Source organism: Bradyrhizobium sp. (assembly GCF_049519115.1).
GTDB lineage: Bacteria > Pseudomonadota > Alphaproteobacteria > Rhizobiales > Xanthobacteraceae > Bradyrhizobium.
Genome location: NZ_JBEKRB010000010.1, coordinates 1 through 57,671 on the forward strand (window position 1 = coordinate 1; position 57,671 = coordinate 57,671).

Below are 57,671 nucleotides of genomic sequence, written 5' to 3' on the forward strand. Positions count from 1 at the left end.
ACCGACAAAGGTGAATCCTTTGTCGAACAAAAATTCGTCACCCCGTTGCTCGAATGCCTCGGCTACGAGACGCACAAGGATTATGAGGTCATTCGCCACGGCGACGATGGCTCCACGTTCAAGCTCAGACAACGTCGAGGATCGTAGCAGGAGAGGAAATAGACGGCAGTTCAAGCACGTTTAGGGCGCTCGCCGATGTTCGCCGCAGGGGCACACTAGAGGGTTACTGTTGTTTCCACGTTCATTGGACTGGCTCAGCACCAGTTTGTTGAACGGAATGTCACGAGACTGGCTGAGCGTGATCTTCTGAACAGATTTCGACATCAAACTTTCTCCGCGACGGGCGATCCAGAGCCTCTCTCTGGACCTCTTGACCCGTCACGAAGCCGAGCGCCGCCCTCTTCCTCTGGAGGGCGACGCCGGGAACACGAAGGCTGGAGTCTGGGCGGAAACCCCGCACCTCGGCGAGCGGGTTCATCCGGTGGTGGCCTCGGCGGCGCGCGAACTGCTGAACAAAAGCGAGAACGAGCGTTCGGGCGTGCTGTCGACCACAATGAGTTTTCTGGGGCTCTACCGAGACCCCGTGGTTGCCAAGGTGACGGGACGGAGCGACTGGCGCATTCGTGATCTGGTCGATGGCGCTCAACCAATATCCCTGTATCTGGTAGTACCACCCTCCGACATCGCTCGCACCAAGCCATTGATGCGCCTCGTGCTCAATCAGATTGGACGTCGACTGACCGAGAGCCTGGATACCGATCGGCGCCGGCAAAAACTACTGCTGATGCTCGATGAGTTCGCGGCGCTCGGGCGCCTAGACTTCTTCGAGAGCCAGCTTGCATTTATGGCGGGCTACGGCATTCGCAGCTTCCTAATCACACAAAGCCTGAATCAGCTCGAACGCGCCTATGGGGCAAATCACGCCATCCTCGACAATTGTCATACTCACCTATTATGAGAAGCGATCTTTCTTCGGGCTTTGGCCCTTTTTGCTGGCAGTCCGCCAAACAGACCTTCCCTTTGCTGATGTCTATTTTGCCGGTCAGCACGATTCCGCATCTCCTTTCTTTTTCTACGCCAGAGCATGGTCGAGCGTTCTGCTCTGTTGAAGCCAAGCTCGGCCTGTCCTTTCTGTAACTTCCATCAGATTGGGGCACCTCATCAATTGTATCGCGAAGCGGCGGTCTCAATCGTGGGGCATTGGGGGACATCAGAGACATGCAACAGCTCGCCGAACTGGATGCGCAAATCGATCGCGTTGACGTTCGACCGTCGCGCAACCGCAAAGCCGCTGCGCGTCGCAAAGTGACGGTTCGTCTGAGTGAAGGCGTCTGCGGTCGGCTTTTCGAGCCCTTCTACACGACCAAGACCAGCGGAATTGGGATGGGGCTTGCGATTTGCCAGACCATCATCAACGGTCATGGGGGCCGGTTGTGGATGTGTGCCAACGAGCCTCGGGGAGCCGTATTTCAGTTCATCCTGCCCGCGGCCCAGAAGGACCCTTGAGTTGTCTTCAAATCGACGTGCCGGGCTGCAAAGCCGAACGCAGGCATCGTTCGAGATCGTCGTCGTCTAATGGCTTGCTGAGGTAGCAAACGACTCCGTCCTTTAGGGCCTGATCCCTGACGACTTCATCGGGATATGCAGTCACAAGGATCGTCGGAATCGCGTGCCCTGTATCGACCAAATGCCTATGCAGCTCGACTCCGGTCATTCCGGGCATCTGAACGTCGGCTACCAGGCAGACGGTTTCAGGCAAGAGACGCGATGCCAGGAAATCGGTTGCTGACGGAAACGCTTCGACAGTGTAGCCAAACGATACCACGAGCGTTCGCAGTGATTCCCGAAAGGGCTCATTATCGTCGACGATGGATACAAGGGTAAGGGGCAACATTGGCTTCCGTGCAGCCTCTTCGCTCAACCATACCGGCGGCAGCGCGATATCTCACGCTGCATGCAAGTTGTAATGTCAGTGTATCCCCCCAGCAAATGCAATATCGGCGCCCCTAAGCGATGGCTTAGGCCTTTTGGCTATTCTTAAGGAACAGATGCTGTTCAATTCGACGAATTGTGCGTAGTATAAGAGCCATAGCGGGAAGATGGTCCTTGGGATGCCGGGGATGGGTGACGCAAATCCCAGTGTCTTGGTGATCGACGACGATCCCGACTTTCGGGACTCGGTTGCGCGTCTCTTGCGGACGGTTCGCCTGGAGACCCGGCAATTTTCGTGCGTCTCCGATTTTCTCAAGTCTGATCCGCCGGGGGGCCCCACTTGCCTGGTGCTTGATGTGAGAATGCCGGGCCGAAGCGGCCTTGAGCTTCAGCGCGACCTTGCTGCTATGGACAGGCAAGTGCCGATCATCTTCATTACGGCGCATGCCGATGTGCCGATGACCGTGCAAGCAATGAAGGGCGGTGCGATCGAGTTCCTCACAAAGCCTTTCCGTGATCAGGATCTTCTTGAAGCTATCGAGGCCGGCCTCGTACGTGACCGTGCCCGACAGGAGTGTGAACGGGCATTAGCTATGCTCAGGGAGCGTTTCGACTCGCTCAGCTCCCGCGAGCGTGAGATCATGCTCCATGTCGTGGCGGGTCGCCTCAATAAACAGATCGCCAACGATATCGGCATCACTGCGTCCACGGTGAAGGTGCATCGCACCCACGTGATGCGGAAGATGAAGGCCCGTTCGCTTCCCGAGCTCAGCCGGATGGCGGACACCCTCAACGTGAGACCACAGTAGCCCGCAGAACTCCTAAGTCGGCCTAAGGCTAGAGCCTCAAGCGTTTTCGTGCGAAGGCAGTGTCCTTGCGAGCAAATTGCCATTTGCCGCATCAGCTGCGAGGCTGATCGTCGTGCATTGCGTGCGCATCTGGCCAACGGATGCAGAAGCACGAGTTTAGAAATCTCACGCCCGGGTCGTTCCTAAGCGATAGCTTAGCACGGGCAACCACAAGCGAACCTCACACTACCACCGGGCAATCGACGGCGGCGTGCCAAACCGTCAAAATGCGTCTTACCGGATTTGTAGGGGAATTGCCGTCCTCCACGCACGCGAGGATAAAATGCACGCATCAGAATCGATCGCACCTTCCGAACGCTTGACACAATATCGTCGTCTCGAGCCGAGACTTTAAATGACAGCGTCAGAATCCTCCTTCGAGCGCACGTTTGCCTGAGCGATCGTCCTGGTCTTGTACACATGTCATCGAATTTGGACCTTCAACGTGGCGCCTTCCTTCGGTGGCCGGTTTGAGAGGCGCGTATCAGATGATCCGACCTAGACAGGTGCGCCAGTCATTCAAGGTGAGAGACAAAAGGACAAGATTTGCGACCCGTTGGAGGGATAGGTTTGCAGGTGAACCGACCAATATCGCGCGGCTGCGCATGTCCGTCGTCCCGGTCGTTGGACAAGCGAGATAGGTGCCAGGTGCCAAATGCCTTCTAATCTTTCCCTCATGCGTCCGGAAGACTGCGCGCTTGTGCTGGTCGATCTTCAGGCCGGACTTGCATTCGGGGTCGGATCCGAAGACCGGCAGGTCCTTCTGAACAATGCCGTCGCATTGGCTCGAACGGCTCGGGTATTCGGGCTTTCCGTCGTCGCATCGACCTCGGCAAGCAAGGTCTACAGCGGTCCGATGATGCCGGCAGTTCAGGCCGCCGTTCCTGACGTGGCTCCGATCGAAAGACGCAGCATGAATGTCTGGGAGGACGATCACGTACGTGCCGCGATCGAGGCCATGGGGCGGAAAAGACTTTTGATCTCCGGCCTTGTGACGGAAGCCTGCGTTACCTTCGGTGCTCTTTCAGCAATGGCGAGTGGTTTCGAGGTTCTTGTGGTCGCCGATGCGTGCGGCGGTGTCACGCCTACCAGCCACGACCTGGCGCTGCGCCGCATGGAGGCGGGCGGTGCGACAATGACAAGCTGGATCCAGGTGCTGCTCGAGTTCCAGCGCGACTGGACCAGGAAGGAAACCTACACCAGCGCCAGGGCCATCGTTGAATCGAATGGCGGCGGCTACGGCATCGGCCTCGCATATTCAAGAGACATGATTCACCCGGCCTGACGATCGTGGTTAACGGCCGCACAGCCTAGACGAAAGCGAAGCGAACTACCCAACCAACGGAGACCGAAGCAATGTCCAAGCTCGAAATGCTCACACCGCAAAACAGCGCCATTGCCCTCATCGATTATCAGCCCGCGATGTATCAAGGCGTGCAGTCGCACGACCGTCTCGTCGTCTTCAACAACATCCAGATTCTCGCCAAGGCGGCAAAACTATTCAAGATCCCGACGGTGCTGACCACGGTGGCCAAGGATTCCTTTTCGGGCCCCTTTATGCCGGAGGTGACTTCGCTGTTTCCCAAGTACGACGTCATCGACCGTACCTCGATGAATTCCTGGCTCGACGCTGGTTTCCGCAAGGCAGTTGCCGCGACTGGGCGCAAGAAATTCGTCATTGCGGGATTATGGACCGAGGCCTGCGTGATGTTCCCCACCCTCGACATGCTGAAAGAGGGCTTCGAAATCTACATCCCCGCTGACGCCTGCGGCGACCTGTCGATGGAAGCCCACAACCGATCTATGGACCGCGCGGTCCAGGCAGGCGCGGTTCCCATCACCTCGGCCCAATATGTCTTCGAGCTGCAGCAGGACTGGGCGCGCTCGGAAACGTACGAAGGCGTCATGGACATCCTGCGGGCCCATTCGCCCTACGGCATCCAGATCCGCTTCTCGAAATGGGCGCTGGGCGAACATGCCTCAGAAGGCGGAGCCAGGGCGGCGGAATAGCACTCGTTACCTTCCCAAACGAGAGATCAACGATGAAAATCTATCTGTTATCGGCCGGCGCCGGAATTCTGGTTGGGATCATCTACAGCGTACTGAATATCCGCTCGCCGGCGCCACCGCTGGTCGCGCTTGTTGGCTTGCTCGGCATCCTAATCGGCGAGCAGATTATCCCGGTGGGCAAGCAGCTCATGGCAGGCAGCGGCATCGCCGCTGCATGGCGGCAGGCACAGTGTGCACCGCATATTTTTGGCCTGCTTCCAGGTCGGCAGGCGGAGGCGGACACCGCCGAGATGATGGTTACCGCAGAGGAGAAGCGTTCATGAGTACGCCCGATCTAATCCTTCACCACGGACTTTTCACGACGCTCGACCGCAGCAATCCGACGGCCAGCGCGGTCGCAATCAAGGACGGCGTGTTCACGGCCGTCGGTTCCGACCAAGACGTGACGAAGCTAGCCGGCCCCTTGACCAAGGTAATCAATCTCAAAGGCAGGCGTGTGCTTCCAGGACTAATCGACAATCATCTTCACATCATCCGGGGTGGCCTCAACTTCAATATGGAACTGCGTTGGGACGGCGTATGGTCCCTCAGCGACGCCATGAGCATGCTGAAGCGCCAGGTCGCGATCACGCCTCCGCCGCAATGGGTGCGGGTGGTCGGCGGCTTCACCGAACAGCAGTTTGCCGAAAAGCGGCTGCCGACGATCGACGAGTTAAACGCCGCCGCTCCGGACACGCCGGTTTTCCTGCTGCATCTCTACGACCGCGCTTTGCTGAACGGCGCGGCGCTGCGCGCGGTCGGCTACACGAAGGACACGCCCGAGCCGCCGGGTGGGGAAATCACGCGCGACGCCAACGGGAATCCGACCGGGCTGCTGCTGGCCAAACCGAATGCCAACATCCTCTACGCGACGCTGGCCAAGGGGCCGAAGCTGCCTTTCGACTATCAGGTCAATTCGACCCGGCACTTCATGCGAGAACTGAACCGGCTCGGCGTCACCGGTGCGATCGACGCCGGCGGCGGGTTTCAGAACTATCCGGATGATTACGCGGTCATCCAGAAGCTTAGCGACGAGGGACAGCTCACGATCCGGCTCGCCTATAACCTCTTTACCCAGAAGCCGAAGGGCGAGACGGACGACTTCCTGAACTGGACCAAGACCTCGAAATACAAGCAGGGCACCGACTACTTCCGCCACAACGGCGCCGGCGAGATGCTGGTGTTCTCAGCGGCCGATTTCGAGGATTTCCGGGTGCCGCGCCCCGACATGCCCCATGAGATGGAAGGCGAACTCGAAGGGGTCGTCCGGATCTTGGTCCAGAACAAGTGGCCGTGGCGGCTGCACGCGACCTATGACGAAACCATCTCGCGCTCACTCGACGTCTTCGAAAAAGTCAACCAGGATATGCCGCTCGAAGGGCTGCACTGGTTCTTCGATCACGCTGAAACCATCTCCGACCAATCGATCGACCGCATCGCAGCGCTTGGCGGCGGCATCGCCGTGCAGCACCGCATGGCCTATCAGGGTGAATATTTCGTCGAGCGCTACGGCTTCGGCGCGGCCGAGGCGACACCGCCGGTTGCGAAGATGCTGGCGAAGGGCGTCAAGATATCCGCCGGAACCGACGCCACGCGCGTTGCCTCCTATAATCCGTGGGTGTCGCTCGCCTGGCTCATCACCGGCAGAACCGTCGGCGGGATGCAGCTTTACCCGCAGCGCAATTGCCTCGATCGTGAAACGGCGCTGCGCATGTGGACCGAGAACGTAACGTGGTTCTCGAACGAGGAAGGCAAGAAAGGCCGGATCCAGGCCGGCCAGTTGGCGGACCTGATTGTTCCTGACCGGGATTTCTTCTCCTGCGCCGAGAATGAGATTGCCGACACGACGTCGCTTCTTACGGTCGTCGGAGGCAAGATCGTTTACGGCGTTGGCGATTTTGCCCGCTTCGACGAAAATGTTGTGCCTCCTGCGATGCCCGACTGGTCGCCAGTGCGCACTTTCGGCGGGTATGGTGCTTGGAGAGAGCCGGCGCGCCAACCTGCTCTGGCCCAAAGAATTGCAGTGAGTTGCGGCTGCGCTAATCAGTGCAACGTTCATGGTCACAATCATGCCACGGCGTGGTCGAGCAAGCTGCCGATCGCGGATCTGAAGAGCTTCTGGGGCGCGCTCGGTTGCGCGTGCTGGGCGGTGTGATCATGACTGAGCGACGAATGAACGAGGGACAGACCCCAGCCTTGCATTCCATCGGAGCGGTTATCGCAACTTTGTTCGGCGTCGCGTCCTTCTTCGCCATTATCGGTGTATTCGGTCTTTCGACTTCGATCGCGACCCTGGTGTTGTTCGTCGCGCTGGCGGTATTCATCTTCCGGCTTCCCCAGGATCAGGGGACGCGGCCATGAATCTTGATCCAGCCGTCCTTGCCCGTATCCAGTTCGGCTTCACAGTCAGCTTTCACATCATCTTTCCCACGATCTCTATCGGGCTCGCGATGTTCCTTGCGATCACCGAGGGCTTGTGGCTGAAGACCAAGGACGCGCTTTACCTCCAGATCTATCGTTTCTGGCTCGGCATCTTTGCCATGGCCTTCGGCGTCGGTGTCGTCACCGGAATAGTGTTGTCGTTCGAGTTCGGTCTTGCCTTCGCGAGGTTTGGTCAGATGGCCGGACCGGCGATCGGCCCGATGATTGCTCTCGAAGTTCTGACCTCGTTCTTTCTGGAGGCAGGCTTTCTTGGGATCATGCTGTTTGGCTTGCATCGGGTCGGGCCAAGGCTGCACTTCCTCGCCACTTGCATGGTTGCACTTGGAACCTTGCTGTCGGCATCCTGGATTCTCTCCGCAAACAGCTGGATGCAAACGCCCGACGGTATCGCCGTCGTAGATGGGCATGTCGTGGTGACCGATTGGCTGAAGGTGATCGTCAACCCGTCCTGGCTCTATCGCCTGCCACACATGCTGACCGCAGCCTATATCACCGGCTCCTTTCTCGTTGCGGGCGTGGGCGCCTGGTACCTTTTGCGCGGGGAGCACGTTGCGTTCGGACGCCGGACCGTGTCGATGGGCACGGCTTTCGCAACCATTCTGATCGCAACCCAGGTCTTTCTCGGCGACATCCTGTACGGGAAAATGGTGCAGCTCCAGCCGGCCAAGATGCAGGCGGCCGAAGGATTCTGGGACGAGCAGTCGGAATCGCCGGCGCCGTACTACTGGATCATCGTCCCGGACCAGGAACATCAACGCAACCGCTTCGCGCTCGGCATGCCGGTTCTCGGCAGCATCTGGCTGACCCACAGCCTTGATGGTCGCGTCGAGGGACTGAAGAACACACCGATCGATCGTCAGCCGCAGATGGGATGGGTGTTCTACGGTTTTCGGGTGATGTACGGTATCGCGATCATCATGTTCGGCGTCGCCGTTGCTTCGTTGTGGCTGCGCTGGCGGGGAGGTCTATTCACATCGCGTTGGTTCCTGCGTGCTCTGGTGGTGATGACTCCATCCGGCGTCCTGGCAACGCTTGGCGGCTGGTATCTCGCTGAGACCGGCCGTCAGCCGTGGGTGATCTATGGAATACTTCGGACCATCGACGCCGTCTCACCGGTGCCGGCCAACGCGTTGCTGTCGAGCCTAATTGCCTTCGTTTGTATCTACGGATTGTTTGGAACCTCATTTGTTCTGTTTGCCTTCCGCATGATCCGGCGGGGCCCGCAGGACGCGCCGGCGCAAGCCGAAGCCTCGGGCTCCCTGAAGCAGGCTCTCAAGGCCGGCGTGATGAATGTTCCGGTTGGCAGCACCCCGGTCCCAGCGGAGTAATGACCATGGATTTGCCGCTGCTCTCCGCCCTATTCGCCGCCTTCGCGCTATCACTTTATGTCGTGCTGGACGGATTCGACCTTGGTGTCGGCGCCTTGCTGCTCGTGCAATCCGACGAGAAGTTGCGCGACCGGATGGTCGACTCCATCACGCCGACCTGGGACGGTAACGAAACCTGGCTAATCATGGCCGGGGTGGCGCTGCTCGCGGCTTTCCCGATTGCCTATGGCATTTTGTTGCCCGCCTTCTACCTGCCGCTGATCGCGATGTTGCTGGCGCTTGGCTTGCGTGGCGTCTCTTTCGAATTCCGCTATCAGGCCGAGAGCGGTCGCCGTGCTTGGGACGTCGCATTCGGCTTCGGCTCCATCATCGCGGCGCTGATGCAAGGCTTCATCGTTGGCGGCCTCGTCCAGGGCGTCGCAGTCGATGGCGAGCGTTTCAGCGGCAGAGTCCTCGATGTCTTTCAACCGTTTTCCCTTCTCGTCGCGGTATCGGTATTGGCGGGATACATGGTGCTTGGGGGAGGGTGGCTGCATTTGAAGGCGACCCGAAACTTGCAGGGCTTCGCAGACCGCTGCCTGCGGCGGACGACACCCGTCTTCGTCGCCTTGGCGGTCGCGACCTGCGCCGCTGCTTCATACGTCCAGCCCGGCGTCTCGGACGCATGGACATCCCATCCGGTGGTGCTCGGACTCATCTGTCTGCTGTTTCTTTCCACCGCAGTTGCGCTTTTGCAGGCGATCGGTGGACCTTCGGCACTTCGACCGTTTCTTCTCGGGCTCGTCCTGTTTGCTCTTGGAGTTGCGGGCCTCGGCGTCACGATCTTCCCAGACATCGTGCCGTTCCGTCTGACGCTTTGGCAGGCGGCATCCGCAAGCCTGAGCCACGTTTTCCTGCTGATCGGGGCTGCTGTGGTTACGCCAATTGTGCTGGCGTATTCGGCGTTCGCCTATCGTGTTTTCCGCGGGAAAACTCCCGAACAAGGATGGGAATCGTGAATTCGCGCCACCGGCATCTCGTTTGGTTCAGTGCCCTTTATCTCTCGTCGGTCACGGTTCTGGCGCTTGCGGTTTTCTCGCTTCGCGGAGTTTTGCACGCGATCATAATGAACTCGGGCTAATTGGAGTTAGAGCTTAGGGGAGGTTGCCACGGACGATCTTGGATCGCGCAGACAGTTCGGCACTGTCTAACTAACGGGAAATGAGCTCCTGGCGGCGACAATATTCATGAACGGGTACCGCTATGCAAAAGATACGGACGGCAACCGGCGCACTGATGGCACTGCTGATCGCCCGTACCGCATGGGCGGCTTCGCCGATACCTCAGCCTCCTGTAGATCTAGGAGCCACGAGCTTCCTAGATGGTGAAGCTGGTCCAGGCTTTCTGTTGGAGATAATAGGCAATGCCTACTCCGCAGCTTTAGTTACGGATGCCGCCGGGCGTCCGCTGCCGGGCAACAACGGGCAATCGGGCGATAGCTTGATCTTGCACACAGCGTACGTTTCCAACGTTCCCGTCTTTGGAGGACATCTAGGTTTCGAGGTTCTTCTGCCATTCGCATTCATCGATCTTACGGTCGCTGGCGCGCCTCAGATGACCCAAGGCGGCGCAGGCGACGTTACGGTTGCGCCGTTCGTGCAATGGTCCGGACTGCATCTGTTCGATCGCGACTTTTCAATGCGTATCGGTCTACAAGGCGTAGTGCCGGCGGGGAGCTATTCAACGGGGCGATCGCTCAATATTGGTCAGGACGTATGGCAGATCTCGCCATACTATGCGTTTACTTGGCGGACGACGCAGCGCTGGGAGATCAGCGGTCGCTTGATTTATGACTGGAGCAGCGCGAACACGAGTCCGCCCTTAGTTTCCGGCGCGCTCAGCGTACAGCCGGGTGACCAGTTCGCAACCGATCTGTCCGCGTCATACGCTGTTAGCGAACATTGGCGGCTCGGTGTTGCCAGCTATATGCTCCAGCAGTTGAGTGATTCAAAGGTCAACGATCTTCCGATCCCAGGATCGAAGCAACGTGCCTTCGCGCTAGGTCCCGGTGCATTATGGACGGATGGGCGTGTTACCTTGATCGGTAACCTATATCGAGAATTTGCAACCGAAAACAGACCCGAAGGGTTCAGCGGGATTGTTCGGATGTTGTGTCCTTTGTTAATGGAAAGGAAGATTTCAAAGCGGCCCCAACGTATCCATGCTTGTCGATTTCTTGCGTCGATGGCTGCAAGAACCAACCAATTCGAGCCTGAAGGTATGGAAGAGTCATGGCTGAACTGATCCAATCATCGGGATTTATCGCACCCGCGGCTGGGTCGGTTCCGGAATTGTCTCCGCGCCATCTCCGACTTCTGTTGCTTGGCCTCGGCTTTGCGACCGGTATGGAGTTTTATACCGCCGACAGCGTTAACCTGGTGCTGACAGATCTTACCGGCAGTTTCGGTGTTTCCGGCGACGAAGCAAGCTGGAGCCTCACGGTCTATACCTCAGCGCTTTTTTTGGGGGTGCCGGTGTGTGTCTGGCTCGCCGGGCATATCGGTCACAAGAACTACCTGATCGGTAGCGTGCTGTTGTTCGCCGCCGCGTCGGTTGTCAGCGCCACTTCCCTCAGCTTCGATACCATGCTGGTAGCGCGCGCGTTCCAGGGTGTCGCGGGCGCAGGCCTTGTCGTGTGGTGGCGAGGCACCGTCTACATGCTGTTGCCTAAGCCCCAGCGCAGCGAAGCGCTTATGCGTGTCTCAACGATGCTCTACCTCTCCAGTGCCTTCGGGATGCTGTTCAGTGGCTATATCACCGATCAGGTAAGCTGGCGGTTGATCTGCATTCCGAACCTCGCTTACGCCGCGGCAGCGATCTGGCTGCTGGTCCGATATTTTCCCGATATGCCTGTGCAACGGTCAGAGCGCCCAACGGATTGGCCAGGAATAGTTCTGATTGCCGTGACGCTAGTGTCGTTGCAGATCATCCTGAGCCGCGGCCAAATCGATGACTGGTTCGGTTCTCCGCGAATTAGGTTGCTCGCATGGCTAGGTGCGACTGCGCTGATCCTGTTCGGCGTCTGGCAGACCAGCGCGCGCAACCGCGCGCCCTTACTTCGGCTTGAACTGCTGCTCGACCGGTACGTGCTGTCGTCTGCATTGATCGGTGTGTTGACGGGAATGATCCTGTCCGGCAGCCTCTACATGTTGCCTGAATTCCTGCGCAACGTCACTTCGGAACCGCTCAGCGCGACGCAAACCGGGCGCGTAGTGGCGGTCTACGCTCTGACTGCGGCTGCTGTGCGGCCGTTGGTCGTCAGCGTCGTCGCACGCTTCGGGCAGCGCAAGACGATCAGCGGCGCGCTCGTCTGCCTGATAGCCTCGATGCTGCTCATCAATCGTTTTCTGACCACGGACACCCCCGCATACTACTTCTACCTTCCGCTGGTCCTCTACGCCCTCTGCGTCTCGGCCCTGCTGCCCTCCGTCGGCAGCGGAACCGTCGCGCGCATCGAGCAGCGTAACCTTCTCGACGGCGTGTCTCTTTACATGACCTTCCGTCAGTTCGGTGCTGCGATCGGGGTCGCCGTGCTCACGATCCTGGTTGAACGTCGTGAGACACTTCACTCCGCGCGCCTGTTCGATCACTTGCGGGCCTCGAGCCGGGTTGTGCAAAATTGGATGACGACGGCTTCGGACGTCATCCTTTCTCGGGGAGGCTATTCAACCCTCAAGAGCCAACAGATCGCCACCAAGCTGCTGGCTGAGGTCGGTGGTCGCGAGGCGGCGACGCTCGCATATGCCGATGCCTTCCTGTTTATGGCTGTCATCGGGATCATCACGCTCTGCCTCGTCCCGATTATTCCGCCCACCCCGCCGGTGATCAAGAAATGAGGAGCTATCCGGTATGACCGATCAAACTATCCTCAAAGAGACACCGTCCCCATCAGTTCCCCCACAGGGCAGGGCGCCGGAGGTCAAGGCGGCACCTCCGCACAGCGGCCGGCCGAGCCCACGATCCTTGATTGTGGGCGCCCTAATTGCGGTCGTTGCCGGGGTAGGCTTCTACTTCTATGTGCCGGGCTTTTGGCTGGTGTCCACCGACGACGCTTACGTTAACGCGCATGTGGTTTCGATCGTGCCCAAGGTAGCCGCCTATGTCTTAAAGCTACATGTCAACGACAATTCCAAGGTCGCGCGCGACGAATTGCTGATCCAACTGGATCCGAGGGATTTTCAAGTCGCGGTCGATATCGCCAATGCAGATCTCAAGAGTGCGCAGGCTAGTGCCGCCAATATCGGGGCGCAGATTCGCGAACAGCAGTCCATCGTCGCGGAGAGCCAATCGGCGATCGACGGCGATCAGGCGCTGCTTGATTTCGCGCTACAGCAGCTCGATCGCTACAAGTCGCTTGCGAGTACCGGCTCAGGAACGGTCGAACGGCTTCAGCAGGTGGAAGCCGATGTCGGGCAACGCCGCGCCACCGTGCAACATGATCAGGCGGCGCACGATGCCGCCCGCGCCCACCAGGCTGTGCTCGAAACCCAGGAGCTCCAGGCGAAAGCCACCCTCGAACGTCAGCAGGCAGCGCTGGCGCAGGCCCAGCTCAACCTTTCCTATACAAAGATAAGCGCAGCAGAAGCTGGCAGCGTCGCGAACAAGACAGTGGAAGAGGGAAACTACGTACAGCCCGGGCAGGTGCTGCTCTCGATAGTTCCGGACACGCTTTACATAACAGCCAACTTCAAGGAGACACAGTTGACCGATGTGCGTCCCGGCCAGCGCGCGACGATCCGGGTTGACGCCTTCCCGGGGCTGCGCCTTGAGGGGCGCGTCGACAGCCTCCAGCGCGGTACGGGCTCGCAGTTCGCCTTGCTGCCGCCCGAGAATGCGACCGGCAATTTCGTCAAGGTTGTGCAGCGCGTTCCGGTCAAGATCACATTCAACGATCCAGGCGAGGCCGTGCACTGGATCTCGCCTGGTATGTCCGTGGAGGCGAGGATTTATACGGCGGACCCGCCTGCCTGGCTAGGCTTGCTCGATTAGCACTTACGCAAACAGTGAGACCGGTGGTGCGAAAGATAAGAGAGAATATGTTTGTGGCAGCGCTCCTCGTCATGCTCCTTCTTGGGCCTCTGGTTGCCTACGCCGATCAAGAGTCGGCTGCGGGAGCAAGCGAGACCGAGATACGTATCGGCAACATCATGCCTTATACGGGCCCGTTTGCGGCGTTCGCCACGATTGAAAAAGCCGAAGCGGCCTGTTTCGATATGATCAACGACAATGGTGGTATTAACGGCCGCAAAATCAAATTCATTTCGTATGACGACAACTCGAAGCCTGCGACGGCCGTCGAACTAACTCGCCAACTTGAAACTTCTATTGGTGCCGGCGAAGGTCGGAGGAGGGTACTGGCGACGCTCAACGCAAACGTACAAGACAGGTCGAATTGGGATCAGAAGAATGTTGGAGTTACCCGCACCATTAGATCAACCAATTCGTCTGAAAAGGGGTGCGGGATAATCTTCGGGACTCTCTTAGCCAGTTCAAAGGAAGCGCCACAAATTAGAAGCTTGGGAGGGGAGCGATGACAATTGCCAAAAAATATCTCGGCTTAAGCGAAGGTCGAATCGAGACTGTGGCCGGTAATGGCCTGCTCGACAGGCGCGCGTTGCTGGGGCGAGGTGTAGCCTTCGCAGGCGCCTTGGGCACCGGCGTCGGGCTAGGAACAACCAGCGCGGCCGCCGAGCCACTTGTCGAGGCACCTTGGGGCCTTTCACCGGGTGATCCCGTCCCGGCCTATCAGCTGCCGTCGAAATTTGCCAAAAACGTCGTGCGTACACTGTCCAATCCGGACTTCGAGCCGCGCACTTCACAATCGCGCACTCCCCACCATCTCCTCGACGGCACAATCACGCCGAACGGCGTGTTTTTCACCATCGTTCATGACGGCGTTCCGGAAATCGATCCGAGTGTGCACCAACTCCTGATCCACGGTCTGGTCAGACAGCCGCTGGCCTTCTCGCTCGAAACACTGCTGCGCTTTCCCATGACGACCCGGGTTGCGTTTCTCGAATGTGGTGGTAATAGCGCGCCGCTATTTTCTCCGACACCAGTTCAGGCGGATGTCCAAGCATTACACGGGCTCGTTTCCTGTGCCGAATGGACAGGTGTCAAACTCTCTACTCTGCTCGAAGAGACTGGCATTGACGCCAGAGCAAAATGGTTTATCGGCGAAGGCGCCGACGCGGCGCACGTGATGCGGAGCGTCCCGCTCGCCAAAGCATTGGATGACGCGATGATCGCGCTCTACCAGAACGGCGAGCCGCTGATGCCGGGCAACGGCTATCCGATGCGTCTGTTGTTGCCCGGCTACGAAGGCAACATGAACATCAAATATTTGCGGCGGATCAAGCTCCTGCCGGAGCCCGCCATGAGTTATTGGGAATCACAGATTTACACGGAGCCGCTACCGAATGGCAAAGCGTATCAATTCTATTTTGTGAACGAAGTAAAGTCCTTCATCACGCAACCGTCCCCGGGACGTCCTTTGCAGCAGCCGGGTGTCTATGAGATTTCGGGTGTCGCCTATTCCGGAACAGGCAAGATTTCCAAGGTGCAGGTCTCTGCCGATGGCGGCGCAAGCTGGGCGGACGCAGCACTGCAGGAGCCGGTGCTAAGCAAGGCGTTTACACGCTTTCGAATGCCCTGGCGCTGGAATGGTGGCCCGGCCATCTTGCAAAGCCGCGCATGGGACGAGGCCGGCAACGCACAGCCGACGCGCGCGCAGTTCGTCGCGGAGCGCGGCGAGTTATCTTCCGTACCGCCGCTCCTGGCATTCAAAAATCATCATTTCAACGCCGTCGTAAGCTGGGCGATCGACAACAAGGGAGCAGTGACGCATGCGTACGCATAAAATGCTGCTGTTGTCCGGCTTGTGCACCCTCGCTATCGGGACAGGCGTGGCGTTCGGCGAGGGTCGAAATCTCGGCAGGCCGATGGTTCCCGCCGATATGGCGCCGTGGGATATTGATATCGAACCCAGCGGCGAAGGCTTGCCCGTGGGCAGCGGAACATCCGACCAGGGCGCCCCGATCTTTGCGGACAACTGTGCTGCCTGTCACGGCGATGGTGGAAGGGGCGCGACGACGACGACGAGTGGTGCTCCCGCCGCTCCGCCCGTGGTCAGCGACATGAAGAGAAGTGGCATCGATGATACGACGCTGACCATTGCCAATTTCTGGCCTTATGCACCCCCGTTGTTTGACTATATCCGGCGCGCCATGCCGTGGACCTCACCGAGGTCCCTTACCGACGATCAGGTCTACGCGCTCACGGCGTACATCCTTGCGGAGAACAAGCTGATCGATGCGAAACAAGTCATTAACGCGCAGGCGCTTCCGAAGGTGCAAATGCCTAACCGCAACGGATTCATTCCACGCTTTCCCGAGAGCACGCCACGTGACTAGGGCGGGTAGACGTATCGGAGCTCGTTTAGGCTCTTGTATATTACTCATTGGTCTCGCTCCGGCGATGGCCTACGGAGCCGAGCGCCCGGATTGGGCGTTTCCAGTGACCGACAAGATCCAACCGCCGTCGCGCGCGACAGAGAGCGAGCCGAAGCCACCACCAGGCAGCACCAAGTCTTACACGCGCGCGCAGATCGACGACTTATCTAATCCGCCGGATTGGTTTCCCGACATGCATCCGCCGATGCCACCGGTCATCGCGCACGGCACCAAAACCTTTGCATGCGGCTCCTGCCATCTGCCGACTGGCACGGGTCACGATGAATCGGCCTATCTCGCAGAAATGCCTGAATCCTACTTTGTTCAGCAGATGGCAGATTTCAAGAGCGGCGCGAGAAAAGGGTTCGGCGTTATGCCGGCTATTGCCGAGGCCCTCTCCGACGAGGAAGTCCGATCCGCTGCCGCCTACTTTGCCTCGCTCAAGGCGCGGCTCTGGGTCCGGGTGGTCGAGACCGATACGGTTCCGAAGACCTATGTTGCGCCGGGCAATATTCGGCTGAAGCTTCCAAACGGTGGTACAGAGCCGATCGGAAGCCGGATCGTAGAACTGCCTGAGGACGAAGAGGCCGCGCTCAATCGAAATCCACAATCCGGCTTCGTCGCCTACGTACCGACGGGGAGTATAGCGATGGGCAAGGACCTGGTCTCGACCAGCGGCAAAACAACCCAATGCGCGGTCTGCCACGGTGAAACGCTGAAAGGCCTCGGCGATGCGCCTCCAATTGCGGGCCACCACGCCAACTACATCGTTCGCCAGCTCTACTTCTTTCAGGACGGAAGCCGCTCGGGGCCGTCGTCGGAACCGATGCGGGGCGTCGTGCAGAACCTTAGCGTCGACGACACGGTGGCTATTGCGGCCTATCTGGCATCCCGCGGGCCGTAATGGAGCAATGCGGGATGCTAGCGTGGGGAATGCACTGGAGAATATGAGCCATCGTCGCCTTCGTGTGCGTGCGGCTAGCGACGTCACGGCCCGAGACAGACGATTTCTCTTACGGAGTTGGAAATGGACGAGACATCTCAACCAATCGTCACCCAGGAAATCCGAATAGTCGATGAACAGGGGCAGCCCCGATTACTGCTGTCAGCAAAAGGGGGAAAACCCAAGGTCCAACTGCTTCGCTCCGACGGCGAGATTGGGAGCGAAGTCTCGCTCGATGCCGACGGTCTTCCGGCCGTCAAACTTGCAAATGCCGATCCAAACGGACCGATGGCCGTCATCGAGATAGATGAGAAGGGCGCTCACGTTAAGCTTGATGGCTTGGGCGGCGCTTCGAGCTATCTGTTTCTGAACAACGCCGGCGGGTCCGGAATTGTGCTCTTAGACACTCGGGGTATTCGACGGCTGAACGCGGTTATCGCCTCGGACGGTGCAGCCAAGATCGAGCGGTTCGGACCCGATGGTGAGTTGGTGCCGTAGTGCTTAACTTTCAGGGATCCTGTCATTTGCCCAATGGGTCGACATACCCAGCAGTAAAGCTCAGCAGCAGCGGAAGTCATGGTTTCGGTGAAACGTTCATCATGATCAATACTCCCGGCGCCAGGCTGCAGGCGTGGCGCCCGTCAAGGTCACGAAGACGCGCGTAAAATGGCTCTGGTCAGCAAAGCCGCATTCGATGGCAATGTCCGCAATCCGATGGGATGTGCTTTGCAGCAGATCCTGTGCCTTTTTGATGCGGTACTGCTGAAGCCACCGGTGCGGTGTCACGCCGACCGTCGCTTTGAAGGATTTTGTGAAATACTGACGGGATAGTCCGCATTCCCTTGCGATGTCGGCAAGATGAAGTTTTTGGCTGCTTTTTTCCATCAGCAACTGTTTAGCGCGACAAAGTTTTGATCGCGAAAGTCCTCCCTTCTGCTCGAGTGCGTATTGGGGTGACGCTGTAAGCAAAGGAGCGTCGATCAACTCGAGGCTATAAGCGGCTACATCTCCAGAGAATCGACGCCCATTCATGTTCGCACCATGGTTCTTTTTCGTCCGCTCCAAACGTGGCCTCAACAGTCAGCCGCGCTGCGTTATCGAGGCGCTTCGGTCGGCAAGACTGCTGCCTGTTCATGAATCCACTTTCGCGCGAGATCGACGTCCGCCTGCGTAAGTCCGTGGCCGACCGGCAGCGTGTTTTGCCGAACGCGAGCGCCGTCATCGGCCAGCATTGCTGCGAGTCGGCTTGAATTGCTAGACGGAATGATCGGATCGAACTGCCCTGATAGGATCAATATTGGTTTTCCGGCAAGATTCGTTTTCGGCGCTTCTTTGAGCGGCACCATGGCGCGCAGCAATATGGCACCGGCCAAAAGGTTTGGCCGTAGCAGCAGCATAGCCGCTGCGATGTTGGCGCCGTTGGAGTAGCCAAGCGCGATCGGAGCCGCGATGCCGTACTGCTTGCGCGCTTCTTCGACGAAGTCGGCAAGATCGTTGGCGCGGCGACGCAAGTCGTCCTCGTCGAACACACCTTCCGCCATTCGCCGAAAGAAGCGTGGCATGCCGCCTTCGAGGACCTTTCCCCGCGGCGACAGCAGAGGGGAACCTGGAGAAATGTTCTTACCTAGCGGTAACAGGTCGCTCTCATCGCCGCCGGTGCCATGCAAGAGCAGGAGCGGTGGCCCGTCGGGCCGGGAGCGCGGCTCGAAGCGATGGATGAAGGACAGGTTGTTGCTCATGACACAGCCCTGGTCAGCGAGGGCAACACGCTCTCGATGTCATTGCGGTGCGATTCCAGAAAAGCTGGCAGCTTTAACTGTTCGCCCAAGGTCTCCACGGGCTCGTCGACCGCAAAGCCGGGAATGTCGGTAGCGATCTCGAACAGGATGCCGCCGGGTTCGCGGAAATAGACCGAACGGAAATAATTGCGGTCCTTCTGCTCGGTCGGATGCTGACCGTGGGTCTCCACCAACTTGCGCGCCATCTCGGCCTGGTCGGCGTCATTGACGGCGCGGAACGCGACGTGGTGAACCGAGCCGGCGCCCTGGCGTCCAGACAGGAAGCCCTTCGCCTCATAGATATCGACAATGCCGCCGTTTCCGCTGTCCGCCTTGAGGCGGATGATGGATCCCTCGCGCGCGGCCTCCCTGAATCCGAACACGTCGGTCAGGATCGCGCCGGTCTTGGCGGCGTCTTCGAGCAGCAGCGTCACGCCGTGGAAGCCACGGATCGCGTGCTCCGCAGGCACATCGCCATTGCTCCAACCCGCCTCGTTCTCAGCGCCGGGAACGCCGACGAGTGCGAGGCTCATACCGTCCGGATCGTTAAACGGCAGTGCCGCTTCGCCGAAACGCTTCTCCAGCGTCTCATGGGCGATGCCTTTTTCGATGAAGCGGTGCGTCCAGTAGCCGAGCGAACGGGCCGGCACTCGGAGCGCGGTCTGCTGAGTTTGTCCGACGCCGCCGCGGCCGGGCGCCGCCCCTTCCCAGGCGAAGAAAGTAAGGATAGTTCCGGGATGGCCGGCTTCGTCGCCGTAATAGAAGTGATAGGTGCCCGGATCATCGAAATTGACCGTCTTCTTGACGAAGCGAAGTCCGAGCGACCGGGTATAAAAGTCGTAGTTCTGTAAGGCGTTACCCGCAATGGCGGTGACGTGATGGATACCTGACATGGTGCGTCTCCAGGATTTGGAGGCTCTTTGCCCTCCGTTCTGGGCATAGTTGGGCAAGCTGATTTCAAAGACAATCAGGCCTTTCGTGTCATCACTGTCTATGATTTGATGACAATAATGGACAAGATCTCCAGCCTGCGTGCCTTCGTCAAAGTGGTTGAACTCGGCAGCTTCTCTGAAGCGGCCCGTCAGCTTCGATTGTCGCGCTCTGCCATCAGCAAATATGTGAACGATCTTGAGCACGAACTCGGCGTGCAGCTTTTGAACCGCACCACCAGACACGCCAGTCCAAACGAAAATGGTCAGGCCTATTTCGAGCGCGCGCTTGCGATTCTCGCCGATCTCGATGCCGCAGATCAGGCTGCGGCACACCTGCAGTCCACGCCACGTGGCTTGCTGCGCGTGAACGCGCCGATGTCGTTTGGGACTTTGCAGTTAGGACCCGCGATTGCGGATTTCATGGAACAATACCCGGAGCTACGAATCCAGCTACTACTGAGCGATGACCAGGTAGATCCGGTGCAGGGTGGCTACGACGTCACGCTTCGGATCGCTGACCTGGAATCATCCAGCCTGATCGCGCGCAAAATCGTACCAATTGAGCGCGCGATTTGCGCCTCGCCCGTCTACCTAAATCGGCACGGCATACCTGCGCATCCTAGAGATCTGCGAGATCACACGTTGCTGACTTATGGCTTCTTGCTGACGGGTAATCAGTGGAAGCTCACCGGGACGGACGGCGAGCATTGGGTGCATCCGGAATGGACGCTATGCGCCAACAACGCGGAAGTGCTGCGCGAAGCAGCGATCAAGGGGAGAGGAGTGGCGATGCTACCGACGTTCATCGCCGCGGCGTCTCTTCGCGATGGCGCTTTGCAGAGATTCCTTGATGACTACAAGCCGCCGCCGTTGGCGCTGTACGCGCTCTATCCGCCAACGCGCCATCTTGCCGTGAAGGTCCGATTATTTATTGATTTCCTTGTGGGTAGGTTCGGCAGCACTCCATTGTGGGAGACGCGTGAATTCGAGGTTCCGGTTTGAGCGCTTGAAGCACGTCCGAGCCGATGCCTTCAAACCGCAAACCCGGACATCCCGCCTTCCGAGATCAACGGCTAACCGGACGTACTGCAGACCTGACAAAATCGACGCGATTGACACAAAGCGGACCTTTCAGAGACGGAAAATTGATGGGCGATCCTGACGCAGCAGGAAGCCTATTAGACTATAGGCGGTGAAGGCGGCGCCACCGGCCCGGGCTGTAACCCTCGCTCCTGGAAAATACGCGCGTGAAATGGCTTTGGTCAACGAAGCCGCAAAGCAGGGCAATCTCGGCAAGCTCACAGCGTGGGTCTTTTAAGAGTTCTTTGGCGCGGTCGACGCGCATTTTGGTCTGCCACTGGTAGGGCGGCATTCCTGTCGATCTTTTGAAAGCCCGCGCAAAGTAGCCGCTCGACAGTCCGCACTCATGCGCGATCTCCGCGATCGAAAGATCGTGGGCCAAATTGGCATTGATGAGGTCCCGGGTGCGTTGCAGCTGCCATGCCGCAAGCCCACCGCGGGCGTTCCGTCCTCCGATCGGGACGCTGCCGTAAGCGCGCACAATGTGAGCGAAAAAAGCAAGCGCGATACTGTCGGAAAACATCGCGGTCTCTTCGCCCGGTCGCTCCATCGCCCCGGCGATCGCTTGTGCCAGACCAAACATTACCAGATCACGGGCGCCGAAATTCGGCGCGTAAAGCCCCTTCACCCGGCGAATTCCGGCCTCATTGGCCATCTCGTCAAGCGTAACCTGCGTGATGCCGAAGCGAATTGAATCAAAAGGCGTGTCCAGCCCGACGACCGGACGCTCACCGAGGTCGACCAGCTGGGCGTCGCCGAGATGCCAATCGGGCACTTCTCTGCGCCGTCCCGCAGTCCATAAGTTCGAGAAAAACGGCACCGATAACGGAACCCAAAAAGCAAAGGCCTCCTGCGGTGTGGCGGCCAGTGAACGGCCACGCATCTTATGATTGCTCCGCATGCGCGCAAAAACGACGCGTGCTTTCGAGGATTTGCGCGCCAGAAGGGTCGCCGGTCGTTCTATCCGGAAGCGTTTGGAAAGGTCGTCCTCGATTGCATCCGCAGCCATCATTGCCTCCATAACAGTTGCAAAGCGACAAATACTTATGCTCTCAACGCTAACCTCCACTGTCCCGACAGGATGAACGCCCCCAATCATAAAGCAGCGGCGAATGGCGGCGTTGTCATTAGCAGCGATTTCTCGGCCAAATCCTACAATAAGGTCAAAATCGTACAATTTTGCGAGCGCAGCGCAATAATAATACGCTGTGGGCGAACCCGGATGCTACCTCGATCGAGGGCTCCTTCTCCGCAGCGACCTGGTGTTCTCGGGTACACAATATGGACGGCTTCGGCTTTGATACGAAGCAGAACCGACCGACAAATCTGCAAATCTCGCTGGTCCGGACGTGAGTCTGGGTGGCTCGCGAGCTGACTAGCAAGGTGCTCTCATGGATGGTTCGACACGAACTGAAATCCCTCTGTGGCTGCTCTGGCTCGGCGTAAATCCTTTTCCTCTGGTCGAGTAGCCCACGAGGTAGCGTCGGTTGAGGCGAAAATGTCGGTCCAACTCGAAAGTGCAGTCGGAGAGCGCCTCAAGTTTGGCCAATTCGAACTTGCCCCTGTCGCGCGAGCCCTTTGGCGGCGTGGCAAACAGGTAAAACTCGGAAGTCGGGCACTCGACATTTTAATCGCGCTCGCTTCACGGCCAGGCCAGATTTTGTCAAAGGACGATCTGACACACTTGGTTTGGCGCGGAGCCTCCGTTGACGAGACCGCCTTACGGGTTGGCATCTCAGCTGTTCGCAAGGCGTTGGGTGCCGGAGGGGATCGCTACATCGCAACCGTCCCGGGGCGCGGGTATTGCTTTGTTCTCGACGTTGAGACCGCGACGGCGAAGCTTGCGCCCGATCCTCCTCACTGCAAGCGACTGAAGCCGCAACGTCTCCCTGCGCAGATCGCCCAGGTCGTTGGTCGCGACGAAGTCATCGCCGGCCTCGTAGCGGAAGGGACCCGGCGCCGCCTGCTGTCGTTGGTCGGCGCGGGCGGCATCGGCAAAACGACTGTAGCCGTTGCCGTCGCGGATCGCCTACGCACAGCCTTCGACGCGGTTGCTTTTGTGGACTTGGCTCCCATCGAGAATGGGATACAGATGTCGGCAGCAGCAGCTGCCGCTCTCGGTCTCAATCTCCGTCTGCAGCAAGATCCGGTCGACGCGATCGCCGTGGCAGTCGAAGATCGTCGCGTTCTCATCGTACTCGACAATTGTGAGCATCTCGTAGACCTCGCGGCGGCTTTCGCCGAAGCCTTGCTCAGCAGCGCGCAGGGCGTAACGATCCTCGCGACTTCTCGCGAGCGGCTCCGCGCCGCCGGTGAGTGGGTCCATCAGCTTTCTCCTCTGGACGCTCCACCGGAGTCTTCCGCCCTGTCGGCGGAAGAGGTGCGGCGCTATCCGGCGGTGGAAATGTTCGAGGAGCGGGCCGCCTTCGCTCTGGGGGGCTACCAAATCAGCGACGCGGATGCGCCCTACGTCGCGGAGATTTGCCGGCGGTTGGATGGTGTCGCCCTAGCAATCGAGTTGGCCGCCGGGCGGTTGGCGGGGCTCGGCATGCAAGGGCTCGCCAACTCAGTTGGGGATAGTTTCTCGATCCTCACGCATGGGCGACGCACAGCTGTCCCACGCCACCAAACGCTACGGGCCACGCTCGACTGGAGTTATCGGCTCCTGTCGCCCGAAGATCAGGCGGTGTTGAGATGCCTGTCGGCATTCAACGGCAGCTTCACGTTAGAGGATGCCGCCTTTGTGATGGCTCCCTTAGTCAGCTTCGGAGAAGCTAATGATCGCCTGGCAAGTCTGCTCGACAAGTCATTCGTGGTCGCAAAATCCCAGGCGCAGACGTTCCGCTACCGTTTGCTCAACACCACTCGGGTGTATGCCCAAGAGAAGTTGGCGGAAGGCGGCGAGGCCCAGTCTAGCCGCCGACGTCACGCCGAACACGTGTGGATCCTCTTCGACCGGGCCAAGGTGGAATGCGACCAGCGTCCGACCGCGGACTGGCTTCACACTTATGAATGCGAACTCGGCAACTTGCGCGCAGCTCTTGACTGGAGCTTCTCCGAGGAAGGCGACGGCGCCATGGGTGCCGCGATAACTGCCGCTGCAGCGCCGATTTGGTTTCATCTTTCGCTACTTGACGAAGGATTATCGCGGGTCGAGCGGGCGATCGCCTGGCTCAGGGACCAGCCAAACCCGGATCGCCGCCTGCTGATGCAGCTTTATGCGATCTCAGGCTGGCCTCAGATGCGCGCGATCAAGGGCGTTCCCAGCGGAGCGGCGGCTTGGCGGGAGACCCTTGCCCTGGCCATCGAACTCGACGATGTCGACTACCAGCTCCGGGCGATCTGGGCACTCTCCGTCGATCGCACGAACAATGGCGAGGCTGCCGAGGCTCTCACACTCGCCGACCGCTTTATCGCCGTCGCGGAACGCGCCAGCGATTCACAGGATCGGATGGTTGGGCAACGAATGCGCGGAAAATCCTTGCACTACTTAGGGGACTTCGCCGGATCGCACCGAGAGATCGAACAGATGCTGGAGCGCTACGCTCCGCCGCCGCAACGGTCGCACGTCAGTCGGTTTCAATACGATCAACGGCTGGTCGCCCAGGTCACCCTGGTGCGCGGGCTGTGGCTTCAAGGCCACGCCGATCAAGCGTCGGTTTTAGTCGAGCAGATGATTACCGAAGGCCTCGCCCTGGAGCATACCTTGACATTGGCACACATACTCTCGGATGCGGCTTGCTTCATAGCGTTGTGGGCGGGCGACCTGCCGCTCGCCGCACGATACACGAAGATGTTGCGAGAACACACAATATTGCACGCGCTCGACGTTTGGCATACCTACGCCGATGCCTTCGAAGGTGAAATTCTAATCCGACAGGAAAATGCTGCCGACGGCGTCGTGTCATTGCAGCGAACAATCCGATCGCTCGAGGCGGCCGGCTTCGTACTTTACAACGCGGCCTTCGAAGGGGTTCTCGCAGAGGGCTTGATTGCGTGCAGACGTCACGGCGAAGCAGACACAATCGTCTCGAGCGCCCTCGCACGTTGCCAAGCGTCTGGAGAGGGTTGGTGTTTGCCGGAGCTCATGCGCATACGCGCGTTGAGCCTGGCTATGCGCGAAAAAACGCAAGAGGCGTTCCTTCTCGTGATCGACGGCCTCGAGATCGCTCGCTCCCAGGGCGCACTCGGTTGGGAACTCAAACTCGCTTCAACTCTCGTGAGGATCGATGATAGGGATAGCACCAGGAACAGACTGCGCGAGATCTTGAACCGCACTAGCGAGGGCTTCGGCACGCGAGACTATCGTGACGCCGTCGCCATGCTCGGGCAGTGATCGCAAACGATCCGATAGCGCAACGAGCACTAAATTCCGCAGAGCTCGACTGCACGTGAGTGCGGCGGATTCAGCAACGCAATTTTGCTGAAATCGCATGCGGGCTCGTGCAATGTGACCTTGGGCATGCGAGCAGGAGTCCCAGGAAGCTCTTGTAACAAACGTAACAACGAATCACATCCCTTCACTGGCAGACCGATTACGGGAATGGGAGGCTGAAGGTGCCCCGTCGAATTCGAGACGGTCATTGAAACAGCTAACTGGAGGATGCCGTGAAGAATCCTTGTGCCATTGCCGTGCTCGCCGCCACGCTGACAGGCGTAACTCTGGGATCTGCCTCGGCAGAGCCCGCATCGAGGGCCGCCATCAAGAATGTTGTTTTGGTCCATGGTGCTTTCGCCGATGGATCCGGTTGGGAAGCCGTCGCGAAAATCCTTGAGCAGGATGGTTATAAGGTGTCGGTGGCGCAGCCCCCTGAGACCTCCTACGCCGATGATCAAAAATACACGAAGGCCGCAATCGACTCCATGGGCGGCCCAGTGGTTCTGGTAGGCCACAGCTACGGCGGGTCCATCATCACCGAGGCCGGCAATAATCCAAACGTTGCTGCACTCGTCTACATCGCCGCCTTTGCGCTCGATGAAGGCGAGAGCTGTGCGTCGATCGAACAGGCCCTACCGCAAGCCTCCAAGGCGTTCAAGCCAGACAGCAATGGTAACTGGTGGATAGATCAGGCGCATTTCGCGGCCGACTTCGCGGCGGACGTTCCGCCGGCCGTGTCCCGCTTCATGGCCATATCTCAGGTGCCGATCTCCACCGACGCGTTCACCCACAAGGTCACGATGCCCGCCTGGAAGACCAAGCCCACCTTCTACATGGTGGCGTCCGCAGACCGGTCGATCAATCCGGAGCAGGAACGCATGATGGCGAAGCGCGCCCATGCCAAGACGGTCGAAGTGAATGCGAGCCATGTGGCCTACATGTCGCATCCCAAGGAAGCAGCCAAGCTCATCGAAGAGGCTGCTGCCCCCGCACACATCAACTAGCAGCCAACACGTCCGTACGCCCCGCGCGTGAGACAAGAGCGGTTCGGCGCGAAGGCGTTCGACATCAAAAATCAACCGATCCAAGCGGATCTTTAACGCAAAGGAAAATAGTCGTGACACAGCAAATTAAGAATATCGTTCTGGTGCATGGAGCTTTCGCGGACGGGTCCGGCTGGAAGAAGGTTGCTGAGATCCTCAAGAATGATGGCTACAAGGTGTCGGTAGCGCAGCCTCCCGAGACTTCGTACGCCGACGACCAAAAGTACACGAAGGCCGCAATCGATGCCATGGGCGGCCCGGTGGTTCTGGTCGGCCACAGCTACGGTGGGTCCATCATCACCGAAGCCGGCAATCATCCAAACGTTAAGGCGCTTGTCTATATCGCCGCCTTTGCGCTCGACGAAGGTGAGAGCTGTGCGTCGATCGAACAGGCCGTGCCGCAAGCCTCCAAGGCATTCAAACCGGACAGCAACGGGCTTTGGTGGATTGACGAGGCGCATTTTGTGGCCGACTTCGCGGCGGACATTCCTCGGGATGAGGCGGAGTTCATGGCTATATCGCAGGTGCCGATCTCTACCGACGCGTTCACCCACCAGGTCAAGAATCCCGCGTGGAAGCACAAGCCGACTTTTTACATGGTGGCGAGCGAAGACCGGTCGATCAATCCGGAGCAGGAGCGCATGATGGCAAAGCGCGCCAAGGCCAAGACGATCGAAGTGAAGTCAAGCCATGTGGCCTACATGTCTCATCCGAAGGAAGCTGCCAAGCTCATCGAAGAGGCTGCCACGCATGCGTCGGCCAGTCAGTGAACAGCTGGCGCGGCGTGAAGGCAGATTAATCTCTTCCTTCACGCCGCCAAAGTTGAAGGCCGGTTAGACGATCGTTCAGGCCGAGGCTGCGGCCAATCCGCGGACAACTCACGTCTGTCTATCGGCCAATCGGCGAACGGCTCGCTTCAAAGCAGTACGAAAGCTTCACAGGAGAGCAATATGGAAAATGACATCGTCATCGAGTCTCCGGATGGAACGTTCCGCGCCTACATATCGCGGCCTGCCAAGTTACCCGCGCCTGCGGTGGTCGTCCTCCAGGAGTTGTTTGGTGTTAACGCCGACATCCGAGCGACTTGCAATGAATTGGCAGCCCAGGGATTCATCGCGATCGCGCCAGACCTCTTCTGGCGGCAAGAGCCGGGAGTGGATCTCGACGTAAAGTCCGAGGCCGCATGGCAACGCGGTTTACAACTGTACGCGGCGTATAATCGCGATGCGGGCGTGAAAGATATCATGGAAACGGTCCGCACCGCTGTCGAGCTGCCGGAGTCGACGGGAAAGGTTGCGCTGCACGGGTATTGCCTTGGCGCGTTGATGGCATTCATCACGGCCGCCCGATACGAAGTCGACGCCGCGGTTGCTTACCATGGGGGTGACACGGAAAAATACCTTGGCGAGGTTGGCGGCCTGGAGGCCCCGTTGCTGATGCACCTCGGCGAGGAAGACGAATTCATCTCAAAGGCGGCACAAGCTCAGATCAAAGCGGCGCTGGCCGGAAAGCCAAACGCAACCGTTTACAGCTATCCGGGTCAGTGTCACGCCTTCTCTCGGCACAACGGGGAGCACTATAACGCCGCGGCAGCAACGCTCGCCAATGCGCGAACCATAGAATTTCTCCATCGACAACTGCAATGACCATCGGTGGCCGCGACCGCTTCGGGCGACATAGCTGGTTTCGCTAGAGGCGGCTCGTCCGGGCTGCTCCGTCAGATAGGCGTCGATGTTGGGTGATTACGTACTGGAGAAAGTCACCCGCTATCCGAGAAACAGATTGGAGCGTTACATGACCCAAGCCACCGCACAAGCCTCCGTTGCGTCACAGACGATTGCCGTTGAGCACATCAGGATCTCGTCACGACGACCGTTTGGAGACGTGCGCCGGAAGCTCGAAGGCACCGTGCCCAAACTCGATGCCGGCATTGCTGAGGCACTACAGAGTGGTGATCAGGAACGCGCGAAAATCTACGAAGACAACGAGCCAATGCTGTCGATCTTCGTGGAGCGCGATCATGGCTCCTTGTTGCTGATCTGGGGCAGGAGACGCAACACAGTGCAATACGAAATTGGCAATCCCCTGACCGCCTCAAAGATGACCCGCCATCAACTCGCCGCTGCTCTCTATGCGCCGCTACGAGTCGTTCTGTTCGAGGACGAGCAAGGCCACGGAATCCTCGAGTATGACAGGCCATCGTCGTTCTTTGGCCAGTATGGAGATGACGCGGTGACAGAGGTGGGACGATATCTTGACGCCACTCTCGAAGCTGTTTTGCAGCAAAGCTGCGGAGTAACGATGCCGGGTTGCGGCGTTGGTCGAGGATTTCAGAGGAGGGCATCTGCTATGTTTGATATCACCCTACCGCACGAAGACGATATCCGATCGCCTTGTCTGGCGGCCAGCGATCCAGTCGAAGGCCTGGATTTATTCCTTCGGGAAAACCATCACCGAATGAAGAATATGCTGACCCTGTTGGGCGCGTGGCTTCGTGCTGATTTCATATCAACGGCGTCGGTGGATTTGCCCAAGGCGATCGATGGATTTGAACGGCGTATCCTCGCCTTCGGCAGGCTCTACGATCTCCTCTCAAGACATTCCGACCGTCGTTACACTTCTGTTGTTGACTACATCGGCTCCCTGAGCCTCGCGCTGGCAGCAGCAATTCTTGAGCCAAGGGGAATTCGTTGCGAGGTAACGATCGGGGACGGCTTTCTCGATTCGAAGCGCTGCGAGCGATTGGGCCTTATCATCGTTGAATTGGTAACGAACGCGGCGAAGTACGCATTTTCTGATCAACAACCCGGATTAGTCCGTATCGAGGCATTCTATGGCGACGGCTTCTGGCATTGCACCGTCAAGGACAGCGGCGTAGGGGCGCGGGGCGCACGAGGCCTTGGAGGGCGAATAGTTGAGGATTTGGCACGGGCCATCGGTGGCCACACCGTAACGGACTCGGATTCCGATGGAACTGCTATAACCGTTGTCGTACCTCATCGCAGCTAACCGACCTTTACCGCCGCTCTCATGTTCGACGTGCTCTGTGCGGTGACCAAAGCTGTGGCGTCGCCACAATACTGAACTGAAAGGAAGCGACAATGATGGTTCGGGATGCCAAGGCAGTGCAAAACGAGCAGCTGTCGACGATGCCGGCAGATTTAAAACCGGGCGCCGTTCGTGACATTGCCGGGGCGCTGAACGCGTTGCTTGCCGACGTCTACGCCCTTTATTTGAAGACCAAGAATTTTCATTGGCATGTCTCGGGGCCGCACTTCCGTGATTACCATCTATTGCTGGACGATCACGCTGGTCGGAGTTTTGCAATAACGGACGACATTGCCGAAAGAGTTCGTAAGATCGGCGGCACGACGCTGCGATCGATTGGACATGTCAACCGTCTGAAGCGACTCCTCGACAATGATGCCGATTACGTGACGCCGATGGACATGTTCGCCGAGCTGCGCGATGACAACAAACAGCTGATAGCCAAAATGCGCGAAACTCACGATCTCTGCGATGAGTATGGCTACGTGGCTACCGCAAGCCTTTTGGAAAACTGGATCGATGAAGCCGAGCGCTGACGGTGGTTTCTATTCGAGTCGAGCAGGCTCTGAGTAGACAACGTGCAGAATTTGCCGCATTGCGAACAGGCACTAACTTTGTTCAGGCTAGGGTCACCTTAATTCACTTGCCGGCATGGTGACATGATCCAATGATCCCAGGTAGGCAATTGTCATTTCGTTCGGGGATGCCTGGGGTCACCGAAAACATTATTGGCTGCGACGTTTTTGCCAGCCCCACATTAACCCCTTTCCGGACCAAGGCTTAGGCCCTTGGCCCAACGTGGCGATCAAGGTGATTGGGAGAAGCACATGTCGAAGACGGTCTCGGAGCTTCTGGTCGGCGTTCTCGAACAGATCGGTGTCACACAGATTTTCGGTTTGATCGGCGATTCCCTCAATCCGCTCGGGGATGCGGTTCGCCGAAGCAAGATCGAATGGGTCGGCGTCCGGCACGAAGAAGGCGCGGCATTGGCTGCGGCCGGACAAGCCAAGCTCACCGGACGGCTCAGCGTCTGCGCGGGCACGACCGGTCCGGGCAGCACGCACCTGGTGGCGGGGCTCTATGAGGCGAGCCGCGATCACGCGCCCGTCCTTGCCCTCTCCGGTGACATGGCGCGGCCGATGCACGGCACGGACTTTATCCAGACCACCGAGCCAGATCTCCTGTTTCGGGATGTCTCGCTTTATACCGAGACCATTTCAGCGCCGGCGCAAGCCGCCGCGGTGATTCATCAGGCGATCGCCGCCGCCTATGCAGGTCCCGGCGTCGCGCATCTGACGCTTCCGCAGGACGTGCTCTCCGCGAAGGCGATCGGCGACGCCTCGAGCGTCGCGACCTTGAAGCCGCGGGGCGAAGTCACGCCAAGCGAGGCGGACGTGGCCGAGATCGCCCGGCGGATCGACAAAGCCGAAAGCGTCGTGATCATGTGCGGCGCCGGTTGCCGCGGCGCCGCCGATGTTCTCCGCGAACTGTCAAATCGTCTCAAGGCGCCGCTGGTCCATTCGGTGCGCGGCAAGGAGTTTATGGCCTATGACGATCCGCGCTGGATGGGCGGCCTCGGCATGATCGGCACCAAGGCGGTCTACAACGCTGTCGAGCGCTGCGCCCTGCTGCTGATGGTCGGAACCGACTACCCCTATTCCAACTTTCTGCCCGCCAAGGGCACCGTGATCCAGATCGACCAGCGCGCGGAGGTGCTGGGGCGCCGCACCCCGACCGAACTCGGCGTCGTCGGCTCGGCGCGGCCGACATTGAAGCTGCTGCTCGAGAAGGCGAAGGCGAAGAGCGACACAAGTTTCTTTGACAAGGTCACCCACGAACGTCATCGCTGGGACGAGATGCTGAACAAGCAAGCCGACCTCAAGCGGAGCAAGGACCGTATCCATCCGCAAGCGGTCGCGCGCGGGGTGAGCGACCTCGCCCGCCGTGATGCGGTTTTCGTCCTGGACACCGGGTTGAACACGCTGTGGTCGGCGAACTGGATCCGGCAAAGCGGGTCGCAACGCATCGTGGGCTCGTTCAACAATGCGGCGGTGGGGACGGCCCTCGGCCAGGCCAATGGCATCCAGGTGCTCGATCGCTCGCGCCAGGTGATCGCGCTTACCGGCGACGGCGGCTTCAACATGCTGATGGGCGAATTCATGACCTCCGTGCATCACAAGCTGCCGGTGAAGGTCATCGTCTACAACAACTCCGCGCTGGGATTGATCAGGCTGGAGGCCGAAAGCGTCGGCCTTGTGCCGTTTCGCGAGGCGATCGAATTTCCTAATCCGGATTTTGCGGCGCTGGCGCGCGCCTGCGGCGGCCACGGCTTCACCGCGCGAAAGCCGGACGAACTGATGGCCGCGATCACTGACGCACTCGCCGTCGACGGTCCCGCAATCGTCGACGCCGTCGTCGCCTCCGACGAAATGCCGAACATGCCGCATATCGAACTCGAGCAGGCCGGCCATTACGCCATCGCGAAGATCAAGGAAGCGGTGCTTGCGGTGACGGGCGGATAACTACCTAACCTTCGTCAAGCTCACATCGTTTGCATCCGGCTGCGTCCTAAGGGAACGCGCGTGCCCTAAAAAGGCTCGGTATCAGTTCCCAAGCGGCGCGGTGGCGCGCTGTGCGGATTGCCTGAGGCCATCCGATCACAGACGAAAGGCGAGCCCGCGCTCGCTTGATTCCCTGGCTTGAAAATGGATTTCAAGTTTTTCAGCTGTCACAGAAACCGATTCGGAGCTTGAATGGTCGACAAAACCCTAGCAGGAAGAAAGATATCGTGCTGTGACTCCTCGTATTTTGGCTTAACCGAGAGACCTTACCGTCCGCGGTCTTGGTCCAGCTCGTTGTGGAAGCCTTCCTCAATCCCGCGCCCGAGTTCTCGCATGCGGGCTTGCCGAACCAGCGTGTAGTCATGCTCCAATCGGCAAGGAAGGCTTCCACCTGGCCTGTCCGCAGCAGATCGAAGGCCATGAATTGGGGTGGTTCGGCAATGGCGAGGCCCGCAAGCAGCGACTCAGTCTATGATGTCTTCGTCGCGCGAAAAATGCGGGTGTCGTCCTCTCGGCCTGCGAGACCGGGCTCGCCGATATCGCGCGGCTACCGGGGGAGTTTACCTGAGCGAAAATCCAAGTTTCGCTCGGGAGGAGATCGTCGTACCCTTGTACGTCAGCCTCTTCTAGGCTTCCGGAGAGATCGCAGTCTCTCGCCAAATTCGTCAGGAGATAAGCCTAATGTTTATCGCCATGAACCGCTTCCGCGTCGCTAAAGGATCCGAGGCCGCGTTCGAGCAGGTCTGGCTGTCGCGCGATAGTCATCTCGACAAGGTGCCAGGCTTTGTCGAGTTTCACCTTCTCAAAGGCCCTGAGGCTGAGGACCACACCCTTTATGCTTCGCATACGATTTGGGAAAACCGGGCCGTGTTCGAGGCTTGGACCAAATCAGAGGCATTCCGGGCTGCGCATAGTCGGGCAGGGGATAACAAGCCGCTATATCTGGATCATCCGCAGTTTGAAGGGTTTGAAGTTCGCCAGACGGTAAGCGGGGGCAAGACAGTGGCGGAGTAAACGCCGCGATTTGCTGGCAGTAGTGTAGTCCGTAAGCCCTCCGCCATGTCGGTTATCGAGTTAGCTGTCGGGGAAGTCTTGACACCCGCGCGCGGTCGGCGAAAGCTGACTATAAAAACGCTGAAAGTAAATTAACGTCGGATTACCAACGAACATGGCTTCGCCTCCCAATATTCCAGACGAGCTACGCAACTTGATGGCTCAAATCGGACCAAAATGGGCGGCTGACACCCGTGGTCATGTCCGGTTAATGATCGAAAAATTCAGTGAAGTGCTCGCGGCTTCTATGAAAGAAGGCGTTACTCTAGAATCAAACGTATCCTACGGCTCCCATGAGCGGCAGGCGTTCGATCTTTTCAATCCGGCGATCGGGGAAACTGCACGGCCAGCATTGATTTTCGTTCATGGCGGCGCATTCACGGACGGCAGCCGAAATAGAAGCCCAGAAATTTATGCAAATGTCCTCTATTACTTTGCCCGACACGGCATCGTAGGAATCAATACGGGCTATCGGCTAGCTCCAGACGCCCGTTATCCCGAAGCTACCCGCGATATTGCCGCGGTCGTGAAATGGGTGCGAGACAATGCCCGGCGGTTAAATGTAGATCCAAACCGCGTGTTCCTAATGGGGCACTCGGCGGGCGCAGCGCATGTCGGGAGCTACGCATACGATAAGCGCCATCACTCTTCTGCGGGTCACGGCTTGGCGGGACTACTGATTATCAGCGGGCGTGTGCGCATCGATAATCGAAGTGACAATCCAAATGCGCGCCGGGTTGAGGAATACTATGGTCGCGACGATACTATTTACGATGATGTGTCGCCCGTGTCGCACGTCGATCGCGATAGCGTGCCAACGTTGATCGCAACCGCGGAATTCGAAAACCCGTTAATCGATGTCTATTGTTTTGAACTAGCGTACCGACTTGCCGCGGCGAAGGGCCGCGCGCCCCCATTTTTCTGGCTCAAAGGCCACAATCATACGTCGATCATAGGCCAGTTCAACACGTCTGAAGACTTTCTGGGTCAGGCATGCCGCGAATTTATATTCACGGAACGAATGATCTGAGTTTATAGGGTACTTTTTGCTAACACTACTGCCGTAGGACGCAATCGCCAATCACTCGTCTAACCATTTCAGATACCCAAGTATTTGTGCTGCAGTTCCACATCGCGGCGCAGGGTCGCGGAATCGCAGCAGTGAACAATACGGCCCTTTTCTAGGAAATAATGCCGGCTCGCGATGCGCGTGAGTGCCTTAACATTTTTGTCGGTGATCAGGATAGAATAACCCGCCGATTTCAAGCGCTCCAGGCATTTCCAGATTTCGACGCGTATTAGCGGCGCGAGTCCTTCGGTGGCTTCGTCTAGAACGATAAGCCGAGGATTGGTCATTAATGCCCGACCGATGGCCAGCATCTGCTGCTCGCCGCCCGACAGCAGAAGGGCCATGGCGTTCGATCGACCGCGGAGTGTGGGAAACAGGTCGAAAATCAATTCTAGCGTCCACGGGTTGTCGTTCGACATCCTGTTGCTCGCAGTGGCGACCAAGTTTTCGCGGACCGTGAGATTCGGAAAAATCTGGCGGCCTTCCGGTACCAGGCCAAGGCCGTGTTGCGCCACGCGAAACGGCGCTAGGCCTTTGATTGACTTGCCGTCGAACGATACTTCACCGGCGCGCGCCTGCACGATGCCGAAAATTGTATTGATGGTTGTGGTTTTTCCCATTCCGTTGCGACCCATCAGAGTCACGACCTCGCCGCTTCCGACCTCAAAATTGACGTCGAACAAGACCTGGCTGTCGCCGTAACCTGCCTGGAGGGACGAGACTCGAAGCATCAGTCGTCAGCCTCGTCGCCGAGATAGGAACGGCGCACATCGTTGTTGCTACGAATTGCGCCCGGCGCGCCGCAGGCGATGATGCGGCCGTAGACCAGAACACTAATACGATCCGCGAGGTTGAATACGACATCCATATCATGTTCGATCAGGACGATGGTGGTCGTGCCTTTTAGCGTTGCCAAAAGCTGAGTCATCCGGATCGATTCCTCAGATCCCATCCCTGCCAGGGGCTCATCAAGCAGTAGCACTCGCGGCTGCATCGCGAGTGCAATGCCAAGTTCGAGCGCGCGTTTCTCGCCGTGAGCGAGTCGCGCCGCGGGCAACTCAGCCCGCGCCGCAAGCCCGATACGGTCGATGACGGCGCGGGCACGCTGCTGCATCGACTTGTCCCGGCTTATCTTCTGCCAGAAGCGAAAGCTATGTCCCTCTCGGACCTGGATTGCGAGGGCAACGTTTTCTGTCACCGTAAATTCAGAAAATATGCTCGTGATCTGGAACGACCGTCCGAGACCCCGACTGGCCCGCGCTTGCGCCGACAGTAAGGTCACGTCGTCACCCGCTAAACGGATGATGCCAGCGTCGGGCTGTAGCCTGCCCGACAGCTGTTCCAGTAGGGTGGTCTTGCCGGCGCCGTTCGGACCTATAATGGCGTGAAGTTCGTTCTCGGCGACGGTAAGGCTCACTCTGTCAGTGACGGTTAGACCGCCAAATCTTTTATAGAGACCCTCAGTTGCGAGGATAGCATCAGGCATTCCTAGTGCTCCGTGTGCGCACGAGCAGCAATCCATAAAGGCCCTGCTGGCGGAACAAGATGACGAGAAGCAGGATCAATCCGAGTATGATCTGCCAATGCTCAGTGAAACCCGATAGGAAATATTCGAGTGAAACATAAGCCGCTGCGCCAAGCACCGCGCCAAGCAATGATCCCGCTCCGCCGACGATAACGATCATGAGGATTTCTGCCGAGCGCGCCCAATGCATGCTGGCAGGCGAAATGAACAGATCTTCGTTGGCAAGTAGTGCCCCGGCAATTCCGCATATCGTACCGGATAAGACAAAGGCGGCCAGCTTATAGCGAAACGGTGAGAGGCCGATCGCGACCATCCGCGCTTGGTTCGACTTGAGACCACGTAATGCCATGCCGAATCGTGAGCCGATCAAACGATTCATGATCCACAACACCAAAACCAAGACGGCGAAGCAGCAGTAGTAAAGCGTGACCGGACTACGCAAGTCCAATAGGAAGAAGATGCTGCTCTTGGCAATCGTCAGTCCATCATCCCCGCCAAACGAATTGATGCTTACCATGAGGAAATAAAGCATCTGCCCAAAGGCAAGCGTGATCATGATGAAATGGATACCCGAGGTCCGCAACGATATGATGCCAATGAAGGCGGCAATGAGAGCCGACGCCAACATGGCGATGCCGAACTGGATAAAACCATTATCAATTCCGTAAGCACTGAAGATTCCAACTGAATAGGCGCCGATGCCGAGAAATGCTGCGTGCCCCATGCTGTTCATCCCGCCATAGCCGACAATGAGATCGAGACTGATTGCTGCAATAGCAAAGATCATAATCCTCGTGCAGAGTGCGACATAGAACGGAACGCCGAGCGGGATAACGATCGCAGGCACCAAACCAAGAACAGCCACGATGACGGCAAAAGCGACGGCGCGTCGTGATGACAGCATCTCGGTTACCGCGTCCGGGCCGGGAAAAGGCCTTGTGGCCTGAAAAAGAGGACCGCCGCCATCAAGAGATAGATCAGTATTGAAGCGACGGCTGGTCCAGCATTGTCCGCGGCGGACCGCGACATCAGGACGGCAAGGAGCGGTCTTAATCCGGCCCGTCCAACCGTATCGACGATGCCCACGAGAGCCGATGCTATGAAGGCACCGCGGATCGATCCGATGCCGCCGATAACGATGACTACCAATGCGAGGATCAGCATGTCGTCGCCCATCCCAGATTGTACGGCGAGGATGGGCGCGGCGATAATTCCAGCTAATGCCGCCAGCACAGAACCGAGTCCGAAGACCAGCGTATACAGCAGCGTTATGTTCACCCCTAGCGCATCCACCATAATCCGGTTGCTTGCGCCCGCCCTGATTAACATGCCGAGGCGAGTGTGAACGACGATCCAATAAAGGAGCATACCAACGACAAGACCTACGCCAATGATGACAAGCCGGTAAATCGGATAAAGCACGTCCGGGAAAATCTCGAGCTGCCCGCTGAGAATTGGTGGAATGGCCGAATAAAGTGCGCTCGGTCCCCAGATCATTCGTACCAGCTCGTTAAAGATCAGTGTTACGCCAAACGTCGCCAAAACCTGATCGAGGTAGGTGCGGTTGTAAAGTCTGCGAAAGACGACGAGCTCAACCCCGATGCCGACAAAAAGACCACCGAGGAGGGCTACAACGATTCCTGCGAGCGAAGAGCCGCTCCACTGGATGACAGCAGCGCAGATATAAGCGCCGATCATGTAGAACGCGCCGTGCGCCAAATTGATCAGATTCATAATACCAAAGATAAGCGTCAGGCCGGCCGATATCAGGAACAGCATCAATCCGAATTGCAGGCCATTGAGAGCTTGCACCAAAAGCTGCAGCGGGCTCATGTCGCGGTGTCTCTCGTCACGCCGAATCTTTTCCCTGGTGAAATGCCAGCCGAGAGCGATACTTCCTCAGGCGGCACCGCGCATTTAAATGGATATCATTTCATCGGGCATTCTGATGCGTAGGAATCTTTTAAATTTGGATAAACGATCTTTTCCATTTTCCGAACGTAGGACCCGTTGGCTTCTTTGACGACCTTGAACAGGTAGAAGTTCTCGATCGGGAAGTGGTTGGTGTTGAACGTGAAAGGCCCGCGGACCGACTGGAAGTCGGCCTTTTCCATAGCCGCGATCATACCCTTCTTGTCCGAAAGATCGCCGTGGACCGCTTTTACGGCGCTGTCGATCAACTTGATCGAGTCATACGCAGCGGCAGCATAATCCGACGGCAGATAGCCGTATTTCGCTTTAAAGGCCGCAACGAACTGTTCGTTTGCCGGGTTTTTGACATCTGGACTCCAGAAGCCCGTCTCATAATTTCCTTCGGCTGCGGGGCCGATCGCCGGCAGTGTCGTTTCATTCTGGGTATAGGCTGAGTAGAGCGGGATTTTGCCCTGCAATCCGGCTTGGGCATATTGCTTGACGAACTGGATGCCGAGGCCGCCGGGATAGAATACGAAAACCGCTTTAGGATGCGCAGCGAGTATTTGCGATAGCTCGGACTGATAATCCGGCTGGTTCATATTGGTATAGGCTTCCGAAAGGATCTTGCCCTGAAAGTCGTGTTTGAAGCCGTTGAGCATGTCTTTGCCGGCGGCGAAGTTTGGTGCCATAATCGCTACATCGCTGATCTGCTGATCAGTCATGAATTTGCCCATCGCCTCGGGAGCCTGGTCGTTCTGCCACGAGACCGAGAAGAAATTTGGAGAGCACAAGGGACCGGCGATTTCGTGGGGTCCACCGCTCGCCCCAACCATGATCGCTCCCGATTCGATAATGGGTCGGTAGATGGCGAGCAGCACGTTCGAAAAGATGACGCCATCAAAGAAATCGACGTGATCGCGTGACATCATCCCTTGGGCGACCTGCAGGCCAACGTCAGGCTTGGCCTGATCGTCTCCGTAGATGATCTGGGCGGGAAGGCCGCCAATTTTGTTGCCGAGCTGTTCCAGGGCGAGATTGGCACCATCCTCATGATGCTTTCCCATGACGCCGCCTGGACCGGATATGGTAGTGATAAAACCGATCTTGACAGCATCGGCGGCCAAGGCGGGAACGGCAACCAGGCAAATTATCACGACAAGACCGACGAGTCGTTTGATCATTCGATGCCCTCTCACTTGAATTTTCATGCGTCCGGCTTCTGCGCCTTCCAGATCGCTTCGAGTACACGCTCGGGCGTGAACGGTTGTTGGGAAATCGTCGCCCCAAGCGGTTTCAGCGCATCGGTGACCGCAACCCAGAGCACGCCCATAGCGCCGATCAACCCGGCTTCGCCGACGCCCTTGGCGCCAAGCTCGGTCGTTCGCTCAGGAGTTTCGATCTGCTCGACGTAGATGTCGGGCATTTCACCGGCCATCGGCGCGATGTAATCCGCCATCGTGCCGTTTACCAAACTGCCTATATCGTCGTAGATGCATTCTTCATAGAGAACCGAACCGATCCCCTGCACGATGCCGCCGCGAAGTTGGTCGTCGACGATTAGTGGGTTTATGACGCGACCACAATCGGTGATGGCCCAGTGATTCAGTAATTTGATGACGCCGGTGTCCGGATCAAGTTCAAGCAGCGACCCCTGTACGCCGATCGTCATGTAATAGTAATGGTTATTGACCACGTGGCTTTGCGTAACCGCGAGTTGAACATTAAGGTCAGGCGGCAGCGTATCTTGCCGGAAGTATCCGATCCGACCGACCTCTGCGATGCTGATGACGGGCGCATTAGTGTGCTTGTTGACGACTTGGCCATTGGCGAGGAAAAGATCGTCGGGAGATGATTGTGTGATAACGGCGGCGATAGCGCGTATATTTGCGCCCAATTGACGCGCTGTCTTTAGTGCGGCTTCGCCAGCATAAACGATCCCGCGCGACGCCCAGGCACCGCCGCCATAGGTCGAGATTGCGCTATCGCCATCGATCATGTCGACGTCCGTAATATCGACCCCGAGCGTGTCGGCGATGATCTGCGCGATAGAGGCGCGCGTGCCCTGGCCCTGTTCGGTCACGCTAGTCACGCAACGAAACACACCGCTCGGCTCAAGTCGTATCGTGCAGCCGTCTTGAACCGTGATCGGCGCGCCGGTCGGACCATAGAAAGCGGGACCGTAGGCGGTCGGCTCGACAAAGGTGGCGATACCGATGCCACGATAGATGCCTTTTGCTCGCAGGGCTGCCTGTTCGTCACGGAGCTTTCGATAGTCCATTACCTCAAGCAGGCGATCGAGGCAGCTATCGAAGGCAAGGTTATTGAGCTTGCTTCCCGCTGCCGTGACGCATGGCATCGACTCTTTTTTATGATGATTGAGTTTGCGGAAATCAACCGGATCCATGCCGAGCTTGCCCGCGGCGAGATCCGCTAGCACCTCGGTGATGACGCAGGACAGTGGAATGCCGACACCGCGAAACATCCCGATGAGACTCTTGTTGACGATCACGTTTCGGGTGCGCGCCCGATAGTTCGGAAAGTTATAGGGTGCACCGGTATTGGTCACCAACATCATGCTCTCGGTGATGTTGAAGCGCATGTGAGCGCTGTAAGCTCCGATCGAAGAAATATCATCGACTTCCATGGCGCTTATACGACCATCGTCGCCGAACGCCATGCGCGCACTGATGCTGTGATCGCGCACATGAATGTCGGATACGAAGGACTCTATGCGATCGGCGCAGAACTTGACCGGCCGCTTGAGTAGCTTGCTGATGGCGGCAACCGCGACTTCTTCGGGATAAACATTGATTTTCAAGCCGAAACCGCCGCCGACATCGGGCGCGATGACACGTACCTTGTGCTCAGGAATACCGAGATGCCGGCTGAAAACGCCCTGCATTTGCACCGGCGATTGATGCGAATGATAAACCGTCAGCGAGCCCGCGGCGGGATCGTAGTCCGCGATCAACCCGCGCGGCTCAAGCGTGAGACCGGTCTGGCGCACAAAGTCGAATTGATGCTCAATCACGTGTGGGGCTTCGGCGAACGCCTGATCCGGATTGCCGGTTTTGATACTATGCTCGTAGGAAACGTTGTCGGGCATTGAGCGGTGGATCGGCGGCGAGGCCAGGGCTACCGCACCGTCAAGAATCGCCGGGAGTTGCTTCCATTCGACCGCGACCAACTCGGCCGCATCTTCAGCTCGGGCTCGGTCACTGGCGATCACCGCGGCGACTGCCTGTCCCTGCCAATGGGCGACATCAATGGCCAGCGCCGGCTGAGGCGCCGATTTGTGTCCGGGCCTGTTCTCGGCGCGGCCGATGAACGGTTCACAGAAACCCAGATCGGCGCCGGTGAATACGCCCACGACTCCGGGCGCGGCCTTCGCCGCCGCAGTATCGATCGACACGATACTCGCGTGGGCGTACGGGCTCCGAACGAAGGCGAGATGCAACATCCGCGGTAGAACGATGTCGCCGACATATCGGCCACGTCCGTGCAGCAGACGATGTATGTCGGGGCGCTGCATGCGCTGGCCGATCAAAGGTCGAGATTCACCCGCGGCCACTTCCGTCATTTCTTTAGCGTTTCTTCGTCGGATTGTTCGCGCGTCATTTGCTTTGCTCAAGCACAGATTCGATGGCATCGACTATGGCTTCATAACCGGTACAACGGCAGAAATTTCCTCCAATAAACTCGCGGATCTCGGTACGGCTCATTGGCCTGCCTTGCGCAAGCAATTCGTGTGCCGTGAGCAACATGCCGGGCGTACAGAAACCGCATTGGGCGGCGTTTCGCCGTGCGAACGCGGCGTGCAGACCTGCCAGCGCCCCGCTCTCCGACATGCCCTCGACAGTGTCGACGCGTTTGCCATCGACTTGAGCTGCAAGCATTAGGCAGCTCCGTACAATCTCGCCGTCTACCAGCAACGAGCAGGCACCGCAGACGCCGTGCTCGCAGCCTAGATGCGTGCCAGTCAGCTCGAGTTCGTCGCGGAGAAAATCGGCCAGATGCTGCCTCGCCGAAACGCGGCGGCGAAGAGGCGTGCCGTTGATGACTGTCGCTATCTCCACTTCGAAGGCCAAACGGTTCTTACCTTGAAAATAAAGCTACGTAATGATGCTATCAAAGCTCACTAAGCTTCACAAGATGAAGGAATGGGCAGAAAGAAACAACTCTTATGCGGTTAATTCCGCCGCAAAAGATATAGTCTCGTCTTGACATTGTAAAACGAGATTGCAAAGTAAGGTAGCTATGTGTGGTTGCCTAATTGGTTTCCTGCGATGGCTTTGGAGGAATTGTTTTATGCTGCGAAGCGGTGATGACTATCTAAAAGCCTTGCGGGATGGGCGCCGCGTGTATGTGGGCAGCGAGCTCGTCAATGACGTCACCTCGCATATCGCCTTTCGAAATACCGCCCATTCTTTTGCGGAGCTGTATGATCGCAAGCGGGCGCAGGAAAATCTCGAGGCAATGTCGTTTGAGGACGGCGGCGAACGACACTCAATCTGGTTTCTCAGGAGCAGAAGCAAGGATGATCTGCGCAGGCGCGCCGAAGGGCACCGCCGCATTGCGAAATGGTCCTATGGTCTACTCGGAAGGTCGCCGGATCACGTTGCGAGCTTCGTTGCGGGTCTAGCCATGCACTCAGAACTGTTTGAGACGAATCGGAAGGGCTTCGGCAGCAACCTATTGAACTATTATGATGAATTAAGGCGCAAGGATCTGTTTGCGAGTTATGTCGTCATCGCCCCGCAAGGCGCCCGAGATCCGTCGCTCTATCAACGCGAGGGCCGTCAAGTTCCGAGCCTGCATGTGGTTGCAGAGATGGACGACGGAATCGTGCTGGAGGGCGTCAAGATGCTCGGGACCGCGGCAATCTTTTCGGACGAAACTTGGATCGGGAACCTGTTGCCACTTTCACCGGATCAGAAGCACCAGGCGGTGACCTGCGCGGTGCCGCTGAATACTCCGGGGGTTAGCATCTGGGCTCGCAAGCCGTTCGAACGCCATGCAGTGAGTGCCATCGACAATCCGTTTTCGTCCCGGTTTGACGAGTCGGATGCCATTGTCGTGTTCGATAAGGTGAAGGTGCCATGGGAGCGTGTGTTCTTGCTTGATGACGTTGTCATGTCGCGCGAGATGTATTTCAAGACGCCTTCACACGTCATGGGCAATCATCAGGCCATTATCCGCTTTCACGAAAAGCTGAAGTTTATACTGGGGATCGCGTACAAGGCTGCTGAAATTAACAGCGTCGCGCAAGTTCCGGCGGTGCGTGACACGTTGGCGAAGCTCGCGGCCGCCGAAGCGGGTTTAGGCGCGATGATCTCGGGACAGATCGAGGAGGCTGAGACAACCTCGACCGGGTATGCCTATGTCAACCGGCGGCAGCTTTACGCGGCGCTCCATTGGTGTACCAACAATTATCACAGCATCGCCGAGACGGTGCGGGAGCTGCTTGGTGCCGGCCCGTTCCAGATGCCGGCCGATGCCAGCTTCCTCGACGATCCGGCGTTGCGCGAAACCTTCGAAACATATTGGTCTGTCGCCGATACGACGGCCGTCGACAGATTCAAATTCATGAAACTGGCGTGGGATTATCTAGGCTCCGAGCTGGCTAGCAGACACGGCCAATATGAGCGTTTCTATGCCGGTCCGCAGTTCGTTAATGCACTATACAATTTTACGAACTGCCCGTGGAACGACCGAAAGGGCGCGGTCGAAGCCGTAATGAATGAGATGAAGATCCCTGATAAGGTTCCTAGCCCGCAGTTGAATACGCGGATCGCGGGATGAAGGCGCCGAATTTTAGCTATGTGAAGCCGAAAGATTTGGTGGAGGTCTTAGCCTTACTGGAGCAGCATGGGGGCTCTGCCATGCCGTTGGCGGGCGGGCAGAGCCTTCTCGCGATGCTCAATCTTCGCCTTTTGACGCCAGATCTTCTAGTCGATATCGGCGACCTGAACGAACTGAAGAACGTTGCAGTCGAGCAAGACACCGTCAGAATCGGGCCGCTCGTCCGCCACGTCGAATTACTCCGCTCTCCGCTAATCAAGCAGCATCTTCCGCTTTTATCGAAAGCTATTGCGCATGTTGGGCACGTCGCTATTCGCAACAGAGGGACGATCGGCGGGAGCCTCGCCAATGCTGATCCGGCCGCCGAACTGCCGGCTTGCGTAGTCGCGCTCGGTGGTACGCTCCTGTTGGAAAGCCGCAGCGGGCGGCGCGAGGTGGTTGCGTCAGAGTTCTTCAAAGGGCTTATGGAGACCGACTTGAGACCGGGCGAGCTCATTGTCGAAGTTAGGCTGCCCAAGCAGAGCACCACGAAGCGCTGGGGCTTTTCAGAAATAAGTCGCCGTCACGGCGATTTCGCGGTCGTCGGGCTCGTTGCGCTTGCTGATATTGTCGAAGGCCAAGTATCAAATGCCGACCTGGTGTATTTCGGCTGCGCCGATAGGCCAAAGCAGGCGATGGGCGTATCAGCAGGCTTGCAGGGCTGCAGATTGCCGCTGTCGAAGATAGAGTGGCTGCCCGACGCCATTCAGCATGATTTGACGATTTTAGATTCGCCCGGATGGAAGGCTAAAACGAAGCTACATATCGCCGCCGTGTTGACAAAGCGCCTGTTGCATACGATGAACGCGTAATGCGCCGATCGATCGCGATACAACAGTCCAAAGGGGATTACGTTGCGCTCTCGTCAACCTATTCGGAACGCCTCGGCTAAAGTAATCTCTCGGAAGAGGGTCGCTGCACGGAAGGCTCTGATATCGCATAAAGTTGCCGAACCATCAGCGCGCTCGCTCGATGAACTACCGCCAGATGACGCTGTTTTGCGCGAATTCGTCTCGGATTTTTATGCCGCAATGTCGCTGATGCGGAATGTGCGGCGCGCTTTGGCAAGCACTGTTAAACTAAGCTCAGCCGAATGGTCGGTCATGTTGGCGGTTTGGTATCTGGGGCGTAGCGGCGAAACCACGGTGCGTGATATCGCCGATCACCTGCATGTGGCAGCCGCGCATATGACAGCTGAGATCGGTAAGCTCGTAGCGGCCGGCTTGTTAGTCAAGCGAGCGCATCCAACAGACGGACGCGCTGTGGGAATCCACATGACGAAAGCAGGACAAGACATGTTTCGGCGCATTAGTCCCATACTACGCGAAGTCAATGACGATCTGTTCGTCAGAATACCCTATGCCGATATGGTCATCGTGCACCGGTTCTTACGTAGCATTATTGCTCAGGCCCCCGCCGCCGTCCGGGTAGCGGAGCGCTACCTGCCGGAAGATAAGGCGACTTAAGCCAATCGACATCCGGTCGAAGAAAAGTGTCGCCGCTCCGGCCACGTTAACGAAATGAGGCTTTTCTGGAGTGGCTTAGCGAATGCGTCTGTTATTCCCCGCCGATCTTTTCACCCTCGTACTCCTCGAGAAAGATGTTGGGACGAAGGAACATAGAAAGCACCAGCGCGCCGTGCGGCGAAACCGCGTGATGGCGATGTCCTTTCGGACGCCAAACGTAGTTGCCCTCGCGGACTTCGCCCTCATCATCCATGATGCTACCTTGTAGCACATACGTTTGTTCAATCTCGACATGCTCATGCAATGGTAGACGGGTGCCCGGCTGCCAGCGAAATAATGCCGTCATCAGGCCCGTTTCCTTATCCTGCAAAAGGATCTTAATATCGATGCCCTTGGCCTGGGTCGGCTTCCAGGGCAACTGGTCGACATCGACATAACGGGATTGCATCGGGCTAAGATTATCTTCGTTCGCCAAGTGAGGCGTGTGCGCGGTCAGCTTGCTGTCGCTAGAATCCATCATCGTAGCCTCGCCGTTTGATATTTTACTATGAAACATAGTCATTTCTATTTTGTCAAGCACATCACATGAATTTCGCCCGTTGGCTACGAAACATTGGCCTCATTTTTGGCGGGACATGTTTTCGTTTCTGACGACGGTACGCAGTCATCGCGGTGATTGATGCAATCATCACGCAAGATCGGTTTGTGTCCAGCTGAGTGATCTTTTCTCGCAGGCCGATGTGATCCAGAAAACGACCATGGCGAAAAAAACCGAAACGATCACTGCAGCCCATAGAGTCTCAATCTCGCGCATTTCGCCGGATTCAAGAATCAGGTTGCCGAGACCTTTCGATCCCGTGATCCATTCGGAAAGCATTGCCCCCAAAATCGCGCTCGCGCCAGCGACACGCAAACCCGCAAAAAGATACGGAAGAGCAAACGGCAATCTCACCATTCGGAGGGTTTGCCAACGAGACGCGCCGCAGACGTGCAGCAGTTCGAGCGCGTTGCGGTCTGCGTTCTCCAGCCCGCGCACCAGATTCACCAGCAGCGGAAAGAACGACACAATGGTGACGACAGCCAGACTCGTCGCGATTCCTCGTCCCAATACGAGCATCATGACCGGCGCGACGGCCGCAACCGGCATCGATCGAAAAATCATCAGCAGCGGCAGGGACATCTGAGCCACGTTGCGACTGACCGAGAAACACAGTGCCACGCCGACTGCAAATACGGTACTCGCCGCCAATCCGAGAGTTGCCGCCGCGAGCGTGACACTCGCTTGTCCAGCGATCACAGTCCAGTTCTGTCGAGCGGCCCGCAACACATCGAGCGGAAGCGGCACAAGGTATTTTGGAATCCGAAATCCAATGACGGCCAGCTGCCAGATGCCGAGGAAAAGGCAGATACCCAGGACGATCTGAAGACTACGCTTCAGCAGCAAACGTGAAGCCGGCCAACTGCTGGAACTAGTCCGCAAGGCTGACCTCGTGGTTCCAGGAGACGACGATGCGTTCCAACACGGCCCAAATCCCAAAACCTCCGCCGGCCAGCAGACAGGTCAGGGTAACCGAGAGCCAGACCTTGGGAGGATCGTATGAGAAAAGCGCATACAACATCATCGCACCGACGCCCTGATCGGCACCGGCCCACTCGGCAGTTATCGCGCCGAGCACGGCGGAGGGCGCCGCGATCTTCAGGCCAGCAAACAAATAAGGAAGCGCGCTTGGAATCTGAAGGTAACGCAGTGTCTGGAGGCGCGACGCGCAAAGCACGTGCATCAATTCTCGCTGCTTTGCGTCGGAAGCCTGAAGCCCCTGAATCGTACCCACCAGCATCGGAAACTGGCTTGACAGTGCAGCTATCACGATCTGCACTTCGGCGCCCGTCCCCAACCAAAGCGCAAGCAACGGCGCCGTTGCGATGATCGGGATGCTGTGAATGACCACGCCGACGTTATAAATTGGACCGTATAGGGCACGCACCGAGACTGCGATCGACGCGGATACGATGGCAACACAAGCGGCAATGGCATAGCCGGTTGACGCCTTCCACGCTGTCGGCAGCAGATTGCGGGTCAGCAGCGCCGGATTTTTCCACGCCTCCCAAAATACGTCGGACGGTGCCGGCAAGAAGACCGGCAACAGGTGAACTCGTTTGGCAAATTCAATCAGTGCCACGAGAAGGATACAGGCTGCGATGGGTCGTAAAGCCGCACGGAGTCCATCGAACGTCGTCCACGGCATCAGTAGGCCTCGACCGGCCGGTTCTGCTCTCTGGCGACCGGCCGCTCCTGACTAAAAAGTCCGTCCCGTACCGCGTTCACACAGTCGAAGAATTCGGGACTGCGCATCATCTCCAGGTCCCGCGGTCGCCGAAGCGGGACGTCTATCACGGAGGTGATCCGTCCCGGTCTGGCGCTCATGATGTGGATCTGGTCGGACATGAAAACAGCTTCAGCTATCGAATGGGTAATCAGGAGAGCAGTCGTCCGCGCCTCGGACCAGATACGCAACAATTCCAGATTCATCTTTTGCCGCGTTATCTCGTCCAACGCACCGAACGGCTCATCCAAAAGCAGAATGTCGGGATCCAGTATGAGCGCACGTGCAATAGCGGCGCGTTGCTGCATTCCGCCGGAGAGCTGGTTCGGCAAGGCATCGGCGAAACCTGACAAGCCGACCAGTTCGAGCAAGTCCGAGCTGCTTCGTGACGAACGCCGCTTGCTGTTGCGCCCGACGACGTCGAGGGGAAGTTCGATGTTTTGTCGAACCGACCGCCAGGGAAGCAAGGTCGCCGCCTGGAAAACGAATCCCAGAGCATGAGCGTGCCGGGCAACGCGCGGTGTGTCTCCGCCAAGTGTGATGGATCCCGCGTGAGGTTTGACGATATCGGCAACCAGACGCAGAAGCGTTGACTTGCCGCAGCCGCTTGGCCCGATGATTGCCGCGAATTGTCCAGCCTGTACTTTCAGATCGACTTTCTCGAGCGCGATAACGGGTTCTCCGCGGCCATGAAAAACCATCGATATCTGCTGGATGTTTATATCGCGGGACATCACGAAACGGCGCGTTACGTGGACAGCGCGAGATCGATGAACGATGCATCGCAGAGGTCCGCCGACTTCATGTCGGTCTTTACGATTCCGGCCGTGCGATAGACGTTGATCATCTTGTCAAAGAGCGGAACATCGAGGGCAAGCAAACCATGCGTGGCCGCGATTCCGAACTCGATGTACGGCTTGCTTTCCTTGATCTCCGTGAGCTGTGCCTGATAGTCGAGTCCCGGCGCGCCGTATTTTTCGACCATCAATTTCGCGGTGTCTTCCGGGTGGGCAAGCGCCCAAGCGTGCGACTGCACCGCACCTTTCAGGAAATTCACGACCAGCGTCTTGTTGGCGGCAAGAAAGTCCTCCCGGCCGTAGATCGTCACCGTCGTCTCCGGCAAACCGTAGTCCTGGGTGTTGATCGCATAGATGTCGACGCCGCGCGACTTCAACATGACACCCTGATTGGTTATGTATCCGCAATAACCGTCGATCTGACCACTGACCAGGGCGGTCGGATCGGGTGCGGCCGGCACGATGTTGACGTCGTCGGCCTTCAGGCCGGAATTTGATAGCATATAGAGAAGCAAAGGTCTGGCTGACGTCGGAACGGCTATAGTCTTCCCTTTGAGCTCCTGAGGCGACTTGATAGGTGTCTTTGCGAGACTGATGATGCTGTACGGGCTCTTTTGAAACACGGTGGCGATAACCTTGATCGGGATTCCCTTGTCTCTCGCGACAATCAGCGGACCAATCGGTCGATCCCCAAGTTGCGATTGTCCGCTGGCAACGTTGCCGATGGGATCAACGTTCGGGCCGCCGGAAACGAAGGTCGCATCGACGTTGAATTTCTTGAAAAAGCCCTGGTCGACGCCCGCGAAAAAGCCTCCGTATTGTATGCTCTTGATCCATGACAGCTGAAACGAGAGAGGCCTGACCTCTTGCGCGAAAGCGGATGTTGTCGCCCCGAACGTGCGGGATATAGCCCATGATGCTGTTGCCGATATCCCCAGCTTCAAAGCACTACGGCGATCGAGGGCAAAAGGCATGGCATTCCTCCGTTTAAAAGATGAGCACCCGACTACCAGCAAGCGATGTGCCATTTGCGATCGGGATCATGAACAATAGTGCAGACCAGCAGCGTAAAATTGCTTCAGCCGTTCACGCAGGCGACCCGTCACTTCGGTCCAGCTTCGGAACTCCGATTTGCCTTTTCGCGCCTGCAGGTCGAGTTCGTCCTCAACCTCTTTGAGGTTTATGCCTGTGAGCTGCCCATTGCAGGCGATCTCGCGACCCGCGACGACGAGGCGGCGCACCAGGCGCGAAGTGGCTCGCCGTGCAAGGATATGCGCTTCGCTGATATCGTCCACCAGCAGATCCCCGGTGATGGCAGAGTAATCGATATCCATAAGGTCGGCCGGAGAACCCGCCGCGATGCCGTCACCTGCTTCCATGCCGGTCACGCTCCTGCGGCCGCCGTAAGAGGCCATGTAAAACAGATCTTCAGGCGAAATGCCGTCGTCGAGCGCTGCGCCACGGTGCAGCAGGTAGTTGAGGCGCAGTTCACGGAAAGCGTCTTCATCGTCATCGAAGGAAAAACCGTCCATTCCCAACGCGAGGGGAATACCAAGTCGGTGGAATTCCGTGACCGGCGCAACACCAGATCGCAGCGTGAGATTGGAAGAAGCATTGATCGCGATTGTGACTCCGCGCGCTGCGAGCAATTCCATTTCGTTCTCGCGGAGCCAAACGGCGTGCGCCACGGACAAACGTGGCGACAGCATGCCGATCTCATCAAGAAAGTGAACGGGTCCTTGAGGATAAACGGAGTCGAGATACTCACGCTGTTGGCGCGACTCTAGCAAGTGCATATGGACTCGTCGTCCGGAAACAGCTGAACTCGCTGCAATCGTCTTAAGAAGCTGGCGTGAGCACCACTCCATACCGTACGGGCCGAATTGAACGGTTACGAGGGAATTCTCGATTTTCTCGGCGAGCCTCTCTACGCTAGTGACCTGGTCGTGCGGTGTTTCAGGCACCGAGACGAGTTTTTCGCGAATTAATTGACGGTCGGGCGGCGCAAGGCCGGCCAGCAATTTCTCATCTGGACCGTAGCCGAGCGGATTAATGTCGCGCAAAGCGACTGCGATGCCGACTCTGACCCCGACCGCTTGGGCGGCGCGGGCAACAACTCCCAGCTCTTTCGAGACGCGCGAGCGATCAACCGGCCGCGTATAGTGAATCATGATCGCTCCCACGCCGCCCAGGACCTGCCGTCCCAGAGCGACCGACGCAGTCAGGTAAGGATCAACTTTGGGAATGTTGGTCATGTGTGTAAGCCACAACTCGAGAGGAAGGTCGAAGCCTCCCAGAGCAGTTGGCCTGATCGCACGCACATGGTCGTGCCCATTTGCCAGCGGAGGCATCACGAGATTCGTGCCGGTCGGACATGATTCGATGGATTTAATCCGTTCTGCATCGATCGTTATCTGCGAAGAGACGCAGCATTCACAACCCGACCGAGCGACGTCGAAGATTTTCCCTGAAAATCGAAGCATGTGAGGTTGCTATTTCTTACTTCCGAGCGGAAGTGCTTGCTTGGCGTGACATCACCAGCACGCCGGCACGAATCTGACGCAGCTTGATGTTCGAAAGTGCCGATATCCGAATCATGTCACATCACATGCGCGCCTGGACGTTCACGAGCCCTTCTGACTAAAGCGGATCCAGCATCGCGGAGAGTCGGTTCGTACTATAAGTAATGACCCTGACAGTGAACTTAACAGTGCTAAATTCTCAATCGAGCGATGCCAAAAAGGCGCCGCTCGAGGGCGATCTGTTTTCGCCTTGCCCGGTATTGCTTTTGAGTGCGAAGAAATTGACGGCGTGCCATGGGCGGGCGCCAATGGATTTCATAAGGTATTGAAATTTATGAAGAAACGGAAAGGACGGTACCAACAGCATACCAACGTCTCTCGCGGGCGAGTTCAGCTGAACTTCCAATCCCGGTGCCTTAGCGTTAAGCTCATATCGGTCCATCGGGAATGCGGTGGTGAACAGTTTCGATATCGCCTTCCAGGCGATGCATAATCAGACGACGGAAATCGAACTTGTCTCCTGCCAGTGAAGTCGTCGTCGCTATTCCGGACATCATCTCGAATTCGTACTTTCCCGCGATCGCGGCGGTCGAGATGGGGTATTTCCGCGAACAGGGCATCAGCGCCTCGTTTCGGCTGATTGCACCCGTGGAGCGAGCCTACGGCGCTCTGTCCGCTGGGGAGGTCCAATTTGTCGTCGGATCGGCTCATTCGATGCTGTCCGCCTTCCCGAATTGGCGAGGCGGAAAACTTCTGTGCGCGCAATCCCATGGGCTGTACTGGTTTCTGGTGATGCGTTCGGACCTGAATGCCAAAAAGGGGGACATCAACGTCGTCAAGGGCAGGCGAATTGGCGCCGCGCCCTGGGTCGGCATGACATTCAAATACCTGCTGTTCAAAGCGGGCATCGACATGGAGAAAGACAACGTCGTGGTTCAGCCCGTCGCATCTTCTGTCTCCGCCAATGTCAATTTCGGGCTGGCCGCAGCCCAGGCCCTTGAGGACGGCGAAATCGACGGCTTTTGGGCTAACGGGATCGGCGCCGAAATTGCGGTCCGCAGAGGGCTAGGCACGATCGTTCTCGACGTTCGACGCGGAGATGGGCCGGTTGGCTGTTTCGACTATACGTTTGCCTCTGTCGCAACGACCGACCAACTGATCCAGGACACGCCAGAGACGGCAGCCGCGGCCATTGTCGCGGTTTCGCGGGCCCAGTCCGCCTTGAAGGCCAATCCCGAGACGGCTTTTACCGTTGCCGAGAAGTTCTTTCCCGCGGCGGAGGCCGCGATGATCGTTGACGTTCTGCGCCGCGACCTTCCATTCTATCAGACGACGATCACGCCCGCCGCGGTTACCGGGATCAACGAACTCGCCCGGCACATGGGGCATTTGACGGCGGAGGTGGACTTCGACGATGTCGTGGCTCCGGCATTCACGCATTTCTGGAGCTAGAGCGTTTTCTCGGCGCGACCCGGTTTCCACTTCGCTTGAAACACCTTAGTCGCGCGGTCGAAACATCCGTCGTATCGGTTCGATCAGCGCTGACAGTCTTTCCTTTGCGAGATCCCTCAGCAGCGAGCCGGCATAAAAAGGCTCGCCGGACACGACCTCCTCACCACGATCACTTAGCTTCGCTTCCACATTTGCCGCAAAGGTCTCCAAAATCCTTTTGGTCAGATCCTCGACGACACGACTGCGGCCGAATTGGGCGAGCTGACCCGTCGTCAAGGCACGAATTTTCAATTCGACTTTGGTGGCCGGTCCGGAGTCGCGCGCCGATAGTCGATATTCGATCTCGCCGCGGGCGCGCGAACCTGCATTGGCATCCTGGCCACCTCCCAGGATCCGTCCGCTATAAGTTTCGTCGTTGCGCTCGATCTTCGCCGCACCGGTGAAGGAGGCCAAAATCGGCCCGAGCTTGACGACAAATTGTCCCTGCACCTGGTTGTTCAAGGGCGGCCCATTCAGCCGAGTGCCGGGCAGGCAGGACGCGACGGCCTCGACATCTGCGAAAAAGCGCCAAACCTCCTCATGAGGGCGGCCAACTTCGAACGACTGCACGATCGTGATGTTCGGTTTTTTCGAACCAAGGCCGAAGCTGGTAAGCTCTGATACGGAATCAGCCGGCTGCGGCAGCTGCTGCGAAGCAGGCGCGATGGCTCTTGCCGCGTTTTTCTGCTGCGGTGGCCGCGAGCCGACCGGAGCCAGCGGCAGCTCGCGCTCGGCTCCGGCAAGGTTTGCCAGTTCGAGCTTCTCCGCCAGCACGCGTTGCACAGCGCGGACGATCCCGGCATATCCGGTGCAGCGGCAAAGATTTCCGCTCAACTCGAGGCGGATACGGGCTTCATCCGCATCGGGGATTCTCATTATGATATCGCGCGCCGTGACCAGCATGCCGGGCGTGCAGAATCCACACTGCAAGCCATGCTCCAGCGAGAACGCCCGGCGCAACCTCGCGGTCACGGCATCGTTCTCCAGGCCTTCGATGGTCACAACCGAAGCGCGTTCGCAAAGGCTTGCATAGGTGATGCAGGATCTGGCCGGCTGGCCATCGATGAGGACGGTACAGGCGCCGCATACGCCTTGCTCGCATCTCAAATGCGTGCCCGTCAGTCGTAGTTTGTCACGCAAGAGATCCGCCAAATGCGTCCGGGGTTCGACGCTTTCGACGATCGTCCTGCCATTCACTGTGAGTCGAACATGTTGCCTGATCACGACATGGCCCGCACGTACGCCCGCTGCATCACCGTCACCAGCTGGCGACACGCAACGGGATCGGTGATACCGCGCGCCGTCAGCAATTCCATGACGGCCGCCTCATCCAGTTCGACGCCGTTGCGGCGTTGCAACGAGCGAAAATCCCGAATAACGATCTGCCTGCCTTCGGTGGCGCCAAACGCCATGCGAAATATCGGCCGCTCCGGATCGATCCTGATCGCACCGGCGGCCATGGCGAACTCACCGGTCTTCCGACACAGTTTCTCGTAACCCCATTTCCCTTGCGGAGACAGGCGGGGAATCCATATCGCGACCAAAATTTCGTCATCGTCCAGGGCGTTTTCGAACGCGCCGACAATGAATTCATCGACCGGCAGGGATCTGCGGCCACGCGGCCCCGTAATGATGCAGGAAGCTCCGAGTCCGCAAAGCGTAACCGGCCAGTCCGCGGCCGGATCGGCATGACAAACACTGCCGCCGATGGTGCCGCGATTGCGCACCGCGCGATAAGCGATATTGCCAGCGATCGCCGGAAGCATCGTCAGGCCTTTGCAGGGCAATTTCCCGTCTTCGATGCTTGCCGTGGTCACACAGGCGCCGATCGTAACGCCCTGGTCGTCGTCTTCGACCTTCGTCATCTCGGAGATGCCGGTCACGTCGATGAGAAGCCGTGGGCGGACCAGACGGAGGTTCAACATCGGTCCAAGCGATTGGGAGCCTGCGACAATGGATGCCTCACCCGCCGATGCAGCCAGTAGCTCTATCGCTTCCGCGACGCTATTTGGTCGCTGGATGTCAAATGCGGAAGGCTTCATTGGATGGTCTCGCCGGTCGGGTCTGACGAAACTCCGTTCTGTAGCGCCTCCAGAATTCGTCCCGGCGTAATTGGAAGTTCATAAATCGCGGCGCGTTTTGGTCTCAAGGCATCGTTGACCGCACAAAGCAGAGCGGCCGGCGGTCCGACGGCGCCTCCCTCGCCGATTCCCTTGACGCCAAACTCCGTATGAGGCGACGGCGTTTCCATATGGAATATTCGCACGTTCGGTACTTCGGTTGCGCCGGGCAGAATATAGTCGATCAAGGTCGAGGCTAACGGCTGGCCTTCCGCGCTGAACGGCGTGGCTTCATAGAGGCAGGAGCCGATTCCCTGCGCGGTGCCGCCGCAAATCTGGCCGTCTACGATCATCGGATTGATCATCGTGCCGCCATCCTCAACAACGATGTAATCGAGAATTTCGATCAGGCCTGTGGCCGGGTCAACGGCCACGACAGCCCCATGGGCCGCATAGCTGAAGGTGCCGAGGTCGCTGCCGGCGCGATAGCCCTCGACGACTTCGAGACCGCCGCGGTCAACGCCGCCAGGTAGATTCTGCGGCTGCAGATACCAGGAACGCGCGACCTCCCGCAGGCTTATGCTGCTGTTTTGGCCGGACACCCGGCCGTCGGCGACCGTGACATGAGCGGGATCCTCCTGGAGGAGCCACGCGCCGATCGCGGCTGCGCGGGTCGCAATGATCCTTGATGCCGCGGCTACCGCACCGCCGCCCATCACGATTCCCCGCGATCCCCAGGTCGCCGTGGAGTAGGGGGTGTTCAGCGTATCGCCTTGCATGACTTTGATACGGTCGAAATCGATTCCCAGGACTTGATGGGCGATCTGGGCAAAGGTGGTCTCATGTCCCTGGCCATGGGAATGAGTTCCGACTTTTATTTCGAGGTCGCCGTCTACCGTCAGCTTGACGCTTGCCTGCTCGTATCCAGGCACGATCGGTCGTCCCCAGGATGCCATCACTGAGGTGCCCATGGCGCCTTGCTCGACGAAAAACGACAATCCGACTCCGATCAGACGGCCATCTGGTTCGGCGCTCCGTTGGCGCTCGCGAACCTTGTCGAGACCGATCTTCTCAATGGCGAGGCGCAGGCATTGCGGATGATCGCCGCTATCGAACTGTTTTCCCGTCGCGTCAAAATCCTTCATCTGCCAAGGATGAACCATATTCAAGAGCCGCAACTCGGTGGGCTCCATGCTGATCTCATGCGCAATTGAATCCATGCAGGCCTCAATCGCGAGGCAGACCCCGGGGCGTGCGACGCCGCGATAGGGAAGAATAGGGCATTTGTTCGTGGCGACAGCGGTCGCCCTGCAATGATATGCGGGAATAATGTAAGGGCCGGGGAGGAGATTTGCGATTTGTGCAGCTTCGACGGATGATGAGATGGGATAAGTGGAATAAGCGCCGGCATCGACATGAGCCACGCAGTCGAGCCCCAGGATCTTGCCGCTTTGCGAAGCGTAGCAGGTGATATCGTAATGATGTTCCCTGCAATTGGCATTAGCACTCAGGTGCTCACGGCAATCCTCCAGCCACCGAACCGGATGGTCGACACGGCGGGCAAGCCAGGCGATCGCGACTTCTTCGCAGCTCAACAATCCCTTGTAGCCAAATCCACCGCCGACATCAGGAGATATCACCCGGATGTCGCCGTCCGGAATACCAAGCGTCTCGGACAATCCGGTCTGCACGCAGTGTGGGAATTGCGTCGAGCTGATAATGGTCAGAAACTTGAGCCGGGCGTCGCGATAACCGATGACGCCGCGGCCTTCCATCGGGAACATGCAATGCCGTGATGTCCGGATACGAAGCCGGACCTTGACGGCCGCGGTTTCCGCGACCTTCTCGATCGCAGCCTCGCGGCGGAATTCAACGACTGCGTTGTTGTCCCATTCCTCGTGAACCAGTGGCGCGCCATCGCTGCATGCCTCCAGCATGTCGACGACGGCGGGTAATTCGTCGTATTCGACGACCACGGACTGCGCTATATCCTCGGCCTCTGCACGCGTCGGCGCGTAGCAGATAGCGACCAGCTCACCCACATAGCGCAGCTTTCCGCTCGCCAGAATTGGCTGGAATGACCGCTTGAAATTCTTGCCCGATGGAGCCGACAGAATGGGATTGACCTCCGAGAGATCGGCCGCGGTGAACACGCAGTCGCGGAACTCATCCAGAATTGTTACGCCGGTCAGTTTCGCATGAGCAACCGGACTTCTGACAAAAGCAACCTCCTGCATTCGGTCGAGCCAGATATCGCCGACGTATTCGCCACGGCCGCGCAAAAAGCGATCGTCTTCCTTCCTCAGGACCGATCGCCCGACTCCAAAACCCTGCAGTTTGCCATTTTCGTTCGACATAAATCCACAAGCCTTAGGCAGAGGTGAATCTGCTGAACGCCTCGATCCGAATCGCGAACCGAAACCGAGCTCTCGCCCGCGAATACTGGCCGCCGGCGCGTCGACGAACATGGTTTCGGCGGCATTGATAATTGCTTTTCATGTCCGGGTGATCGGGTTCAAGGTCGCAAAAAAGCCGAGCGTTTCTTGCAAAAAATCGTCAGGACAGGTTTGCGATGCGGCGTGACCACCCCATGGCAGCGATGCGAGTGTCGCTTGTGGAATGTTGGCCGTGAGTTCTTCAGAAAGATACAGCGGCGTCAGGGTGTCATCCTTGGCGCACAGCACTAGGGTAGGCGCCGCGATGTCCCGCAGTCGCGACCGCCGATCGAAAGCTACGATCATATCGATGCGGGCGGCGAGAACGGCCTCCGTCGCCGAGGTCGCAAGCAAGCGCGCGATCAGTGCTTCCAACCGAGCGGCATCGGCGCTGATCCATGACGGAGGATACAGGAAAATCGCGCTGGCCCGTTGATAAGACGCGATGCCCGATCCCTGGAGGAGGGCTTTTCTGACCTCGAAGCACAATTTGAAAAAGGGATCAGGACCGGCCCAACCGGCGTACAATACCAGCTTCAACACGCGTTGCGGATGATCCTGCGCAAGGATCTGACCGACCGCCGCGCCGGTCGAATGCCCGAGAAAGTTGGTCTGCCGAATTTGAAGGTGATCCATCAGGGCGACGACGTCGTCGGTCAACGCTTCAACCGTGTGACTGACGCGGTTTCCGTGGCTGTCGCCGGTGCACATGTGGTCGTGCGTGACAACGGTGAAGGCGCGCGACAGCGCCGGGACGAGGTTCTCCCAATAGTGCCGCGAACCGCCAAGGCCCGTAACCAAAAACAATGGTGGGCCTTGCCCGACGACGTCGTAAGCGAGCCTGCCGTCCGGGCGATCGAGGAATTGCATCTGGTCAGCCCTCCGCGAAGGCTTTCAAGGAATTTCCATGGAGAGCCGTGATGATCTTTTCGCTGGAGGTGACCCAGCCAAAAAATCGCGTCACGTTGAACACCGTCGCTTCAAAGATCGCATCCGAGCCGGCCTGCATCGTTGCGTCGGGGATCATCAGCGCAAAGAATTCACGATGATAGGCATCCCGCAATGTTGCCTCGACGCAAACATTGGTATTTACGCCGACCAGAATGGTAGTCGTTATGCCCCGCGCACGAAGCAACTGTTCGAGGTTGGTGCCCGCAAAGCCGCTGTAACGGGACTTCGGAATGACGAGTTCCCCGGCTGCGGGACGCATGGGTTCGACGAAATCATGGTCCCAGGTGCCATGGGTGATCAGCTGGCCACGCTCGGCTGGATTGGCCCGCATATATTTCAGTGCATTTGACTTGTGCCAGACCGGCGCCATC

Annotated in this window: 54 protein-coding genes and 2 pseudogenes (1 of these 56 running past the window's edge); 32 read left to right on the top strand and 24 right to left on the bottom strand. The window is 58.1% G+C overall.

All coding sequences use genetic code 11. From position 1 onward, the window contains the following. Positions 1–237 precede the first annotated feature (237 nt). Positions 238–327: pseudogene (locus tag ABSE61_RS10550) on the bottom strand (ParB/RepB/Spo0J family partition protein); the annotation flags it as partial. Between the two features lie 124 nt (positions 328–451). Between ABSE61_RS10550 and ABSE61_RS10555 the strand changes: the two are divergent. Both ABSE61_RS10555 and ABSE61_RS10560 read left to right on the top strand, forming a co-directional pair. Further along, positions 452–952, top strand: a pseudogene (locus ABSE61_RS10555) (type IV secretory system conjugative DNA transfer family protein); the annotation flags it as partial. A gap of 266 nt (positions 953–1,218) precedes the next feature. Continuing rightward, on the top strand, positions 1,219–1,506 hold the full coding sequence (locus tag ABSE61_RS10560; RefSeq protein WP_423871041.1) for an ATP-binding protein: 288 nt from the start codon (positions 1,219–1,221) through the stop codon (positions 1,504–1,506). 7 nt (positions 1,507–1,513) lie between these two features. Here ABSE61_RS10560 and ABSE61_RS10565 read toward each other — a convergent pair whose 3' ends face one another. After that, positions 1,514–1,894, bottom strand: coding sequence for a response regulator transcription factor (locus ABSE61_RS10565; protein ID WP_423871042.1), 381 nt, complete (start codon positions 1,892–1,894; stop codon positions 1,514–1,516). A gap of 226 nt (positions 1,895–2,120) precedes the next feature. On the opposite strand from ABSE61_RS10565, the gene ABSE61_RS10570 reads away from it, so the two are divergent. The 16 genes from ABSE61_RS10570 (at position 2,121) to ABSE61_RS10645 (ending at position 17,530) form a co-directional block, all read left to right on the top strand. Continuing rightward, complete coding sequence (locus ABSE61_RS10570) at positions 2,121–2,741, top strand: response regulator transcription factor (RefSeq protein WP_423871044.1); 621 nt, start codon at positions 2,121–2,123, stop codon at positions 2,739–2,741. A gap of 694 nt (positions 2,742–3,435) precedes the next feature. Next, positions 3,436–4,065, top strand: a complete 630-nt coding sequence (locus ABSE61_RS10575) for a hydrolase (RefSeq protein WP_423871045.1) — start codon at positions 3,436–3,438, stop codon at positions 4,063–4,065. Between the two features lie 71 nt (positions 4,066–4,136). Further along, positions 4,137–4,790 carry a hydrolase gene (locus tag ABSE61_RS10580; protein ID WP_423871046.1) on the top strand — a complete coding sequence of 218 codons (654 nt, stop codon included), beginning with the start codon at positions 4,137–4,139 and terminating at the stop codon, positions 4,788–4,790. A 32-nt stretch (positions 4,791–4,822) separates the two neighbouring features. Then, a complete protein-coding gene (locus tag ABSE61_RS10585; RefSeq protein WP_423871047.1) occupies positions 4,823–5,113 on the top strand; it encodes a XapX domain-containing protein in 291 nt (96 codons plus the stop codon). Then, positions 5,110–6,984: an amidohydrolase gene (locus ABSE61_RS10590; RefSeq protein WP_423871048.1), complete on the top strand. Its 1,875-nt coding sequence runs from the start codon at positions 5,110–5,112 to the stop codon at positions 6,982–6,984. The genes ABSE61_RS10585 and ABSE61_RS10590 overlap by 4 nt, the downstream gene beginning before the upstream one ends. Positions 6,985–6,986: 2 nt before the next feature. Next, positions 6,987–7,190, top strand: coding sequence for a hypothetical protein (locus ABSE61_RS10595; RefSeq protein WP_423871049.1), 204 nt, complete (start codon positions 6,987–6,989; stop codon positions 7,188–7,190). Continuing rightward, positions 7,187–8,599: a cytochrome ubiquinol oxidase subunit I gene (locus tag ABSE61_RS10600; RefSeq protein ID WP_423871050.1), complete on the top strand. Its 1,413-nt coding sequence runs from the start codon at positions 7,187–7,189 to the stop codon at positions 8,597–8,599. The genes ABSE61_RS10595 and ABSE61_RS10600 overlap by 4 nt, the downstream gene beginning before the upstream one ends. A gap of 5 nt (positions 8,600–8,604) precedes the next feature. Further along, entirely contained in the window at positions 8,605–9,597 is a 993-nt protein-coding gene (gene cydB, locus ABSE61_RS10605) for a cytochrome d ubiquinol oxidase subunit II (RefSeq protein WP_423871051.1), read from the top strand. A 244-nt stretch (positions 9,598–9,841) separates the two neighbouring features. Beyond that, the gene (locus ABSE61_RS10610; RefSeq protein WP_423871052.1) at positions 9,842–10,882 is read left to right on the top strand and encodes a SphA family protein; all 1,041 of its coding nucleotides are present in this window, start codon (positions 9,842–9,844) and stop codon (positions 10,880–10,882) included. A 74-nt stretch (positions 10,883–10,956) separates the two neighbouring features. Then, entirely contained in the window at positions 10,957–12,474 is a 1,518-nt protein-coding gene (locus tag ABSE61_RS10615) for an MFS transporter (protein WP_423871053.1), read from the top strand. A 232-nt stretch (positions 12,475–12,706) separates the two neighbouring features. Next, positions 12,707–13,627 (top strand): HlyD family secretion protein, encoded by a 921-nt coding sequence (locus ABSE61_RS10620; protein WP_490338367.1) that lies wholly within the window; start codon positions 12,707–12,709, stop codon positions 13,625–13,627. A gap of 47 nt (positions 13,628–13,674) precedes the next feature. Next, on the top strand, positions 13,675–14,172 hold the full coding sequence (locus ABSE61_RS10625) for an ABC transporter substrate-binding protein (RefSeq protein ID WP_423871055.1): 498 nt from the start codon (positions 13,675–13,677) through the stop codon (positions 14,170–14,172). After that, positions 14,169–15,497: a sulfite dehydrogenase gene (gene soxC / locus ABSE61_RS10630; protein WP_423871056.1), complete on the top strand. Its 1,329-nt coding sequence runs from the start codon at positions 14,169–14,171 to the stop codon at positions 15,495–15,497. Before ABSE61_RS10625 ends, soxC begins: the two co-directional genes overlap by 4 nt. Further along, positions 15,484–16,050 carry a c-type cytochrome gene (locus ABSE61_RS10635; RefSeq protein WP_423871057.1) on the top strand — a complete coding sequence of 189 codons (567 nt, stop codon included), beginning with the start codon at positions 15,484–15,486 and terminating at the stop codon, positions 16,048–16,050. The genes soxC and ABSE61_RS10635 overlap by 14 nt, the downstream gene beginning before the upstream one ends. 103 nt (positions 16,051–16,153) lie before the next feature. Beyond that, positions 16,154–16,993 carry a c-type cytochrome gene (locus ABSE61_RS10640; protein ID WP_423871058.1) on the top strand — a complete coding sequence of 280 codons (840 nt, stop codon included), beginning with the start codon at positions 16,154–16,156 and terminating at the stop codon, positions 16,991–16,993. 123 nt (positions 16,994–17,116) lie between these two features. Further along, positions 17,117–17,530, top strand: a complete 414-nt coding sequence (locus ABSE61_RS10645) for a hypothetical protein (RefSeq protein WP_423871059.1) — start codon at positions 17,117–17,119, stop codon at positions 17,528–17,530. A 105-nt stretch (positions 17,531–17,635) separates the two neighbouring features. Here the strand turns inward: ABSE61_RS10645 and ABSE61_RS10650 are convergent, their stop codons facing one another. From ABSE61_RS10650 to ABSE61_RS10660, 3 genes are read right to left on the bottom strand one after another with little or no spacing between them, the layout of a single operon-like run. After that, on the bottom strand, positions 17,636–18,097 hold the full coding sequence (locus ABSE61_RS10650) for a helix-turn-helix domain-containing protein (protein WP_423871060.1): 462 nt from the start codon (positions 18,095–18,097) through the stop codon (positions 17,636–17,638). 29 nt (positions 18,098–18,126) lie between these two features. Beyond that, on the bottom strand, positions 18,127–18,771 hold the full coding sequence (locus ABSE61_RS10655) for an alpha/beta hydrolase (protein WP_423871061.1): 645 nt from the start codon (positions 18,769–18,771) through the stop codon (positions 18,127–18,129). After that, positions 18,768–19,703 carry a ring-cleaving dioxygenase gene (locus ABSE61_RS10660; RefSeq protein ID WP_423871062.1) on the bottom strand — a complete coding sequence of 312 codons (936 nt, stop codon included), beginning with the start codon at positions 19,701–19,703 and terminating at the stop codon, positions 18,768–18,770. Before ABSE61_RS10660 ends, ABSE61_RS10655 begins: the two co-directional genes overlap by 4 nt. 117 nt (positions 19,704–19,820) lie before the next feature. On the opposite strand from ABSE61_RS10660, the gene ABSE61_RS10665 reads away from it, so the two are divergent. Next, a complete protein-coding gene (locus tag ABSE61_RS10665; protein WP_423871168.1) occupies positions 19,821–20,744 on the top strand; it encodes a LysR family transcriptional regulator in 924 nt (307 codons plus the stop codon). A 181-nt stretch (positions 20,745–20,925) separates the two neighbouring features. Here the strand turns inward: ABSE61_RS10665 and ABSE61_RS10670 are convergent, their stop codons facing one another. After that, a complete protein-coding gene (locus ABSE61_RS10670; protein WP_423871063.1) occupies positions 20,926–21,999 on the bottom strand; it encodes a helix-turn-helix domain-containing protein in 1,074 nt (357 codons plus the stop codon). A 321-nt stretch (positions 22,000–22,320) separates the two neighbouring features. On the opposite strand from ABSE61_RS10670, the gene ABSE61_RS10675 reads away from it, so the two are divergent. The 9 genes from ABSE61_RS10675 to ABSE61_RS10715 all read left to right on the top strand — a co-directional run bounded on the left by ABSE61_RS10675 (position 22,321) and on the right by ABSE61_RS10715 (position 33,935). After that, positions 22,321–25,158: an ATP-binding protein gene (locus ABSE61_RS10675; RefSeq protein ID WP_423871064.1), complete on the top strand. Its 2,838-nt coding sequence runs from the start codon at positions 22,321–22,323 to the stop codon at positions 25,156–25,158. A gap of 272 nt (positions 25,159–25,430) precedes the next feature. Then, the gene (locus tag ABSE61_RS10680; protein ID WP_423871065.1) at positions 25,431–26,204 is read left to right on the top strand and encodes an alpha/beta fold hydrolase; all 774 of its coding nucleotides are present in this window, start codon (positions 25,431–25,433) and stop codon (positions 26,202–26,204) included. Between the two features lie 113 nt (positions 26,205–26,317). Further along, positions 26,318–27,013 carry an alpha/beta fold hydrolase gene (locus tag ABSE61_RS10685; protein ID WP_423871066.1) on the top strand — a complete coding sequence of 232 codons (696 nt, stop codon included), beginning with the start codon at positions 26,318–26,320 and terminating at the stop codon, positions 27,011–27,013. Positions 27,014–27,193: 180 nt separating this feature from the next. Then, positions 27,194–27,889: a dienelactone hydrolase family protein gene (locus ABSE61_RS10690; RefSeq protein WP_423871067.1), complete on the top strand. Its 696-nt coding sequence runs from the start codon at positions 27,194–27,196 to the stop codon at positions 27,887–27,889. 148 nt (positions 27,890–28,037) lie between these two features. Next, positions 28,038–29,252, top strand: coding sequence for a DUF302 domain-containing protein (locus tag ABSE61_RS10695; protein ID WP_423871068.1), 1,215 nt, complete (start codon positions 28,038–28,040; stop codon positions 29,250–29,252). Positions 29,253–29,344: 92 nt separating this feature from the next. Further along, the gene (locus ABSE61_RS10700) at positions 29,345–29,827 is read left to right on the top strand and encodes a Dps family protein (RefSeq protein WP_423871069.1); all 483 of its coding nucleotides are present in this window, start codon (positions 29,345–29,347) and stop codon (positions 29,825–29,827) included. 291 nt (positions 29,828–30,118) lie between these two features. After that, the gene (locus ABSE61_RS10705) at positions 30,119–31,813 is read left to right on the top strand and encodes a thiamine pyrophosphate-dependent enzyme (protein WP_423871070.1); all 1,695 of its coding nucleotides are present in this window, start codon (positions 30,119–30,121) and stop codon (positions 31,811–31,813) included. A 720-nt stretch (positions 31,814–32,533) separates the two neighbouring features. Next, positions 32,534–32,866 (top strand): heme-degrading protein HmuQ, encoded by a 333-nt coding sequence (gene hmuQ, locus ABSE61_RS10710; protein WP_423871071.1) that lies wholly within the window; start codon positions 32,534–32,536, stop codon positions 32,864–32,866. 154 nt (positions 32,867–33,020) lie between these two features. After that, positions 33,021–33,935 (top strand): alpha/beta hydrolase, encoded by a 915-nt coding sequence (locus tag ABSE61_RS10715; RefSeq protein WP_423871072.1) that lies wholly within the window; start codon positions 33,021–33,023, stop codon positions 33,933–33,935. Positions 33,936–34,003: 68 nt separating this feature from the next. Here the strand turns inward: ABSE61_RS10715 and ABSE61_RS10720 are convergent, their stop codons facing one another. The 7 genes from ABSE61_RS10720 to ABSE61_RS10750 all read right to left on the bottom strand — a co-directional run bounded on the left by ABSE61_RS10720 (position 34,004) and on the right by ABSE61_RS10750 (position 41,501). Continuing rightward, positions 34,004–34,705, bottom strand: coding sequence for an ABC transporter ATP-binding protein (locus ABSE61_RS10720; RefSeq protein WP_423871073.1), 702 nt, complete (start codon positions 34,703–34,705; stop codon positions 34,004–34,006). Then, on the bottom strand, positions 34,705–35,460 hold the full coding sequence (locus tag ABSE61_RS10725; protein WP_423871074.1) for an ABC transporter ATP-binding protein: 756 nt from the start codon (positions 35,458–35,460) through the stop codon (positions 34,705–34,707). Before ABSE61_RS10725 ends, ABSE61_RS10720 begins: the two co-directional genes overlap by 1 nt. Next, complete coding sequence (locus ABSE61_RS10730) at positions 35,453–36,364, bottom strand: branched-chain amino acid ABC transporter permease (RefSeq protein ID WP_423871075.1); 912 nt, start codon at positions 36,362–36,364, stop codon at positions 35,453–35,455. The genes ABSE61_RS10725 and ABSE61_RS10730 overlap by 8 nt, the downstream gene beginning before the upstream one ends. Positions 36,365–36,408: 44 nt before the next feature. Next, positions 36,409–37,332: a branched-chain amino acid ABC transporter permease gene (locus ABSE61_RS10735; protein WP_423871076.1), complete on the bottom strand. Its 924-nt coding sequence runs from the start codon at positions 37,330–37,332 to the stop codon at positions 36,409–36,411. Positions 37,333–37,427: 95 nt separating this feature from the next. Further along, a complete protein-coding gene (locus ABSE61_RS10740) occupies positions 37,428–38,594 on the bottom strand; it encodes an ABC transporter substrate-binding protein (protein ID WP_423871077.1) in 1,167 nt (388 codons plus the stop codon). Positions 38,595–38,617: 23 nt separating this feature from the next. Next, on the bottom strand, positions 38,618–40,993 hold the full coding sequence (locus tag ABSE61_RS10745; protein ID WP_423871078.1) for a xanthine dehydrogenase family protein molybdopterin-binding subunit: 2,376 nt from the start codon (positions 40,991–40,993) through the stop codon (positions 38,618–38,620). Between the two features lie 34 nt (positions 40,994–41,027). After that, entirely contained in the window at positions 41,028–41,501 is a 474-nt protein-coding gene (locus tag ABSE61_RS10750; RefSeq protein ID WP_423871079.1) for a (2Fe-2S)-binding protein, read from the bottom strand. Between the two features lie 220 nt (positions 41,502–41,721). Here ABSE61_RS10750 and ABSE61_RS10755 point away from each other — a divergent pair, with 220 nt between their 5' ends. The 3 genes from ABSE61_RS10755 (at position 41,722) to ABSE61_RS10765 (ending at position 44,720) form a co-directional block, all read left to right on the top strand. Then, a complete protein-coding gene (locus tag ABSE61_RS10755; protein ID WP_423871080.1) occupies positions 41,722–43,215 on the top strand; it encodes a 4-hydroxyphenylacetate 3-hydroxylase family protein in 1,494 nt (497 codons plus the stop codon). Next, on the top strand, positions 43,212–44,066 hold the full coding sequence (locus ABSE61_RS10760) for an FAD binding domain-containing protein (protein WP_423871081.1): 855 nt from the start codon (positions 43,212–43,214) through the stop codon (positions 44,064–44,066). Before ABSE61_RS10755 ends, ABSE61_RS10760 begins: the two co-directional genes overlap by 4 nt. Positions 44,067–44,252: 186 nt before the next feature. Continuing rightward, a complete protein-coding gene (locus tag ABSE61_RS10765) occupies positions 44,253–44,720 on the top strand; it encodes a MarR family winged helix-turn-helix transcriptional regulator (RefSeq protein WP_423871082.1) in 468 nt (155 codons plus the stop codon). 91 nt (positions 44,721–44,811) lie between these two features. Here the strand turns inward: ABSE61_RS10765 and ABSE61_RS10770 are convergent, their stop codons facing one another. The 6 genes from ABSE61_RS10770 to ABSE61_RS10795 form a co-directional block, all read right to left on the bottom strand. Then, positions 44,812–45,240, bottom strand: coding sequence for a cupin domain-containing protein (locus ABSE61_RS10770; protein WP_423871083.1), 429 nt, complete (start codon positions 45,238–45,240; stop codon positions 44,812–44,814). Between the two features lie 168 nt (positions 45,241–45,408). Then, entirely contained in the window at positions 45,409–46,065 is a 657-nt protein-coding gene (locus tag ABSE61_RS10775; RefSeq protein WP_423871169.1) for an ABC transporter permease, read from the bottom strand. A gap of 124 nt (positions 46,066–46,189) precedes the next feature. Further along, positions 46,190–46,966, bottom strand: coding sequence for an ABC transporter permease (locus ABSE61_RS10780; RefSeq protein ID WP_423871084.1), 777 nt, complete (start codon positions 46,964–46,966; stop codon positions 46,190–46,192). Next, positions 46,966–47,745, bottom strand: coding sequence for an ABC transporter ATP-binding protein (locus ABSE61_RS10785; RefSeq protein ID WP_423871085.1), 780 nt, complete (start codon positions 47,743–47,745; stop codon positions 46,966–46,968). The genes ABSE61_RS10780 and ABSE61_RS10785 overlap by 1 nt, the downstream gene beginning before the upstream one ends. A 47-nt stretch (positions 47,746–47,792) precedes the next feature. After that, positions 47,793–48,815 (bottom strand): ABC transporter substrate-binding protein, encoded by a 1,023-nt coding sequence (locus ABSE61_RS10790; protein ID WP_423871086.1) that lies wholly within the window; start codon positions 48,813–48,815, stop codon positions 47,793–47,795. 66 nt (positions 48,816–48,881) lie between these two features. Then, on the bottom strand, positions 48,882–50,324 hold the full coding sequence (locus tag ABSE61_RS10795) for an amidohydrolase family protein (RefSeq protein WP_423871087.1): 1,443 nt from the start codon (positions 50,322–50,324) through the stop codon (positions 48,882–48,884). A gap of 552 nt (positions 50,325–50,876) precedes the next feature. On the opposite strand from ABSE61_RS10795, the gene ABSE61_RS10800 reads away from it, so the two are divergent. Next, entirely contained in the window at positions 50,877–51,815 is a 939-nt protein-coding gene (locus ABSE61_RS10800) for an ABC transporter substrate-binding protein (protein ID WP_423871088.1), read from the top strand. A 45-nt stretch (positions 51,816–51,860) separates the two neighbouring features. On the opposite strand, the gene ABSE61_RS10805 is transcribed toward ABSE61_RS10800, so the two are convergent. The 5 genes from ABSE61_RS10805 to ABSE61_RS10825 form a co-directional block, all read right to left on the bottom strand. Then, positions 51,861–53,078, bottom strand: a complete 1,218-nt coding sequence (locus tag ABSE61_RS10805) for a xanthine dehydrogenase family Fe-S subunit (protein ID WP_490338368.1) — start codon at positions 53,076–53,078, stop codon at positions 51,861–51,863. Next, a complete protein-coding gene (locus tag ABSE61_RS10810; RefSeq protein ID WP_423871090.1) occupies positions 53,075–53,896 on the bottom strand; it encodes an FAD binding domain-containing protein in 822 nt (273 codons plus the stop codon). The genes ABSE61_RS10805 and ABSE61_RS10810 overlap by 4 nt, the downstream gene beginning before the upstream one ends. Continuing rightward, positions 53,893–56,271 (bottom strand): xanthine dehydrogenase family protein molybdopterin-binding subunit, encoded by a 2,379-nt coding sequence (locus ABSE61_RS10815; RefSeq protein ID WP_423871091.1) that lies wholly within the window; start codon positions 56,269–56,271, stop codon positions 53,893–53,895. Before ABSE61_RS10815 ends, ABSE61_RS10810 begins: the two co-directional genes overlap by 4 nt. 138 nt (positions 56,272–56,409) lie before the next feature. Beyond that, entirely contained in the window at positions 56,410–57,219 is an 810-nt protein-coding gene (locus ABSE61_RS10820; RefSeq protein WP_423871092.1) for an alpha/beta fold hydrolase, read from the bottom strand. A 4-nt stretch (positions 57,220–57,223) separates the two neighbouring features. Continuing rightward, positions 57,224–57,671: the 3' portion of an isochorismatase family protein gene (locus tag ABSE61_RS10825; RefSeq protein ID WP_423871093.1), read on the bottom strand. 299 nt of this gene lie beyond the right edge of the window; the window shows 448 of its 747 coding nt (coding positions 300–747); the start codon falls outside the window, past its right edge — the gene reads right to left on this strand; its stop codon occupies positions 57,224–57,226.

Bases quoted from the DNA above. Each gene is read 5' to 3' on its own strand.
- ABSE61_RS10560 (WP_423871041.1), top strand. From the start codon at position 1,219: ATGCAACAGCTCGCCGAACTGGATGCGCAAATCGATCGCGTTGACGTT.
- ABSE61_RS10565 (WP_423871042.1), bottom strand. From the start codon at position 1,894: ATGTTGCCCCTTACCCTTGTATCCATCGTCGACGATAATGAGCCCTTT.
- ABSE61_RS10570 (WP_423871044.1), top strand. From the start codon at position 2,121: ATGGGTGACGCAAATCCCAGTGTCTTGGTGATCGACGACGATCCCGAC.
- ABSE61_RS10575 (WP_423871045.1), top strand. From the start codon at position 3,436: ATGCCTTCTAATCTTTCCCTCATGCGTCCGGAAGACTGCGCGCTTGTG.
- ABSE61_RS10580 (WP_423871046.1), top strand. From the start codon at position 4,137: ATGTCCAAGCTCGAAATGCTCACACCGCAAAACAGCGCCATTGCCCTC.
- ABSE61_RS10585 (WP_423871047.1), top strand. From the start codon at position 4,823: ATGAAAATCTATCTGTTATCGGCCGGCGCCGGAATTCTGGTTGGGATC.
- ABSE61_RS10590 (WP_423871048.1), top strand. From the start codon at position 5,110: ATGAGTACGCCCGATCTAATCCTTCACCACGGACTTTTCACGACGCTC.
- ABSE61_RS10595 (WP_423871049.1), top strand. From the start codon at position 6,987: ATGACTGAGCGACGAATGAACGAGGGACAGACCCCAGCCTTGCATTCC.
- ABSE61_RS10600 (WP_423871050.1), top strand. From the start codon at position 7,187: ATGAATCTTGATCCAGCCGTCCTTGCCCGTATCCAGTTCGGCTTCACA.
- cydB (WP_423871051.1), top strand. From the start codon at position 8,605: ATGGATTTGCCGCTGCTCTCCGCCCTATTCGCCGCCTTCGCGCTATCA.
- ABSE61_RS10610 (WP_423871052.1), top strand. From the start codon at position 9,842: ATGCAAAAGATACGGACGGCAACCGGCGCACTGATGGCACTGCTGATC.
- ABSE61_RS10625 (WP_423871055.1), top strand. From the start codon at position 13,675: ATGTTTGTGGCAGCGCTCCTCGTCATGCTCCTTCTTGGGCCTCTGGTT.
- soxC (WP_423871056.1), top strand. From the start codon at position 14,169: ATGACAATTGCCAAAAAATATCTCGGCTTAAGCGAAGGTCGAATCGAG.
- ABSE61_RS10635 (WP_423871057.1), top strand. From the start codon at position 15,484: ATGCGTACGCATAAAATGCTGCTGTTGTCCGGCTTGTGCACCCTCGCT.
- ABSE61_RS10645 (WP_423871059.1), top strand. From the start codon at position 17,117: ATGGACGAGACATCTCAACCAATCGTCACCCAGGAAATCCGAATAGTC.
- ABSE61_RS10655 (WP_423871061.1), bottom strand. From the start codon at position 18,771: ATGAGCAACAACCTGTCCTTCATCCATCGCTTCGAGCCGCGCTCCCGG.
- ABSE61_RS10660 (WP_423871062.1), bottom strand. From the start codon at position 19,703: ATGTCAGGTATCCATCACGTCACCGCCATTGCGGGTAACGCCTTACAG.
- ABSE61_RS10665 (WP_423871168.1), top strand. From the start codon at position 19,821: ATGGACAAGATCTCCAGCCTGCGTGCCTTCGTCAAAGTGGTTGAACTC.
- ABSE61_RS10675 (WP_423871064.1), top strand. From the start codon at position 22,321: ATGTCGGTCCAACTCGAAAGTGCAGTCGGAGAGCGCCTCAAGTTTGGC.
- ABSE61_RS10690 (WP_423871067.1), top strand. From the start codon at position 27,194: ATGGAAAATGACATCGTCATCGAGTCTCCGGATGGAACGTTCCGCGCC.
- ABSE61_RS10695 (WP_423871068.1), top strand. From the start codon at position 28,038: ATGACCCAAGCCACCGCACAAGCCTCCGTTGCGTCACAGACGATTGCC.
- ABSE61_RS10700 (WP_423871069.1), top strand. From the start codon at position 29,345: ATGATGGTTCGGGATGCCAAGGCAGTGCAAAACGAGCAGCTGTCGACG.
- ABSE61_RS10705 (WP_423871070.1), top strand. From the start codon at position 30,119: ATGTCGAAGACGGTCTCGGAGCTTCTGGTCGGCGTTCTCGAACAGATC.
- hmuQ (WP_423871071.1), top strand. From the start codon at position 32,534: ATGTTTATCGCCATGAACCGCTTCCGCGTCGCTAAAGGATCCGAGGCC.
- ABSE61_RS10715 (WP_423871072.1), top strand. From the start codon at position 33,021: ATGGCTTCGCCTCCCAATATTCCAGACGAGCTACGCAACTTGATGGCT.
- ABSE61_RS10720 (WP_423871073.1), bottom strand. From the start codon at position 34,705: ATGCTTCGAGTCTCGTCCCTCCAGGCAGGTTACGGCGACAGCCAGGTC.
- ABSE61_RS10725 (WP_423871074.1), bottom strand. From the start codon at position 35,460: ATGCCTGATGCTATCCTCGCAACTGAGGGTCTCTATAAAAGATTTGGC.
- ABSE61_RS10735 (WP_423871076.1), bottom strand. From the start codon at position 37,332: ATGAGCCCGCTGCAGCTTTTGGTGCAAGCTCTCAATGGCCTGCAATTC.
- ABSE61_RS10740 (WP_423871077.1), bottom strand. From the start codon at position 38,594: ATGATCAAACGACTCGTCGGTCTTGTCGTGATAATTTGCCTGGTTGCC.
- ABSE61_RS10745 (WP_423871078.1), bottom strand. From the start codon at position 40,993: ATGACGGAAGTGGCCGCGGGTGAATCTCGACCTTTGATCGGCCAGCGC.
- ABSE61_RS10755 (WP_423871080.1), top strand. From the start codon at position 41,722: ATGCTGCGAAGCGGTGATGACTATCTAAAAGCCTTGCGGGATGGGCGC.
- ABSE61_RS10760 (WP_423871081.1), top strand. From the start codon at position 43,212: ATGAAGGCGCCGAATTTTAGCTATGTGAAGCCGAAAGATTTGGTGGAG.
- ABSE61_RS10770 (WP_423871083.1), bottom strand. From the start codon at position 45,240: ATGATGGATTCTAGCGACAGCAAGCTGACCGCGCACACGCCTCACTTG.
- ABSE61_RS10780 (WP_423871084.1), bottom strand. From the start codon at position 46,966: ATGCCGTGGACGACGTTCGATGGACTCCGTGCGGCTTTACGACCCATC.
- ABSE61_RS10785 (WP_423871085.1), bottom strand. From the start codon at position 47,745: ATGGTTTTTCATGGCCGCGGAGAACCCGTTATCGCGCTCGAGAAAGTC.
- ABSE61_RS10790 (WP_423871086.1), bottom strand. From the start codon at position 48,815: ATGCCTTTTGCCCTCGATCGCCGTAGTGCTTTGAAGCTGGGGATATCG.
- ABSE61_RS10795 (WP_423871087.1), bottom strand. From the start codon at position 50,324: ATGCTTCGATTTTCAGGGAAAATCTTCGACGTCGCTCGGTCGGGTTGT.
- ABSE61_RS10810 (WP_423871090.1), bottom strand. From the start codon at position 53,896: ATGAAGCCTTCCGCATTTGACATCCAGCGACCAAATAGCGTCGCGGAA.
- ABSE61_RS10815 (WP_423871091.1), bottom strand. From the start codon at position 56,271: ATGTCGAACGAAAATGGCAAACTGCAGGGTTTTGGAGTCGGGCGATCG.
- ABSE61_RS10820 (WP_423871092.1), bottom strand. From the start codon at position 57,219: ATGCAATTCCTCGATCGCCCGGACGGCAGGCTCGCTTACGACGTCGTC.